We start from the raw sequence: 56,891 nt of genomic DNA, 5'->3' as shown, positions 1-56,891 counted from the left end.
CTATAGGGCTGATGATGTCGCCGCTTGCGCAGCGGCTGGTCATGCCGGCGCTGATCTTCAGCCAGGCGATTCCCATCTTTGCGCTCGCCCCGATCCTGACGCTGTGGCTCGGCTACGGCCCGGCCTCGAAGATCGCCGTCACGGTGCTGATGATCTTCTTCCCCGTCGTCTCCACCTTCTTCGACGGCATGAGCCGGACCGACAGGAACCTCATCGACGCGGCGGAAATCCTCGGCGCAAAGCGGACGACCATCTTGTTCCGCATCCGCATTCCCTCGGCCTTTCCCGCGCTCGCGTCCGGCCTCAGCCTCGCCGCCGTCTATGCGCCCATCGGCGCGGTGGTGGGCGAATGGGTCGGGGCCTCGAAAGGTCTCGGCTATCTGATGCTGCTCGCCAATGGCCGGGCGAAAGTCGACCTGATGTTCGCCTGCCTCTTCGTGCTGGCAGCCTTCACCATGCTGTTGCATGGCATCGTTTCGCATTTTGCCCGCAAGCTCGCAGCATGGCCGCAAAGGGCATAAAAACCGGCGGTCACCCGCCGGTTTCGTATTTTTTGGCCGGGTTCGATCAAGCCTGCGTATAAGCCGTCTTGACCACCGTGTAGAACTCGGCGGCATATTTGCCCTGCTCGCGCGGACCATAGGACGAGCCCTTGCGCCCGCCGAACGGCACGTGGAAATCGACGCCGGCGGTCGGCAGGTTGACCATCACCATGCCCGCTTCCGCGTTGCGCTTGAAGTGGGTGGCGTATTTGAGGCTAGTGGTCGCGATGCCGGAGGAGAGGCCGAACGGCGTGTCGTTGGCCAGCGCCAGCGCCTCTTCATAATCCTTGACGCGGATGACGGACGCCACCGGGCCGAAGATTTCCTCGCGGCTGATGCGCATGTCGTTGGTCGCCTCGGTGAAGAGCGTTGGCTGCAGATAGAAGCCCGGTGTCTCGCGCTCGATCCGCTCGCCGCCGAAGACGAGCTTGGCGCCTTCCTGTTTGCCGATCTCGATATAGTCCATGTCCTGCTTCAACTGCTTCTCGTCGACCACAGGGCCGATATGCGTGCCGGGCTTCAGCGCGTTGTCGACGACGAGGCCCTGCATCCGCTCCGTCATAGCGGCGACGAACTTGTCGTGGATGCCTTCGGTCACGATGATACGCGAGGACGCGGTGCAGCGCTGGCCGGTCGAGAAGAAGGCCGAGTTGACGGCGGCTTCGACAGCCACGTTGAGGTCCGCGTCATCAAGCACGACGAACGGGTTCTTGCCGCCCATCTCCAGCTGGAACTTGCGGTTATGCTCGATGGAGGCCGCCGCGACGCGCTTGCCCGTGCCGACCGAGCCGGTGAAGGTGATGGCGGTGACGTCGGGGCTGTCGAGCATGGCCTGGCCGACGACCGAGCCCTTGCCCATGACGAGGTTGAGAACGCCCTTCGGCAGGCCGGCACGATGCAGGATGTCGACGATGGCCCAGGAACAGCCCGGCACCAGTTCCGCCGGCTTGAAGACGACGGTGTTGCCATAGCAGAGCGCGGGCGCGATCTTCCACGCCGGGATGGCGATGGGGAAGTTCCATGGGGTGATGATGCCAACCACACCGATCGGCTCGCGGGTGATCTCGACGCCGATGCCCGGGCGCACGGATGGAATGGTTTCGCCCGCAAGGCGCAGCGCCTCCCCAGCGAAGAAATCGAAAATCTGCCCGGCGCGGACGGTCTCGCCAATGCCTTCGGCAAGCGTCTTGCCTTCCTCGCGCGAGAGCAGGCGGCCCAGCTCTTCCTTGCGGGCGAGGATTTCATCCGCCGCCTTGCGCAGGATGGTATGACGCTCATAGATGCCCGAACGCGACCATGCCGGAAACGCGGCCTTGGCGGCGGCGATGGCGGCTTTGGTCTCTTCCACGCCCGCGTCCGAATATTCGCCGACGACATCGTTGGTGTCGGAGGGATTGATGTTGGGCACGCCGCTCTCACCGATCCATTCGCCGTCAATCAGGTTCTTGTGAAATGTCATTTGCCCGTCCTCCGTTCATGCCTTGCGGCGGCACCCGGCCCGGAATCGCTTTTCCGAGCACATGATGCGTGAATTGAATATGCAGATTGCAACGAAGATTGCCGTCGTTACCTACGTCCCGGACCGGGTGCTTTCAAGGCCAAAAGTACGATAATTGGTTGACAAGAGGCCGCGCCATGACGGCTAGCGCATTTCATCTTTAGACGGAAATGGTTGACTTATTCTCTTATCGATGCGGCCGCGTCACGGTAGAGGCATGGATCCCAGTGACAAGCACTGGGATGACGGGGTGGAGACGTTTTATCCACTACCGGATATGCTTCTGCCAGGCGGAGAGGTTGGAGGATGCTTGCCAACAGCCAAGCAATCCGTCATCCCAGTGCTTGTCACTGGGATCCATGCATCTACCTCTCCACGACAACAACGGTCCCAAAACGGAATTCAGACGATTCCATCAAAACATGAGCCGCTCTATTTCGAAGGCGCAGGCGCGCTGGCCTTGGTTACCGGCTTGTCGGTCTGCATCGACACTGTGGGCGCGCCATCAGGTCCCTGCGCCGCCAGCCATTCGCTGACGATGCGCACATCCTCGTCGCCGAGCAGATGGCCCGTCGCGACGGTGCGGGAGGCGACGCGCGCGCCGCTGGATTTGAGGATCGCCGAGAGCGCTGGCGCATAGGGCGAATAGATCTTGTCCTCGGCGCCTGCCACGGTCAGCACATTAACCTTGGAGAGGTTGGCGACGGGCGTTTCGTCCAGCACTGGCATCGGACGCATCAGCACCGCACGCTTGACGAGATCGGGATGCAGCAGCATCGTCGCGGCGAGCAGGTTCGCCCCGTTGGAATAGCCGACGAAGGTGGCGCGGGAGAGATCGATATCGTGGCTCTCTGCGAGCTTGGTGAGAAAGATGACGAAGGCGTCAGCTTCGGCGCGCACATCCTTCTGGTCGAACTTGACCGGCGTGATGCTGCGGTACCAGCGGGTACGCCCTTCTTGCAGCACCCGTCCGCGCACGCCGAGCAGCACCGCATTGGGCCAGATCTTCGAGGCGAGCGGCACCAGGCTTGTCTCGTCGCCGCCCGAGCCGTGCAGGAGGATCACCGTCCGGGCCGTCGGGTTCTCCGGACGGTAGAACCGGTAGAGGAACTGCGGATTGCGGACGATCTTCTGCGCCGCCTCGGGCCCCGCCGTTTCATTCTTCTTTTTCATCGTCACCCCTTCGCCGAGCCGGATACCGCCGGGCCCCGTCTTCATGCCGGAGGCAGCAGCCGGTTTCGCGCCGGAAGCTTCATTTTGAACCTTAGGATCGGATGCGGCTTGAGGCAATCCGGACGCCGCCGCGGGCAGGGCGGGCGCCAGACAAAGAAGGGTGGACAATACGCCTGTTATACAACTCTTCACCATAAAGCCTATCCTGGCATTGAGAAGTTAACCAAGTTTTAGAAGCCGTCATCACGCAATGTAATCTAGCGCAACAGATCGTGCGCTTCGAGCCCGCATATGGGGCCGGCGCAATTTTTCGCAAGGGCCGATCCATTTCGGCCACAAAGCTGGTATGCTCTCTTGCAAATCGTGGGCGAACAGAGAAACGCCATGGCTTATCGCATCCCGCCTGTGCTTCCTTCCGAAATCACACCCAGAAGCGTCTACCTGCGCCGCCGGGAGTTCCTGGCCGGAGCAGTTGCGGCGGGGCTGATCGGCGCTTCGCCAGCGCCCTTGCAGGCCAAGACCCTCAAGGCGCCGCGCGGACCCTATGCGACGGATGAAGCGCCGACGCCGCTCGCAGATGTGACTAGCTACAACAATTTCTACGAATTCGGCGTCGACAAGAGCGATCCATCATCCAATTCCGGCAATTTCAAGCCCAAGCCGTGGAAAGTGAAGGTGGACGGGCTTGTCGCGAAGCCCATGGAATTCGACATCGACGATCTGGTCGCCAAAATGCCGCTGGAAGAACGCATCTACAGGATGCGCTGCGTCGAGGCTTGGTCGATGGTCATTCCATGGACCGGCTTCCAGCTCTCCGAACTCCTGAACAAGGTCGAGCCGCTCTCATCGGCGAAATATGTCGCCTTCGAAACTGTGGTGCGCCCGGACGAGATGCCGGGCCAGCAGGGTGTGTTCCAGGCGCTCGACTGGCCCTATGTCGAGGGGCTGCGGCTGGACGAAGCCATGCATCCGCTCACCATCCTCGCCGTCGGGCTCTATGGCGAAACGCTGCCCAACCAGAACGGCGCGCCGGTCCGGCTGGTCGTGCCGTGGAAATACGGCTTCAAGGGCATCAAGTCGATCGTGCGCATCAGCCTGGTGGACAAGCAGCCGCCGACTTCATGGAACAAGCAGAACCCGCAGGAATATGGCTTCTACGCCAATGTGAATCCAGCCGTGGACCATCCGCGCTGGAGCCAGGCGACGGAGCGGCGCATCGGCGAGGGCGGCTTCTTCGGCTCGGGCCGGCGCAAGACGCTGCCTTTCAATGGCTATGCCGAACAAGTTGCCTCGCTCTATTCCGGCATGGATTTGAAGGTTTATTATTAGGCCTAGGTTTTTGTTTTGACAGCACCGCTGCTCACCCCCCCTCTGCCCTGCCGGGCATCTCCCCCTCAAGGGGGGAGATTACGCCTTCATAGACGCGCGGCACCAATCGCAGACGTTGCAATATAAGGGCGGAGCGTCGTGTCAGCCAATCTCCCCCCTTGAGGGGGAGATGCCCGGCAGGGCAGAGGGGGGGTGTTGCGCCAACATTTTCAATATCAGGCGGGGCGTTCTAAGATGACTGGCGCCGATCTCTCCCGTTTCACCAAACAGCACGGAAACAAGCTCGTCTGGGCGCTCTACGGCGTAGGTTTTCTCCCCGCCCTATGGAGCTTTTATCTCGGCAGCACCGGCGGCCTTGGCGCCGATCCCGTGAAGGCGTTCGAGCATGCGCTCGGGCTATGGGCGCTGCGCTTCCTGATCCTGACGCTGATGGTGTCGCCGCTGCGCGACCTCTTCTCCATCAACCTCCTGCGCTATCGTCGCGCGCTCGGGCTGCTCGCCTTTTACTATGCGGCCATGCATTTCAGCGTCTACATGATCCTCGATCAGGCGCTGGATCTGGATGCGGTCGTTGCCGATATTGTCAAGCGGCCCTTCATCACCATCGGCATGGCGAGCCTCGTCCTCCTGGTTCCGCTCGCGGTGACGTCCAATAGCTGGTCGATACGGCGGCTCGGGCGTAACTGGGTGCTGCTGCACCGGCTCGTCTACCTCGCCGCCGCCGGCGGGGCGATCCATTTCATCCTGTCGAAGAAAACCTGGCAGGCCGAGCCGGTCATCTATGCCGCCATCATCGCGGCGTTGCTCTTGTGGAGGGCGGTGCGTCCGCGACGCCTTTCTCCCTCCCCGCGAGGAGGAGGGATAAAGGGCGCGCCTGTCAGTCGATCGCCGCAGTGACGATGATTTCGACCTTATAATCCGCGCTTGCAAGCTTCGCCTCGCCGGTGGCGCGCGCGGGCGTGTTGGCCGGATCGACCCATGCATCCCAGACGGCATTCATCTCGGCGAAATTGGCCATGTCGTCGAGCCAGATGATCACCTGCAGCAGCTTCGACTTGCTGCTTCCAACTTCCGCCAGAAGCCGGTCGATTTCCGCGAGAATAGTCTTGGTCTGCTCGGTGACGCTTTGGCCCGGCTCGCCGACCTGTCCGGCGAGATAGACGGTGTTGCCGTGGACGACGGCCTCGCTCATGCGCGGGCCGGGCTCGATGCGGCGAATGCTCATTACAAACTCCTGTTCTGGTTTCTTCCCGGCGTGACGACGCTGGGCAAAAGCCCCTTATCACAGATCGGAGTTTATGGCAGTCTTCGGCGAAAGGCGCCACGGCCTGGCCCCATCCAGCCAGGCCGTGGTCCGCAATGCAGGGCGTCAGCGCACGAAGCGATGGGATACTCATGCGCTCAACAGGCGTCCTGCAATTTCATCCGTGTTCCCGGCCCCCTCCTCCCAAGCCGGAAAAGCCCCTCTGGCTCCGCGGATGCTCGAAGGGACCCGCCAGTGTGCCGGTTCGGCAGATCAACCTTCGATTGCTTTATTTAGTCACGATTCAGCTCGGTTGTAAAGATAGAATTTTCAACTATCGGAGGAGTGACGTTACTATCGTCAATACCATCTTCGACCACCTTAGAGCTTGCCGTTCCCTATGGGTTTCTGACGAAGTAGAACTTGTGCGCACTGCAATTGACTTGAGGGTACGTTGCATCTATAAGCCGCCCCACGTTCGGACACTATTGGCCTGACGGTGGTTTTTGCTGCCTGAAAGCCGGCCGGGCCAGCTCCTGTTCAATCTGACAGAATCAAGAAGGGCCGCACGCCGCGGTATTAAATAAATGAAGCGCACCTACCAGCCGTCCAAGCTTGTCCGCAAGCGCCGTCATGGTTTCCGTTCCCGCATGGCTACGCCCGGCGGCCGCAAGGTCATCGCCGCGCGCCGCGCCCGCGGCCGCAAGCGGCTTTCGGCTTAAAGCCGATCCGCGTGTCTCCACGCGGCGCTCCGAAGAAACCATGAAAGAACCAAAGCCACTCCGCCTTCGCAAGAGAGCGGAGTTTTTGGCTGTAAGGAATGGCGAAAAACGGCGGGGGCCGTTCTTTCTGCTGGAAGTCAAAAAGCGCGAGCCGGCGGAATCCGCCGCCGCGAAAATTGGCGATAAGCCGCGCGTGGGGCTGACCGTCACCAAGAAAAACGGCAACGCGGTTATCCGCAATCGCATTCGCAGGCGCCTGCGTGAAGCAATGCGCGCCAATGCAGGTGACATGGCGGACGGGACCGACTATGTGATCGTTGCACGCCGTGAGGCGCTCGATGCGCCCTTCACCGAACTTGTCAGGGAACTCGCCAGACGGGTTGCCAAGACTGAAACGAAACGCTGATCCGGCCCGACCGGACCTGGGACCATCGATGGAAAACAACCGCAATTTCTTCATAACCATTGCCCTGTCCATCCTGATCCTGACCCTGTGGCAGGTGTTCTATATGAACCCCAAGGTCGAAGCCCAGAAGGAACAGGCCCGCATCGAGGCGCAGCGCCAGGAACAGGCGCAAAAGCAGGCGCAGACGCAGGCCCCTGCCGGGCAGGCGCAGCCGGCTCCGGCGGACAGCCATGCCAATATCCCCGGCACGAGCACCCAACAGGGCATTCCCGGCCAGTCCACGGACGGCGCGGCCAATGTGACCCGCGAGGCGGCGATTGCCCAGTCGGGCCGCGTCAAGATCGATACGCCGAGCCTTCGGGGCTCGATCAACCTGACCGGCGCGCGTCTCGACGATCTCTATCTCAAGGGCTACCACGAGACGGTCAACGACTCCTCGCCCAATATCGAGCTGCTGGCTCCGTCGCAGCTGAAGCAAGGCTATTTCGTGGAACTGGGTTATACCGGCAATGCCGAGACCGGCGCCGTGCCAGGCCCGACGACCGTCTGGAAGGTCGACGGCAACGACACGCTGACGCCTTCCACGCCCGTCACGCTCGTTTACACCAATGACAAGGGCCTGACCTTCAAGCGCGTCATCTCGGTGGACGACAATTACATGTTCACCGTCAACGACACGGTGACCAACGCCTCGGGCGCGCCGGTGACGCTCCAGTCCTATGGCCGCGTGACCCGCTTCGAGCCGCCCGCCCATCCGAGCGCCACCTATGTGCTGCATGAGGGCCTGATCGGCGTTATCGGCGATGACGGTCTGCAGGAAATCAAATATTCCAAGATGGCCGACGAGAAGGAAGTCGCGCCGCCGAAATCGGCCGGCGGCTGGCTCGGCATCACCGACAAATACTGGGCTGCTGCCCTGATCCCGCCACAGAATGAGACCTATCAGGCGCGCTTTTCCTTCTTTCCCGATGGCCGCTCGCGCTATCAGGCGGATTTTCTCGCCAATCCCGTGACGATCCAGCCGGGCCAGTCGGCCTCGGTCGAGAACCATGTGTTCGCCGGGGCCAAGGAAGTGGCGAAGATCAACGCCTATGAGAAGAACCTCGGCATCCGCCAGTTCGAGCTTCTGATCGACTGGGGCTGGTTCTACTTCATCACCAAGCCGATGTTCTACCTCATCGACTGGCTCTACAAGCTCTCGGGCAATTTCGGCGTGGCGATCCTGCTCGTCACCGTCATCCTGAAGGCGATCTTCTTCCCGCTCGCCAACAAGTCCTACGCCTCGATGGCGCGGATGAAGCTGGTGCAGCCGAAGATGCTGGAAATCCGCGAGAAATATGCTGATGACAAGGTCAAGCAGCAGCAGGCAATGATGGAGCTCTACAAGACCGAGAAGATCAACCCGCTGGCCGGCTGCTGGCCGGTGCTGGTGCAGATCCCGGTGTTCTTCGCGCTCTATAAGGTGCTCTACGTCACCATCGAAATGCGCCATGCACCGTTCTTCGGCTGGATCCACGATCTGGCCGCGCCGGACCCGACCTCGATCTTCAACCTGTTCGGCCTCCTGCCCTTCGTGCCGCCGCATTTCCTGATGATCGGCGTCTGGCCGCTGATCATGGGCGTCACCATGTTCCTGCAGATGCGCATGAACCCGACGCCGCCGGACCCGACCCAGGCGGCCATCTTCACCTGGATGCCCATCATCTTCACCTTCATGCTGGCGACCTTCCCGGCGGGCCTCGTCATCTACTGGGCGTGGAACAACACGCTCTCGATCATCCAGCAGGCCGTGATCATGAAGCGCCAGGGCGCGAAGATCGAGCTGTGGGATAATCTGAAAGGGTTGTTCAGCCGCAAGCCGAAGGCGGCGGAGTAGCGTTTAGCGCCCCTTCCTTCCCCCTTGCGGGGAAGGTGCCCGCGGAGCGGGCGGATGGGGGTGGCAAAGGCAGCGCGCTGTGATTATGCGTTGGTGAACAATCGTCACCACCCCCACCCGGCCCTACGGGCCACCCTCCCCGCAAGGGGGAGGGTAAAGCCTAGCGGACCAGCCATGACCCAACCAGACCAAATCCCGGCCGAACTCATCGAAGCGGGCCGCATGCTCTTCGCCAAGGGCTGGATATTCATCCGCGGCGTGCCGTCGATGAAGTTCCTGCCGCCGGAAGGGCCGCTCGAGATTGCCTTTGCGGGCCGCTCCAATGTCGGCAAATCGTCGCTCATCAATGCGCTGGTCGGGCAGAAGGGCCTTGCCCGCACCTCCAACACGCCGGGGCGTACGCAGGAGCTGAATTACTTCGTGCCCGATGGCTATTCGGGCGAAGGCAGCGACCTGCCGCCGCTGGCGCTGGTCGATATGCCCGGCTACGGCTTTGCGGAAGCACCGAAGGCGCAGGTCGATGCATGGACCAAGCTCGTCTTCGACTACCTGCGCGGCCGCACGACGCTGAAGCGCGTCTATGTGCTGATCGACGCGCGCCATGGCATCAAGAAGAACGATGCCGAGGTGCTCGACCTCCTCGACAAGGCCGCCGTCTCCTACCAGATCGTCCTGACCAAGATCGACAAGATCAAGCCCGCCGGCGTGCCGCGGCTGATGGAAGAGACGGCCAAGGCCATCGCCAAGCGTCCCGCCGCATTTCCCGGCATCATCGCCACATCGTCGGAAAAAGGCGCCGGTCTCGATGAGCTGCGCGCCGCGATCGTGCTCTTGACGCGAGAGTGAAAGATTTTCGGATGAGATCATGCGGCGAAGGATATTCCACTTCGCCGCGACATGCGTTAAGAGACCGCCAATTGACCCGCCCTCTCTCCTGCGGAGCCCATCATGGCCCATTCTCCTGAAAACGCGGCAATCCAGGCGCAACTTCTTTCCGCCGCGCTGCCCTTCATGCAGCGCTACGAGAACAAGACCGTGGTGGTCAAATATGGCGGCCATGCCATGGGCAATCCGGAGCTCGGCAAGGCCTTTGCCCGCGACATCGCGCTGCTGAAGCAGTCCGGCATCAATCCCATCGTCGTCCATGGCGGCGGCCCGCAGATCGCGGCCATGCTCACCAAGCTCGGCATCGAATCCCGCTTCGAGGGTGGCCTGCGCGTCACTGACGAGAAGACGGTGGAAGTGGTCGAGATGGTGCTCGCCGGCTCCATCAACAAGGAGATCGTCGCGCTCATCAACGCCGAGGGCGAGTGGGCCATCGGCCTTTGCGGCAAGGACGGCAACATGGTCTTCGCGCAGAGGGCGAAGAAGACGGTCGTTGATCCCGATTCCCATATCGAGAAGGTGCTCGACCTGGGCTTCGTCGGCGAGCCGGTCGAAGTGGACCGCACGCTGCTCGACCTATTGGCCCGCTCCGAGATGATCCCGGTCATCGCCCCGGTCGCGCCGGGCCGCGACGGCCACACCTACAACATCAATGCCGATACCTTTGCAGGCGCCATCGCCGGGGCCGTCAAGGCCTCGCGGCTTTTGTTCCTGACCGATGTGCCTGGTGTGCTCGACAAGGACAAGCAACTGATCAAGGAACTCTCCGTCGCGGACGCTCTGGCGCTGATTAAGGACGGCACGATTTCCGGCGGCATGATCCCCAAGGTCGAAACCTGCATCGAGGCGATCAAGCGCGGGGTGGAAGGCGTGGTGATCCTGAACGGGAAGACCCCGCATTCTGTGCTGCTGGAGCTTTTCACCGAGCATGGAGCGGGCACGCTGATCGTGCCGTGAGGAATTAAATAGGGGCGCCGGCGCTCCACGTCGCCCCCCTCTGTCCCGCCGACGTTTCGTTTTTAATGCACTCACCCCCACATCAACAGCAGCAAAATCCCCGACACGATCAGCAGGCACCCTGCCACTTCCATCCGGTTGATGCGCTCGCGGAAGACAAGCACCGACGCCATGAAGGTGAACACCAGTTCGATCTGCCCCAGCCCGCGTACATAGGCGACCTGCTGCAGCGTCATGGCCGTGAACCAGCAGGCGGAGCCGAGCACGCCCGCGAGCCCCACCAGCGCGGACGAGCGCCATGAACGGATGACGCGGCCGATCTCGGCGGCATCCTTTGCGGCCATCCAGACGAGCATGAACATTGTCTGGAACACGGTGACGAAGGCGAGCGTCACCGCCGCCTGCATGATCGGATGCGGGCTATCGAGCGTCAGCGCGGCGGTGCGATAGGCGACGGCGGAAATGCCGAAGATCGCGCCCGAGGCGATGCCGATAAGCGCCGTCCGGCTCATCAGCGCCGCGCCGAGATTGCGCCAGGTGAGCGGCATCCGCGCCACGGAAATCATCATCACGCCGACGATCCCGACCACAATCGCCGCCACCGCGCCCGGCGTGATCCGCTCGCCCAGAATGATCAGCCCGAACAGTGCCGCCTGCACCGGCTCGGTCTTTGAATAGGCGGTGCCGACAGCGAAATTGCGCAAGGAGAAGAGATAGACGAGCAGGATGGTGGCGAAGATCTGCGCCAGCCCGCCGATGATCGACCAAAGGGCGAATGTCGCGCCCAGCGATGGAAAGGCATAGCCTGCGAAATGATGGAGCGCGAAGACATAGGCGAGCGCTACGGGAAACCCATAGCCGAAGCGCACGAAGCTCGCGCCGGTGGTGCTGAGCGACGTGCGCAGATGCTTCTGCAAGGCCGACCGCAGATTTTGCAGAAAGGCCGCCGCGATGGTGACGGGTATCCAGAGTTCCATGATGGGATAGTGGGATAGGGAATAGGGAATGATGAGCAGTGGGCATTAGCACTACCTCACTATCTCGCTGCTCACTATTCACTATCTCACTTTTCGTGTCATAACACCGGCATGACCAATACGCCGAACCCGCAAGCCTTCGCCCATATCACCGACTGGGTTTTCGACCTCGACAACACGCTCTATCCGCACGCCTCGAACCTGTTCTCGCAGATCGACGTGAAGATGACGAGCTATGTCGCCCAGCTTCTCCAGCTTCCGCGCGAGGAGGCGCGGGCGCTGCAGAAGCAGTTCTACCTGGAATATGGCACGACACTGAAAGGGCTGATGACACGCTACCAGATCGATCCGGACGATTTCCTCGAAAAGGTGCACGACATCGATTATTCCTGGCTCGCGCCCGATCCGGCGCTGGGCGAGGCGATCCGGCGGCTGCCGGGGCGCAAGTTCATCTTCACCAACGGCAACAAGGGCCACGCCGAACGCTCGGCGCGGCAATTGGGCATACTCGACCATTTCGACGACATCTTCGACATCGTCGCGGCGGATTTGATGCCGAAGCCGGCGCGCGAAACCTACGATAAATTCGTCGGCCTCCACCGGGTCGATTGCAGCCGCGCGGTAATGTTCGAGGATCTGGCCCGAAACCTCGTCGTGCCGAAGCTGCTCGGCATGAAGACGGTTCTGATCGTGCCGAAGAATTTCGAGCCGACCTTTTCGGAAATATGGGAGAAAGACCCGGCATTCACCGATGAGGTGGACTACGTCACCGATAACCTTGCAGCGTTTCTCGAGACTATTCTAGCGGACAAGGTGGCGTAATTGCCGGACGCAAAACGCTTCACCTCGGTCGAGCAGCGCATCGACGCGGCAGCCCGCGTGCTTCTCGACCGGCTGCCGCGCCACGGCCTATCAGGCGCGCTGGTGGAGTTTCTGGTGTTCGGGCTCAAGCAGGCTTGGGCCTGCCTTTTCGGCGGCGCAATGCTTGGCCTCATCATCGTGACCAAGTTCCTGTGGAGCGACGCCATTCCAATGGCGCGCTACGACTTCCTGTTCATCGGTGCGCTGGCCATTCAGCTGGGGATGCTGATTTTCAAGCTGGAAACGCTGGAGGAAGCCAAGGTTATCCTGATCTTCCATGTGGTTGGCACGGTGATGGAAATCTTCAAGACGCATGCAGGCTCATGGATCTACCCTGAGCATAATCTGTTGCGTATTGGTGGCGTACCGCTTTTCTCAGGGTTCATGTATGCGGCGGTCGGCTCCTATATGGCGCGCATCAACCGCATCTTCGATATTCGCCTCAATCACTATCCGCCGTTCTGGGCGACCGCGCTCCTTGCCGTTGCGATCTATCTCAATTTCTTCACGCATCATTATCTGCCGGATGTGCGGTTGGTGCTCTTCGCCTGTACGGCACTTCTCTATTGGCGGGCAACCATGCATTATCGCGTCTTCCGCTTCCGCCACCGCATGCCGCTGCTTTTGGCCTTCCTGCTGGTGGCGTTGTTCATCTGGATTGCGGAGAATATCGGCACCTGGTCCCGGGCATGGCTCTATCCCGGCCAGGAGGCAGGCTGGACCATGGTTTCGTTCTCGAAACTCGGCTCCTGGTACCTTCTGATGATTATTTCCGTCGTGCTGGTGACCTGGGTGCATCCGCCCCGCCCGCTGGAGGCGGATACAATCAGGCGGCCGTAATCAAAGTGCATAAAACCCCTTGATCTCGCTCCATGCCTCCTCCGCCGTGTCGACGAAGGTGATGAGGTCGACATCGGCAGGCGCGATGGTGCCCTGTTCCGCCAGGTATTCGATATTGATGGCGCGGGTCCAGAATTCCTTGCCGAACATCAGCAGCGGCACGCGCTCCATGCGCCCGGTCTGGATCAGCGTCATCGTTTCGAAAAGCTCGTCCATCGTGCCGAAGCCGCCGGGGAACACGGTCACCGCCTTGGCCCGCATCAGAAAGTGCATCTTGCGGATGGCGAAGTAGTGGAAATTGAAGCACAGATCCGGCGTCACGTAAGGATTGGGCGCCTGCTCATGCGGCAGCACCACATTGAGGCCGATGGAGGGCGCGCCGGCATCCGCGGCGCCGCGATTGCCTGCTTCCATCACGCCGGGCCCGCCGCCGGTGACGACGACGAATTCGTGGTAGCCGGTCGTCGCCGAATATTCAGAACAGAGTTTCGCGAAGCGGCGTGCTTCCTCGTAATAGCGGGAGTTGGCTTCCAGATTTTTCTTCTGCGTCTCGTTCTTGGCGGCCCATGCCTCGCCGCCCGGCTCAGGAATACGCGCGCCGCCGAAGAACACCACCGTCGATTTGATCCCATGCTCCTCGAAGAGCATTTCGGGCTTCAGCAGCTCGAGCTGCAGCCTGATCGGGCGCAGCTCTCGGCGGGTCATGAATTCCTGGTCGGTGAAAGCGAGCCGGTAGGAGGGCGCCTCGGTCTGCGGCGTCTCGGGCACCGCCCTGGCGTGCCTGACGTCTTCGCGCGAATGGGGAAATGGCGTCCAGCCGTTCTTTTCCATCGGATTCATCTTTTTCTTCTTCATTCCCATTCCATTAAAACCATTTTCGATTTTGGTGCCGATGCTATAGGTCATCCAAAGTCCGCCGGCCAATGATAGCCGCTTGATCGTCAATAGCCCGTTAGGAGTTCCCTAATGTCCCAGCCAGATTTCGCCAGCCTCGAAAAGACCATCGACAACGCCTTCGATGAACGTGATGGCATTAATGTGAATACGCGCGGTGAAATCCGCGACGCCGTCGACCATGCGCTCGATCTGCTCGATCGCGGCGAAGCCCGCGTGGCGGAGAAAAGGGCTGATGGCAGCTGGCATGTGAATCAATGGCTGAAGAAAGCCGTGCTCCTTTCCTTCCGTTTGAACCCCATGTCCATCGTCAAGGGTGGCCCGGGTGAATCCTCCTGGTGGGATAAGGTTCCCTCGAAATTCGAGGGCTGGGGTGCGCTGGAATTCGAGAAGGCCGGCTTTCGCGCCGTGCCCAATTGCGTGGTGCGCCGCTCGGCCTATGTTGCGCCCGGCGTCATCCTGATGCCGTCCTTTGTCAATCTGGGCGCCTATGTCGATGAAGGCACCATGGTCGATACCTGGGCCACCGTCGGCTCCTGCGCGCAGATCGGCAAGCATGTGCATCTCTCGGGCGGCGTCGGCATCGGCGGCGTTCTGGAGCCTATGCAGGCAGGGCCGACCATCATCGAGGACAATTGCTTCATCGGCGCGCGCTCGGAAGTGGTCGAAGGCTGCATCGTGCGCGAAGGCTCGGTGCTGGGCATGGGCGTCTATATCGGCAAGTCCACCAAGATCGTCGACCGCGCCACCGGCGAAGTTTTCTACGGCGAAGTGCCGCCCTATTCCGTCGTCGTCGCAGGTACCATGCCGGGCAAGCCTTTGCCGAATGGCGAGCCGGGCCCGAACCTCTACTGCGCCGTCATCGTCAAGCGGGTGGATGAGAAGACACGCTCGAAGACTTCGATCAACGAACTGCTACGCGATTGATTTGGAGCAAATTGTGTTTTGACGGAATCGCGTGACACCCCCCTCTGCCCTGCCGGGCATCTCCCCCTCAAGGGGGGAGATTACGCCTTCATCGATGCCCGGCACCGATCGCCAACGTCGCAGAATGAAGGCAGAGGGTAGCGTCAGCCAATCTCCCCCCTTGAGGGGGAGATGCCCGGCAGGGCAGAGGGGGGTGTCGTGCCGCGGCCGCTTCCGTCCAAAAACAAAACGCTCTAACACAACGAAAAAGCGGCGAAGCTTCGGCTTCGCCGCTTTATGGACAGTTCGGCAATTGTACTGGAGAACAGAGTGCCTTCTGTCCTGTTCATTATTCACCGGTAGCCGGTGAAGCGTCGCCGAAACGGTTGGCCGCCGGATTGGTGGCTTCGAGCGTGGTCTTGGGAGCCTTGACGGTCGCCGTTGCGGTATAATCGACGCGGGTCTGCTGGGCGGACGACGCGTGGTCGTTGATACCGAAATTGGGGTTTTCGGCGAAGGCAACGCCTGCGCTCAAGGAAAGGGCGGCAGCGGCGAGAATGATCTTGTTCATGATGTGATACTCCTCTGAGTAAATTGGATTAGCGAGAACGCCTGTTATTGACCGACGGCGGGCGAAGCATCGCCGAAGCGGTTGGCCGCCGGGTTGGCTGCGTCAGCCTTGATGGCGGCCGTCGCCGTATGATCGACGCGGGTCTGCGGGGCGGACGCCACCTGATCGTTGATGCCGAAATTGGGGTTTTCAGCGAAGGCGACACCAGCGCTCAAGGCAAGCGCGGTCGCGGCAAGCACGAACTTGTTCATGGTCATGTTCCTGATTGGGTGGAATGGGGGGGGGAGGGGACAGTGAGCTAGCGAAATCTATCTCACCATTCCCCTATTCATTGACTGTTACTGCTGGTTCGCCGGGGAGGCGTCGCCGAAGCGGTGGGCCGCCGGGTTCGTGTCGTTGACGGTGCCCGTCTTGATCGAAGCCGGAGCGGTGTAGTCGACCTTCTGGCCGGCCTTCTCAGCGGCAGCGGGGGTGCTGTCATTGGCATAAAGATCGCTCGGCGTACCGACCGACGGGTTTTCAGCAAAGGCGGCGCCGGCGCTCAGGATAAGGGCAGCCGTGGCAAGAGCAATGGTCTTCTTCATGATAATCTCTCCTAGAACTTTTTCGGCAGGGGCTTGTTTGGGAGGAAGTGCGCCCTTCCGATGACGTTCAGATGGGAGACAATGCGCTTTAGTGCCAATAACGAAAATGTGCCCGAACTCACGCCATTGTGCGCTTGAAATCGTGGAATAGGATTCTAATGGAAGAGATTAATGTTTATTATCAATCGCTTATTGGATCACCGTCTGATCACGGGATCGTGAGCATTGCTTCATTGTTCCGATGTTCTGAACAGTCTGTTCTGATGCAGCGTTCAATAATCGAAAACGATGCCTTGTTTTGGCACTCCGGACGCCGCGCTACATGGCCGATTTCCATGACAGGAACATGACAATCATGCCGGATTGATTCTCAGTGTAGAATCCCCGCCGCATCACGGGTGCGGGAGAAGTGCCGCCCTTGTATTCAATTCGCCGCCACCTCGATGGCTCTCCCCGATATGCTGACCCAGCGGCCCGAATGGTTGGGCGCCTGCATCTTGACGTATTGATAGCCCGTCTTCTCGACCGGCAGGATCTCGTTGCGCAGATTGTCGAGGATGAAATCACCCTTATCTGTGCGCACCGTCAGCACGACATGCGCTTCGCCCCGGTTGCGAACCATGGTGATCAAGAGCTGCGAGGCGCTGAAGCCCATGCCGAGCAGCCTTGCCCGCTTCATCAGCACATAGTCCTCGCAATCGCCCATCCGGTTGGCGGGGATCGCCCAGTAATCGCGCTTGCCGTAGACCTCCTGGTCGGATTTCGGCTGGATGGCGGCATTGACCGATTGGTTGACCCGCTCGAGCTTGCGCCAGCGCACCCCGTTCAGCGCCACCGCCGGCATGATCCGGTGCGCGCCGCAATCGCGCGGATTGCGCTTGCAATAATCGAGATGGCCATAGGGAATGCTCGTCGCGCCCCCCTCGGACAGCCGCTCGTTTGCCTTCGCCATTCCCATCGCCCCGGCGAGAAACCCCGCCACACATGCCGCGACCGCATATTTGCGCATCGTCGTTCCCCTTTGCTGGCATGATCTTATCGGAAAAGCTTCCGATTTTTCTAGATCTTGCGCCAAACGTTGTGCGTTTTTTCAAACGTTGCGGCTGGCCCGTGGACCGGGCTCTCATCAATATTCCGTTAACTAACGATGGCCGGGGCGGCGCGGTCAAGTTAAATTTATATGTCAGCCGCTATATAGCGGATTCGAACCCACGCGAGCCGATGGAACCCATGACCCTTCTCCCCACCGATCCTGTCGAAAACCTGAGCCTCCTCATCCGCTGCCCGTCCGTCACGCCCGCCGAGGGCGGGGCGCTGAAGGCGCTGGAAAACATGCTGAAACCGCTCGGCTTTTCCATCGAGCGCCCAGTCTTTTCGGAAGACGGCACGCCTGACATCGAAAACCTCTATGCGACGCTGTCAGGCAATGGCCCGCATCTGATGTTCGCCGGCCATACTGATGTGGTGCCGCCCGGCGACGCGAGCGCATGGAAACATCCGCCCTTCGCCGCTGCCATCGAGAACGGCGAAATCTACGGCCGTGGTGCCGTTGATATGAAGGGCGGTATCGCCTGTTTCGTCGCCGCCGTCGCGCGTTATGTCGAGGCCCATGGGGTCCCCGCCAGCGACCGAAGGGAGCTTACGGGCGGGGCAGAGACCTCCGCGTTGCAGGGCACAGTCTCCTTCCTCATCACCGGCGATGAGGAAGGCCCGGCGATCAACGGCACGGTGAAACTGCTCGACTGGGCGGCGAAGAAGGGCGAGCGCTGGGATGCGGCCATCGTCGGCGAGCCGACCAATCCGGACAGGCTTGGCGACATGATCAAGATCGGCCGGCGCGGCTCTGTTTCCGGCACGATTACGGTCCATGGCGTGCAGGGCCATGTCGCCTATCCGCACCTTGCCGACAATCCGGTGCGCGGCCTCGTCGCTCTGGTGGAGGCGCTGCTCGACCCGGCTCTAGACGAGGGAACGAAAGACTTCCAGCCGAGCAATCTCGAAATCACCAGCATCGATGTCGGCAATCCCGCAACCAATGTCATCCCGGCCAAGGCAACGGCCAGCTTCAACATTCGTTTCAACGATCATTGGACAGATGAGACGCTGAAGGCCGAGATCGGGAACCGTCTCGACCGGGCAGCGAAGAGCGGCAAGCTGCGGCCCGGTCGTGACACGCCGGTCCGCTACGAACTTTCCTGGCGCGAGCGCCCGAGCCATGTTTTCCTGACGCGCGATGAGAAGCTGGTCGATACGCTCAGCGCCTCCGTCGAGACGGTCACCGGCAGGCGGCCCGAGCTTTCCACCTCCGGCGGCACATCGGATGCGCGCTTCATCAAGGACTATTGCCCGGTGGTGGAATTCGGCCTCGTCGGCAAGACCATGCATATGGTCGATGAGCGCGCCGCCTTGTCTGATTTGGAAATGCTCACCAGAATCTACCAGGACTTCCTTGAGCGGTTTTTCGCTCAATAGGAGGCGATTGTTTAAGCATAGTCCCGAAAACTCTATCAACTTTTCAGGACTATGCTCCGGCCGGTTTTCTGCGTGAGGTTCCATGCCGACGCTCGACGATATCTACCGCTATCTCTACGGCAGCTGGCGCATGATGCGCGGGCGGCCGGACGGTTTGCCGCTGCTCGATGTTTCCGCGGAGGGGTTCTGGCAGTCCTTTTACGCCATGCTGGTGGCGGTGCCGCCGCTCTTCGCCGGCTGGGTCGCCTACGCCGCTGATCTGGCGCGCGGCGACGACGAGGCGGGGCTGCGTCTCAGCATCGTGGTGCGCACCGCCCTTGTCGACATGATCTCCTGGGTGGTGCCCATCCTCGTGCTGGGCCTGCTCGCCCGCCGCATCGGCATCTCGCGCCGCTTCGCGCCCTATGTCATCGCATCCAACTGGGGCACGGCGCTCATCGCCTGGCTGTTCGTGCCCATCACGCTCGTCCGGCTGTTCCTGCCCGTCGCGCCGGAGGTGATGGCGCTGTGCTCGGTGATATTGTTCGGGCTGTCGATCGTCTTTTCCTACCGCCTGACACAAGTGGCGCTGCAAAGGCCGCACACCTTCGCGCTGCCCTTCTACATCGCGCTCTTCATCGGTTCGATCCTGGTCACGGTCGCGCTGCAGCACCTCTTCGGCATTGAATACGCCGCCCAGGCCGACAGCACACTGCTGCATCGGTAGGGTGTATTTCGGGATATAACGTCGGCAGGGCAGAGGGGGGCGGCGTAGAGCGCAGGCATTTCAATCAAGAGGAAAAACTGTGCTACTCCACCCCGTAATCCACCCCGATCAGATACAGCCCATAGGGCGGCGCGACCTGGCCGCAGGCGGCGCGGTCGCGGGCGTCTAGCGCGGCGACGAGATCGTCGGCCGTCCAGCGCCCGACGCCGACCTCCATCAAGCTTCCGGCGAGCGAGCGCACCTGATTGTGCAGAAAGGAACGGGCCGAGGCGCGGATTTCGATAAGCTCGCCCTTGCGCGTCACATCCAGCCGGTCGAGCGTCTTGACCGGGCTCTTCGCCTGGCATTGCGAGGCGCGGAAGGTGGTGAAATCGTGCTGGCCCAGCAGCCGCTGCGCCGCCGCATGCATCGCCGCCGCATCGAGCGGCTGCTTCACCCACCAGGCGCGGTCGGCCTCGACGGCGATGGGCGGGCGGCGGTTGACGATGCGGTAGAGATAATGCCGCGCCGTAGCGGAAAAGCGGGCGTCGAAACTGTCGAGCACGCGCTCGACATTGAGAATGACCACGCGCTCCCCGGCCATGACGAGATGGGCGTTGAGCGCATCGCGCACCCGGGCCGCACTCCAGTCCTTGGTCAAGTCTACATGGGCCACCTGCGCCAGCGCATGGACGCCGGCATCCGTCCGCCCGGCAGCGCCTAGCGTCACCTGCTCGCCGGAGAATTTGGCGATGGCCTGCTCGATGGCCGCCTGGATCGTATGCCCATTCTCCTGCCGCTGCCACCCCGCATAGGGCGTGCCGTCATATTCGACCGTGAGCTTGTAGCGCGGCACGTCAGAAGGACTCCCGTGCGGAGTGTGCCGTCGCAGCACCCCCCTCTGTCCTGCCGGACATCTCCCCCTCAAGGGGGGAGATTGGCTGACAGTACTTTTCGCCTTCACTCTCCAACGCTGGCGATTGGTACCTAGCGCCTATGAAGGCGTATTCTCCCCCCTTGAGGGGGAGATGCCCGGCAGGGCAGAGGGGGGTGTAGGAGGAAAAGTGCCGACGCATCACAAAACCCGCATCACGGTCGCGCCGCGCAAGAATTCCTGCACGCCGAGCGGCTTGCCGCCCGCCTTTTGCAGGAGCGTAAGCTTCACCGCGCCTTCGCCACAGGCAATAGTCAGACCGTCGCCAAGGATCGTGCCGGGGCAACCACCAGAGCTTTCCGCCAACGTGGACTTCAACAGCTTCACCCGCTCGAGTTTGTCTGCCCCGCCGCTGGCGGGCACGCCAATCTCCATCTCGCACCACGCCCCCGGAAAAGGCGAAAGCCCGCGTATCCGATTGTGAATATCCTGCGCATTCCCCGTCCAGTCGATGCGCGTTTCCGCCTTGTCGATCTTGGCGGCATAGGTCACACCCGTCTCCGCCTGCGGCGTCAGCGTCAGGCTGTCGCGCTCCAATGCGGCCATGGCGCGCACCATCAGATCGGCGCCGATCATGCTCAGGCGGTCGTGCAATTCTCCCGCCGTCATATCGGGCGTGATCGCGACCTTCTCGACCATGGCGACGGGGCCGGTATCGAGCCCTTCATCCATCTTCATGATCATCATGCCGGTTTCGCGGTCGCCGGCCATGATGGCGCGCTGGATGGGCGCGGCGCCGCGCCAGCGCGGCAGCAGGGAGGCATGGCCATTATAGCAGCCGAGCCGCGTGCCCTCGAGAATGGCTGATGGCAGCAGCAGGCCATAGGCGACGACAACAGCCACATCGGCTTCGAGCACGCGAAACGCTTCCTGCTCCTCCGGGCTCTTGAGGCTCTTGGGCGTGCGCACCTCGATGCCGAATTCCTCGGCCTTCTGATGCACGGGCGATTTGGTGAGTTCCAGCCCGCGCCGTCCGGCGGGGCGGGGCGGCTGGCTATAGACCGCCGCGATCTCATGACCCTGACCGATCAGCGCCGTCAGAACAGGCACGGAGAAGTCCGGAGTGCCCATGAAAATGATGCGCATGGGCTTCCCCTGCTAAATAGCCAATCGGCTCGGCGGACGATCCTTGGCAAGCTTCTTGAACCGCTTCATCACCATGTCGCGCTTGAGCTTCGACAAATGGTCGATGAAAAGCACGCCATTGAGATGGTCGATCTCATGCTGCAGGCAGGTCGCCATCAGCCCCTCGGCCTCGATTTCCTGAGGCTTGCCGTCGCGGTCGAGATAGGTCACGCGCACGCGCGCCGGGCGCTCCACTTCCGCGTAATAATCGGGGATTGACAGGCAGCCTTCCTCATAGACGCTGCGCTCGTCCGAGGAAGCAACGATCTCGGGGTTGATGAAGACATGCGGCGCCCGCTCCTCGCCTTCCTTGGAAAGGTCGATGGTGAGCATCCTCAGCGGCGTGCCGACCTGAATGGCGGCAAGCCCGATGCCGGGCGCGTCATACATCGTTTCCAGCATATTGCCGGCAAAGGCGCGCAACTGGTCGTCAATGCGCTCCACAGGCTTCGACACCTGGCGCAGGACGGGATCGGGCAGAATGACAAGCGGCAAAACAGACATGCATCATCACCTAATTGCTCGGGAGCTAAGCGTCAAGGAAAGGGAGTAAGGGAATAAGGGAGTATGGGAATAAGAGATCATTTCGGAAGAAAGTGGACAGCTTCGAACGAATCAGAGCCCTATTCCCCTATTCCCCTATTCCCCATTGTGTTCTTGTTTTGATCTCGTACTCTCATGCGGAATCGGCTAAGCATTCTGCATGGACACAAACACGCTTCTCTCAGCCCCGCTGTTCCAATTTGGCGGCAATGCCGTTTCCGTCGGCGCGACCTTGCTCTGCGGGCTGGGGCTGGTCGTGCTCTTCGGACTGTTCTTCCTCGTCATGGGATGGCGGATGGCGCAGGCGCGGGCCATGGCGGAGGTCGAGGCGGCAGAGCGCGCTCGCGACGCGGAGATGCGCATGACCGAAATCCTGAAATCCCAAGCGGAAATGCAGGGCCGGATGCAGACCATGGCGGAGGTGTTCGGCGCAAGGCAGGCCGAGCTGAATAAATCGATCCGCGAGCGCCTCGACGGCATGACCAGCCGCATCGGCCAGACCATGACCGAGCAGAGCAAATCGACCCATGAGAACCTTGCAAAGCTGCAGGAGCGGCTGGCGGTGATCGACACCGCGCAGAACAATATCCAGGCGCTGGCGGGGCAGGTGGTGCAATTGCAGGCCATTCTCGCCAACAAGCAGACGCGCGGCGCCTTCGGCCAGTCGCGCATGGAGGCGATCATCGCCGATGGCTTGCCGCATGGCGCATACGAATTTCAGGCGACGCTCTCCAACGGCAACCGGCCTGACTGTCTGGTGCGAATGCCCAACGGCGCCCCCTCGCTTGTCATCGACGCCAAGTTTCCGCTGGAGGCCTGGAGCATGATCCGGGACGCCGAAGGGGCGGAAGCGAAGAAGATCGCAATCGCCCAGTTCCGGCGAGACGTGGAAGTCCATATTCGCGACATCGCGGCAAAATATCTGATAACAGGCGAGACGCAGGACACAGCCTTCCTGTTCGTGCCATCGGAATCGATCTTCGCGGAGATCCACGAGAATTTCGAAGGGCTGGTGCAGAAAGCGCACCGCGCGCGCATCGTCATCGTCTCGCCCTCGCTGCTGATGCTGTCGATCCAGGTCATCCAGGCCGTGTTGAAGGACACCCGGATGCGCGAGCAGGCGCATCTGATCCAGGGCGAGGTGATTCGGCTGATGGAAGACGTCGCCCGGCTCGACGAACGTGTGCGCAAATTGCAGGCGCATTTCCTGCAGGCCAACAAGGATATCGACGATATCCTCGTCTCCTCCGGCAAGGTGACGCGGCGCGGCGAGAGGATCGAGGCGCTGGAACTCGGCGAGCCCATGGCCGACACGCCCGTGCCCGTGGCGTCTGCGCCGAGCGTTCCCCGTAGCGCCGAGAGCAAGACCGGGCAATTGCGCCTGCGTGTGGTGGAGGAAGAGTAGGGCTACCCTTCTTCCTTCTTCCGATCCGAATGCCCCAGATCGCGTTCCGGCCAGACGATATCGCGCACGCGCTGCTTCAAGACCTTCGCCTCTGGAAACCCGCCATCGCGCTTGCGCTCCCAGATGAGCGCATCGTCCACGCGGATTTCATAGATCCCGCCGGTGCCGGGAATGAGCGCCACTTCGCGTAAGTCCTGCCCGAAGGTCGAGAGCAGCTCTTGCGCCATCCAGGCGGCGCGGAGCAGCCAGGCGCATTGGGTGCAGTAGGTGATGGTGATGCGCGGTTTGTCGGTCATGCGTCGCCTGTTATCACATCATGTCTCGATTGGAAGATGGCACGGCTTCAGCCCTTATTGCCAGTCTCTTTCGGCGCTCGGGCGAAACGCCCGCATAAAACAAAGCCTGCCAAACGGATTGGCAGGCTTTGGAAGTTTGGGGCTGGCGACGGGCTTATTTGAACAGGCTCGGCAGCCACAGCGACAGGGCGGGGATGTAGGTGACGAGCAGCAGCACGGCGATGCTCGCGCCGAAGAACGGCCAGATCGTGCGCATCGCTTCGCGGATCGTGATCTTGCCGACCGCGCAGCCGACAAAGAGTACGGTGCCGACCGGCGGCGTGTTGAGGCCGATGCCGGCATTGAGGATCATGACGACGCCGAAATGCACGGGATCGATGCCGAAGGCCTTGACCACAGGCAGCAGGATCGGCGTCGAGATGATGACCATCGGCGCCATGTCCATGAAGGTGCCGAGCAGCAGCAGGATGATGTTAATCATCAGGAGGACGATGATCGGATTGTCCGAGAGCGCCCCGATTGCCTGAACCAGCACCTGCTGCACCTGCAGGAACGACATCAGCCAGCTGAATGAAGCCGCCGCGCCGATGACAAGCAGCACCATCGCCGTCGTGCGCACCGCGCCAAGCACCGCCTCGACGAAGCCATGCCAGTCGAGCTCGCGATAGACGAGGAGCGACACCAGCAGGGCGTAGAACACGGCGATGCAGGAGCTTTCCGTGGCGGTGAAAACGCCGGAGCGGACACCGCCGAAGATGATGCCGATCAGCAGCAGCCCCGGAAATGAGGCGAGCATGTAATAGCCAAGGCGGCGGAAGCCGGGGAAGGGCTCAGCCGGATAGCCGCGGCGGCGGGCGACGATATAGGCCGTCACCATCAGCGCGCCGGCGAGAAGCAGGCCCGGAATGATGCCGGCGGTGAAGAGGTCGGCGACCGAGACATTTCCGCCCGCGGCGATGGAATAGAGGATCATGTTGTGCGACGGCGGCACCATCAGGGCGATGATGGCGGCGTTGACCGTGACGTTGACGGCATAGCTGCGGTCATAGCCGCGCGCCGCCATCTGCGGGATCATCAGCCCGCCAACAGCCGAGGCATCGGCGACGGCGGAGCCGGAAATACCGCCGAAAAGCGTCGAGGCGACGATGTTGACTTGGCCGAGGCCGCCGCGCAGGTGCCCGACGATACCGGCGGCAAAGCGGATCAGCCGGTCGGCGATGCCGCCGCGCACCATCAAATCGCCGGCGAAGATGAAGAACGGGATCGCCATCATGGCGAAGACATTCATGCCGGAGTTCATCTGCTGGAAGACGACGATGGGCGGCAGGCCGATATAGAGGACCGTGGCAAGCGAGGCGATGCCGAGGCAGAAGGCAATCGGCATGCCGATGAACATCAGGACGGTGAAGATGCCGAAGAGTATGGTGTAAGCCATCACGCCATCTCCTGCACGATCACTTCGGCGGCGGTCTGCTCACCGGCGGCGACATCGACGAAGCGCTCGGCGGCGAAGAGAGCAATCAGCAGGCCGCCCGCAATCATCGGGAAGAAATCGACACCGCCCGGCCAGCCGAGCACGGGAATGCTCGCGCCCCATGTGCCGATGGCAAGCGAGGTGGAATACCAGGCCATGGCGAGGCCGAAGAGTACGATAAGCCCGAGGCTGACGAGATCCATGGTCCGCTGCATTGCCGGTGGTGCGGCATGGCGAACGAAGTCGAGGCCGAGATGGACGGATTCACGCACCCCAACAGCCGCGCCCAGAATGATGAACCACGACATCAGATAGAGCGACAGCGGTTCAGCCCAGCTTGGCGTGTTGTTGAGCACGTAGCGGGCGAAAACCTGCCAGCCGACGATGACAGTCATGGCGACCATCCCGATGCCGGCGACATAGAGCGACGCCCGGCTTAATCCGGCCAGCACGGGCCGGGCGGATTGCATGAAACGCAACATTGCCTTTCCTCCAGAGGCGGCGAAAACGCTTGCCAGATACCCCCTTTGCCCTGCGGCGACAGGTACGCGCCCTCCTTCCCCCTTGCGGGGAAGGTGCCCGCGTTAGCGGGCGGATGGGGGTGGTGACGTTTGCGCTTGCTTCGAAGAACCGTCGCGCAAACGTCACCACCCCCACCCGACCCTTCGGGCCACCCTCCCCGCAAGGGGGAGGGAAGGGGCGAGCCGTTCTCCGGCAGAGCATGGGGCTCAGGCGCAAGCGCCTCCACCATTACAAAAAAAACCGGCCCGGAAAATTTCCGGGCCGGTCGTATTACGATATTACTTTACGGCGCGGACGCGCTCGACGAGGTCCTTGAGCTTCGGATCGGTGACGAACTTGTCGTAAACCGGATTCATCGCCTCGATGAAGGGCGCCTTGTCAACCTTGATGACGTTGACGCCGGCCGCGCGCACCTTGGCTTCGGATTCCTTCTCGCGGGCCTGCCACAGCTCGCGCATCTTACCGACCGAATCTTTCGCGGCCTGCTTGATGATTTTCTGATCCTCGGGTGTCAGCTTGTCCCAGCTGATCTTGGACATGACGAGGATTTCCGGATTGAGCGAGTGCTCGGTCAGGGTGAAGTTCTTGGCCACTTCGAAGTGACGCGAGGACTCGTAGGACGGCCAGTTGTTTTCCGCCCCGTCGACGACGCCGGTCTCGAGCGAGGAATAGACCTCGCCGAAGGGCATCGGCGTGGCATTGGCGCCGAAGGCATCCATCATCGCGATCCACAGATCGGACTGCTGGACGCGGATCTTCATGCCCTTCAGATCTTCCAGCTTCTCGACCGGCTTCTTGCTGTAAAAGGACCGCGCGCCGGAATCGTAATAGGCGAGGCCGACGAGGCCATGCGGCTCGAAAGCGGCGAGAATTTCTTCGCCGATGGGACCGTCCACGACCTTATGCATATGATCGGTGTCGCGGAACAGGAAGGGCAGGCCGAGCACGACGGTCTGCGGCACAAGATTGTTGAACGGCGCGGCGTTGACGCGGTTCATGTCGATGACGCCAAAGCGGGTCTGCTCGATCGTGTCCTTCTCACTGCCGAGCGAGGCATTGTTGGAGACGTTGATCTTGATGCGGCCATTGGTGCGGTCCGACACCAGCTGACCCATATATTTGACCGCTTCGACGGTCGGATAGCCATCCGGATGAATGTCCGCGGAGCGCAGCGTGATCTCCTGCGCCTGAGCGGCCCCTGCGCCGAGGGCGAGGCCCAGGGCAAGGTAGAGTGGTTTGGCGATATTCATGTCTTTCCTCCTCCTTGAAACACCGAAGCCTCCTTGCTTCGGGCGTATGGGTGATTAGTCCCCCTGGTCCCTGAATGGTGGAAGGCCATAAAGGTGCTCGGGATTGTCGACGAGAGCGAGCTTCAGGGCAGCCTCATCCGGCAGCCAGGACAGCACGGTGTCGATCAACGCCGCGTCGTCGGGATATTCCTCTTGCGTCTTCGCCAGATTGTGGGGCCAGTTGGTGCCCCAGACGATCCGCTCCGGCGCGTAGGCTGAGATCACCCGGGCAATCGCCGCGACGTCCTCATAATGCGGCGCGCCGCTTTTCGAGGATTCGTAGACGCCCGCGAATTTGAACCAGCAATTGCCGGTGTCGATCAGCCGCTTGACGGCGTCGATCTCCGGCCGTTCGGGTGTGACGCCGCCGAAGAATTTGCCGTGATGATCGAATATCCAGCGGGATTTGAGCTTCTTCAGCCGGGCTTCGTGGGTGAGGATATCGCTGCCGTTGAACTGCACGGCCAGCATCCAACCGCGTGCAGCCGCCCGCTCGTCGATTGCTTCCAGCGCCGAAAGGCCGACAGCGCCGCCCGGCAGATCCATGATGCGGGTGCCGACGACGCCCGCCTCGGAGAGCCGGTCCAGCTCGGCTTCCGGCGTGTCGCCATCGATGACGGCGACGCCGCGGGCGATGTCGCCCATTTCCCTGAGGCAGGCAACGAGGTTGGAATTGTCGCGCTGGTGGGCGTTGCCTTGCGTGATGATGACGCGGTCGATGCCGAGCCAGCGCATGACTTGACGATACTGGTCCGCATCCGGCAGGGCGCCGACGGGGAGCGGCGGGCCGCCGGGTTGAGCGGGGAAGCCGGGCAGATACATATGCATCTGCGTATCGACCGTGCCCCTGGGCAGTTTGATTTTCGGCGGGTTTCCGGAGAGTGGTCTCACCAGCATATCAATCGTCTCCCATACGGAACTCGGCAAGCGCATCGCGGTCGATCTCGATGCCGAGCCCCGGCGCATCCGGAATTTTGACCACCCCGCGCACATGCTCGATCGGCGACTTCACCACCGCCTGCCGGTACGGGTTGTCCGTGCGGTCGAACTCCAGGATCGGCTCGATGGGGTTGACGCGCACGGGGTTGGGCACCATGGCCGCCATGAATTGCAGCGCGGCGGCGATGTGTACGGCAGTGCCCCAGACATGCGGCACGACGCGCACGCCATAGAGCGCGGCCATGTCGGCGACGCGCTTTGCCTCGGTGAAACCGCCGACGCCGGCAAGATCGGGCTGGAGAATATCGACAGCGCGCGTCTCGACCGGTTCCTTCATGCCCCAGCGGGTATGCCAGGTTTCGCCGCCCGCGACGGGGATCGGCTGCCCTGATCGTACCGCCCGGTACGCATCCAGATGCTCCGGCACGACCGGCTCCTCGAACCAGTCGATGCCATATTCCGCCGCGCGGCGGCCAAGCTCGATGGCCTCGAGCACATCGTAACCGTGGTTACCGTCCACCATCAGCCGCATATCCGGCCCGACCGCTTCGCGCACCGCGCGGATGACGGCGAGGTCCTCCTCGACGCCGAAGCCGATCTTGATCTTGGTGGCGTGAAAGCCTTCGTCGCGGTAACGCGCTGCGTCGGTGGCATTGTCTTCCACGCGGTCGACGCCCTGACGCTTGAACCCGCCGGTGGCATAGGCACGCACCTCCTCGCGAAACCGGCCGCCCAGAAGGGTGGAGACCGGCACGCCGAAATGCTTGCCCTTGATATCCCAGAGGGCAATATCGATGCCCGACAGCGCGGTTATCGTCAGCCCGCGCTGCCCCTGATCGCGTAGGGCGTTATAGAGCCGCGCCCAGGTCTTTTCGGTTTCCAGCGGGTCCGTGCCGATGAGCCAGGGCGTGTAGCTAGCCACGACGGCGGCATTAGCCCGCGCCGGTCCGAGACATTCGCCCCAGCCGATGAGGCCATTGTCGCACTCGATCTCAACAAGCACATGCAAGCGACGGTCGAAGCGCATCGACGCGCTTTCGAACGGCACGGAGAGCCGGTGCTCGAGGAGATGGGTGCGGACGGCGGCGATTTTCATGTGGAAGCCTTTGGAAATGCTGGCGCCAGGACACCCCCCTCTGTCCTGCCGGACATCTCCCCCACAAGGGGGGAGATTGGCTGACACAACGCTCCGCCCTCTTTCTGCAACATTTGCGATTGGTGCCGAACATTCATGAAAGCGTAATCTCCCCCCTTGTGGGGGAGATGCCCGGCAGGGCAGAGGGGGGTGAGCGTCGTTCGCATCCGGATACCCTTACCGCTTGTAAGGCGCGATAAGCGCCTCAAGCATACCCTCTTCCTCCGCCGCCAGATCGTCGAGGGGAGGGCGCACTTTTCCTGCATCGAAGCCCTGCAAGCGCACGCCGGCCTTGATGGCGGAGACGGCATAGCCCTTGCGGCGGTTGCGGATGGCCATGAAGGGGTAGAAGAAATCGCGCAGGATCGTCTCGCATTTGGCGCGTTCACCTGATCGCAGCGCCTTGTAGAATTCGACCGCCAGCTGCGGCACGAAATTGAACACGGCGGAGGAATAGGTGGTGAACCCGGCCCCGAGATAGGCTTCGGCGAAGAGTTCCGCCGTCGGCATGCCACCGAGATAGGTGAGGCGGTCGCCAATGGTCGCCGTGATCTGACGCACGAGGCCGATCTCGCCGGTGCCGTCCTTGAAGCCGATCAGGTTCGGGCACTCGTCGCAAAGGCGCTTCAGCGTATCCACCGAGAGCACCGAATTGTCGCGGTTATAGACCATCACGCCGATGCCGACCGACTGGCAGATGCGCTTGATGTGGTTGTAAAGCCCTTCCTGCGGGGCATCGATGAGATAATGGGGCAGCAGCAGGATGCCATCGGCGCCTGCTTTTTCCACTTCACGCGCCAGCTCCACGCCGACATGGGTGCCGAAGCCGCAGCCCGAGACGATGGCCGTCTTGCCCGCCGCTTCCTTGGCGGCGCGCACGATGCCGGGAATTTCCGAAGGCGCCAGCGAGAAGAACTCACCCGTGCCACCGGCTGCGAAGAGCACCGGCGCATCGAAGCCAGACAGCCACTCGATATGGCGCTGATAGCTTTCGGGCTGGAATTTGCCCTCTGCGTCGAAATGCGTGACGGGGAATGACAGCAGGCCCGAGCCGAGCGCTGCCTTGATTTCTTGCGGCGTCATTTTCTGGATTTTCCTCCTTATGCCTCCCGAGGCAAACTTGTCATATGATTTCCACAATACGCTGTCAATAACCTATCATACATGTTTGCGCTGTTCGCGCAGCAGCTCGCGATAGCGCCCCTGGCTGCCGCGCAGATGCCGCCGCATCGCCTCGCGCGCGCCGTCCTCGTCGCCGCTGGAAATCGCCGTGACGATCTCCTCATGCTCATCGAGAAGAAGCCCGATATAGGATTCCTGGTCGGACTCGGAATCGTCATTGCGCAGCGCCGCGCGCGGAATGACATTCTTGCCGATCAGCGCCAGGAACTCGCGGAAGCGCGGATTATTGGTCGCCTCGGCTATCGCTAGATGGAAGGCGAAATCGGCTTCGCTGGTCGGCTGCCCCGCCTCGAGGCAAAGCCGCACCGCATAGTGCCGTTCCAGGATGACTTCTTCCTGCGCGGGCGAGCGCCGCAGCGCCGCAAGTCCGGCGGCCTCGACCTCCACGGCGGTTCGCAGCTCAAGAAGCTCGATCATCGAGGACACGCGCGCATGGTCGATATTGCGCAGCGACAGCGGCGCGGGCGGCTGCGCGCGTCCCTCCAGCACGAACACGCCGGCCCCCTGGCGCGTTTCCACCAGCCGGTCGGCACGCAGCGCGGCGATGGCCTCGCGCACCACGGTGCGGCTGACGCCATGCGTCTCGGTCAGCTGCGCCTCGCTCGGCAGCTTGCTGCCGGGCGGAAACTGGCCGGTGGCGATCGCCCTGCGCAGCGCGTCGGCAAGGCGCGTCGTCAGCGTACTATGGACCTCGATGCTCATGGAACGTCTCCACCTTCTGCCTGACGGATCAGGCCGTCTCCTCCGGACTTCGATGTATTTTCTAACATATACGACTTATTGACCTCGGTTCGTCAACCTGTATGATGAGTTTGACGCCGATTGCGGCTGAGCTCGCGCGGCATGGGAACTGGAGGAATATCGTGAAGCGACTATTGATTACCGGCGCGGCCGGCGGGCTGGGCCGCGCCATGCGCCCGCGCCTGAAGGGTTTTGCCGATGTGCTGCGGCTCTCTGATATCACCGATCTGGGCGAGGCTGCGCCACATGAAGAGCTGGTGACCTGCGATCTCGGCGATGCCGATGCGGTCTACAAACTTGTGGAAGGCTGCGACGGCATTCTGCATCTGGGCGGCATTTCGGTGGAGGACAAGTTCTCCAAGATCCTCAACGCCAATCTGCTCGGCCTTTACAATCTCTACGAAGCCGCCCGCGCCAACGGCCATCCACGCATTCTCTTCGCCAGTTCCAACCACACGGTCGGCTTCTACCGGCAGGACCAGTATATCGACGCGAAAGCGCCGATGCGTCCCGATGGGCTTTACGGCGTGTCGAAATGCTTCGGCGAGGCGCTGGCTCGCATGTATTTCGAAAAATTCGGGCAGGAAACGGCGCTGGTGCGCATCGGCAGCTGCATGGAAAAGCCGAAGAACCATCGTATGCTCTCGACCTGGATGTCCTATGACGATTTCGCCTCGCTGATCGAGTGCGTCTTCCGCGCGCCGATGCTGGGCTGCCCGATCATCTGGGGCATTTCGGACAATGACAGCAAATGGTGGGACAATTCCCACGCCGCCTATCTCGGCTGGCGTCCGAAGGATAATGCCGAACGCTACCGCGCCGAGCTCGACGCTGAACAGGGACGCCCGGCACCGGATTCGCCGATGTCGGTCTACCAGGGCGGCATGTTCACGCAGGACCCGATCTTCAAGGAGTGACCGCCTTCCGGGCGCGGGCATTCTGTTTTTAAACTGATAGCATCGGCGGGACATTGCCCCCCCTCTGCCCTGCCGGGCATCTCCCCCTCAAGGGGGGAGATCACACTTCATCGATGCGTGGCACCAATCTCAAACGTTGCAGAATGAAGGCCGCGAGCCATGTCAGCCAATCTCCCCCCTTGAGGGGGAGATGCCCGGCAGGGCAGAGGGGGGTGTGTCTCGAGATTCCGTCAAGACACCAAAGATCAAGCAAAATCAAAGGACAACATTGTTTGTTTAGAATTTGATGCTTTCCTTCGCGGGGGACAATACATACGCGAGGGGAATAATCGGGATGTCGCGGTCAAAAAAGAATATCGACCTGGAGGCGGAGCCGGACGAGGATTTCCGTGTTCTCTTCACCACCCATCCGACGCCCATGTGGGTCTATGACCCCAAAACCCTCAAATTCCTGATCATCAACAAGGCGGCAATCGAGCTTTATGGCTATAGCCGCGAGCAATTCCGCGAACTGACCGTCCTCGACATCCGCCCGCCCGCCGAGCGCGATCGCATGCTCGATGCGATCAGGGAGAAATCCGATCTCGACCATCCGGAGCGCTGGCAGCATCTGAAAGCCGATGGCGAGATCATCGATGTGCTGACTTATGGCCGACTGGTGCGGTTCCGGGGCAGGGAGGCCATTCTCGCCATCGTGCAGGACCGCACAGAGGTGAGCGAGGCCTACCGTCAGGCCCATCACACCCGTTCGCTTCTCGACAATCTCATTGCCAATCTGCCGCTCGGCGTTTTCGTCAAGGACATGGAGCAGGACGGACGCTATGTGCTCTATAACGAGGCCGCCGGCGGGATCAGCGGCCGCGCGCCGTCCGAGGTTTTGGGCAAGACGACCAGCGCCCTATATCCGCGCCGCGAGGCGGTCCGCTTGAACCGGCAGGATCAGGTCGCCATGCGCCGCAGCGACATGCTGGCGCTCGAGCAGAAAATCGTGCGCCCCGATGGCCAGACGCGGATCATCCGCACCATCAAGCGCCGCATCCCCACCGATGACGGCTCCCGCCCGCGCTATTTGATCGGGCTCCTGGAGGATGTGACGGAGCGGCAGGAAATCCTGTCCCGCATCGAGCATGTCGCGCTGCATGATGCGCTGACCGACCTGCCCAACCGCGCCTATTTCACCCGCCATGTCAGCAAGCTCCTGATCAGGGAACATGAAGCGGAACCCTTTGCCCTGCTTTATCTCGATGTGGACCAGTTCAAGCAGGTCAATGACAGCATTGGCCATCCCGCGGGTGACCGTCTGCTGCGCGAAGTCGCCGCGCGCTTGCTCCGGCTGATTTCGCCCAAGGATTTTCTCGCGCGCATCGATGGCGACGAGTTCGCGATTGTCTTCATGAGCGGCGATACGGCCATGATAAGCCTCTTCGCCGAAAAGCTGCTGGCGTCCTTTGCCGAACCTTTCCGCCTGGATGACAAGGAGGAATATGTCAGCTGCAGCGTCGGCATCGCGCTGGCGCCGAAGCATGGCGACGATGTGGACCTCTTGCTGCGCAATGCCGATCTGGCCCTTCACGCCGTCAAGGCCGATGGCCGCTCGACCTTCCGCTTCTATGAGCACTCCATGCGGCTCGCCGCCGAAAAGCGCCATCTCCTGACTCTGGAACTGCGCCAGGCGCTGAACGAGGGGCAGTTCGAACTTCACTACCAGCCGATCTTTTCACTCGCCGATGACAGCATCTCCGGCTTCGAGGCGCTGATCCGCTGGCGTCACCCGCAGCGCGGCATGATATCACCGATGGAATTCATTCCGGTCGCCGAGGAAACGGGGCTCATCTCCGGCATCGGTCAATGGGTGCTGCGCGAGGCCTGCCGGGTGGCGGCGCGCTGGCCGAAGCCGATCAAGGTCTCCGTCAATCTGTCTCCGGTGCAGTTCGGCCAGCCGGAACTGCTCGACATCGTGACGAGGGCGCTTGACGAAGCAGGGCTGGAACCGCACCGGCTGGAGCTGGAGATCACCGAGTCCATCTTCCTCTCCAACAGCCGCCAGAACATCCAGCTCCTTTACGGCTTGCGCGAGCTCGGCGTGCGCATCGCCATGGACGATTTCGGCACCGGCTATTCCTCGCTCGGCTATCTCAGGTCGTTCCCATTCGACAAGATCAAGATCGACCGCAGTTTCGTTTCGGGCATCGAGGCCGACAGCCGCAACCTCGCCATTATCCAGGCGGTTGCCGTGCTGGGCTCGGGCTTCAACATCACCACCACCGCCGAAGGCGTCGAAACCGCGCAGCAACTGCACCGCCTGAAGAGCGAGCAGTTCGGCGAGGTGCAGGGCTATTTGACCGGCAGGCCGATGCCGCTGTCCGAGGTCGATGCGTTCATTTCCAGCAGGGCTGTTTCTTCTCGTCCTGGCTCGCGAGGCTTGAACGAACCGGCATCCTCTGCAATGACAGTGCCCACCTGAACACGGATTTGACAGGCGCCGGCCGAAGCATCGCCGGCAGCATTCGGAGGAGACCCATGACCATATCGGCTGAAGCTTTCAGCACCGGAACGTTTGTCGGGCGCGTATGGCGCCCCGACGTGAGGGGACCGGCGCTGGTCGCCCTGCGCGATGGCGTGCTTTACGACATCACCACCCGGCAGGCGCCGACCATGCGCGATCTCCTCGAAATGGAGGATCCGGTCGCCTTCGTCCGTGCCCAGGCCGGCGAACGGCTTCTGCTCCTTGACGAGGTCGCCGCGCAATCGGTGGAAGCGGCGGGCGATTTGTCGAAGATTCACTTTCTGGCTCCGAATGATTTGCAGGCGGTCAAGGCCTGCGGCGTGACATTCGCCCGTTCGATGATCGAGCGCGTGATCGAGGAAAAGGCCGCGGGCAATCCCGCCCTGGCGCTGAAAATCCGCGAGCGCGTGACCGCGATCATCGGCGACTCCCTGCGCAACCTGAAGGCGGGTTCCCCCGAGGCGGCCAAGGTCAAGGCCGCGCTGATCGAGGAGGGCGTCTGGTCGCAATATCTCGAAGTCGGCATCGGCCCGGACGCGGAGGTCTTTTCCAAGGCGCAGGTTCTTTCCGCGGTCGGCTGGGGGGCCTCGGTCGGCCTGCATCCGATTTCGCGCTGGAACAACCCCGAGCCGGAAATCGTGCTGGCGGTCAACAGCCGCGGCGAGGTGAGGGGGGCCACGCTTGGCAATGACGTCAACCTGCGTGACGTCGAGGGCCGCTCCGCGCTTCTCCTGGGCAAGGCGAAGGACAACAACGCCTCCGCCGCCCTCGGGCCTTTCATCCGCCTGTTCGACGAGACCTACACCATCGACAACGTGCGCAACGCCGATCTCGACCTTTCGATCGAAGGCAAGGACGGCTTTATTCTCAAGGGCCACAGCACCATGCGCGAAATCAGCCGTGACCCGCTTGACCTCGTCGCGCAGACCATCGGCGCCCACCATCAATACCCTGACGGTTTTATGCTCTTCATGGGCACGCTGTTTGCGCCCGTCGAGGACCGCGACATCGAAGGCGAGGGCTTCACGCACAAGATGGGCGACGTCGTCACCATCTCCAATCCCGATCTGGGCAGCTTGGTGAATACGGTCCGGCTCTCGACCGAGTGCCCGCCATGGGTATTCGGCACCGCTGCCCTCATGCGCAACCTCGCCACACGCGGCCTGCTGTAAGGCCGCGCGGAACCGCACATCGTCAAGCACGGCCCCCGTGCCCGGCGGCGCGGTCGAATGGCAATAGTCGGGCGCAAGCGGATTGGGCGGAAGCTCCCGTCCCGTCGCATCATGATCGATCACCATAGCGCCGCCAAAGCCGGTTGGAACATAGTCCAGCCGGTCCGGCGCCGTCATGCTCTTTGCCCAGCTATCGCCGCTAAGCGCAAACCGCCGCCTCTCCACGATGAGAGAAACGATGTTTGCAAGCAGAAGCAATGCGGCAATGGTTACGAGCACATTTCTTCTCCATAGGCGCTTTTATGCTGGCGATGTTTGCATGATTCGCAGATATAAGGAATTTGTACTTGAATTTTACTTTTTGCAATAGAGAATTTTTAACTATACTGAATACTCCTTGTATAAATTGATTATTTATGAAGCAATAACAAGTCGTTGTAATATAAATAAAACTTATTTTTAAGTGAATTTAGGTTGCCATGCTAAGTAATTATATTAATTGATTTAATCAATGTAGCTTCGGAGACGAAGGGGGTATCGTTTTTATATGAAATTAAAATCCTTGCAGAATTTCTCCAAGTGTACAGCATGCCTTTCATCTGAGTACGTGTCGCGTAGCGGACGGTGAAAGAGTACTTGGCGATTCGATCTAAGAAAGAAATATTCTAAACGTGCAATGCATTAATCTATCTTGAGGCCCCCACTGAAGGCAGGGTCTCTGGTTGAGTTCATTCGTCTCCAGCCGGCTATTCTTTCCAGCCCTCAAACGGATCGCGGTCCTGCGGAGGCTGACGGCGGTCGGCGGCGTTCAGAAAGTCGCCCGGCACCTGATCTTTGCCGTAAAGCTGGAAGAGGCCCTCCCAGCTATCCGGCTTGCACGGCAGAATGGATTTGTCCGTCTCGGGATCGTCGGGCATGAATATCCTTCTCCTCCCTTACAGCGTTCGCACCCTCGGCACCTCGTTCTTATCCTTTTCCGCCGCGGCGACCCGTTCCGCGCCCTCGAAGATAACAAGCCGCATCGCTGTGCGGGCGGCGTCGGGGTCTTTCGCGGCAATGGCGTCGGCGATGGCGCGGTGCTTGCGGGCGGAGGCGACATGGCGTTCCGTGTCGGGGATGGGCGAGGATAGCGTGAAGGCCGTTACCAGCGCCACCTCGATCAGCGCGCTCAGCGAGCGCATGAACGGATTGCCCGAGGCTTCCGCAATCGTCAGGTGGAATTGCAAATCGCTATAGACGAAATCCTGTGCCGTATCGTTGCGGTCGCCCATGCGGTCGGCCCAGCGGTAGAGATCGGCCAATTGCTGGTCGGTGCGCCGCTGCGCCGCAAGGGCCGCGGCCTCCGGCTCCAGCGACAGGCGCATTTCGGCGAGGCTTTCCATGAATTTCAAATCCACGCCCGCCTCGAAATGCCAGATGAGGATATCCGGGTCGAACAGATTCCATTGTGAGCGCTCGCGCACCCGCGTGCCGATCTTCGCCTTGGGCTGGATGAGGCCCTTGGCGGCAAGCGTCTTCAGCGCCTCGCGCAGAACGGTGCGCGACACGCCGAAGCGTTCCAGAAGCTCGGCGTCACCGGGCAAAATGCTGTTCTCGGCGTAGAGACCTTTGACGATGCCCAGCCCCAGATCATGCATGACATGGGCATGATGGGTGCGCGACGGCGCCGCCGTGCTGAAATCATATTGGCCAAGCCTCGTTCTATCGATCGTCACCCGTTACTCCTCGTTGATTCCGGGCATGATCTTATCCGATTCATGCCCTGGCGCCCCCCGCTACCCGCCTTTCCGGCAAAAATACCAGGATACGCTGCAATGCGATGAACGCGAACAGCAATATCCCGACGACAATTTTGGTCCACCAGCTCGAAAGCGTGCCGTCGAACACGATATAGGTCTGGATGATGCCTTGGATCAGGACGCCGAAGAACGTCCCCGCCACATAGCCGACTCCGCCGGTAAGCAATGTGCCGCCGATAACCACCGCCGCGATGGTGTCGAGCTCGACGCCGACAGCCGAGAGCGAATAGCCCGCGGAGGTATAAAGCGAAAACACAATGCCCGAAAGCCCGGCGAGGAAGCCCGACAGGGCATAGATGCCGATGGTGGTGCGCCCCACGGGAACGCCCATCAGCTCCGCCGATGTGCGGTTGCCGCCGATGGCGTAGATATAGGAGCCGAACCTGGTGAAATGGGCGATGAGGATGCCTGCCGCGAACACGGCCAGCATCAGCAGGCCTACCAGCGTCAGCCTGCCGCCGCCGGGCATGCGCCAGTAAAGCCCCTGCAACTCAGTATAGAAGGGGTGGTTGATGGGGATGGATTCGGTGGTCAATACGAAGCAGAGGCCCCGCGCCAGAAACATCCCCGCCAGCGTGACGATGAAGGCCGGCACGTCGAGATAATGGATGATCGCGCCCATACACGCGCCGAAAACCGTGGCGAGCACCAGCGCGATGGCGAAGGCGGTGAGCGGATGGACGCCATGCTGCGTCACCAGCACGGCGATGAGCACGCCCGTGAAGGCGATGACCGAGCCGACCGAAAGATCGATGCCGCCGGAGATGATGACGAAGGTCATGCCGACGGCGGCAATGCCGAGAAAGGCATTGTCCGTCAGGAGATTGCCGATGACGCGGGTCGACAGCATGTTCGGAAACTGGATCACGCAGGCCGCATAGAGCAGCGCGCAGATCAGCAGCGTGGCGTAAAAGGGAAAAAGCCGGGTGTTCATGGCTGAACTTCCTTGGGTTCCGTCTTGGCTGGCTTCAGCTCGCGCTTCACGAAGCCGAAAAGGCCGGAAGCCGAGGCCGATTGCGCCAGCAGGATCATGATGATGACGGCCGCCTTGAGGATGAGATTATATTCCGGCGGGAAGCCCGAAATAAGGATGCCCGTGTTCATCGCCTGGATGATGATCGCGCCGAGGATCGACATCAGGATGCTGAACCGCCCGCCTAGAAGCGAGGTGCCGCCGATGACGACGGCGAGGATCGCGTCGAGCTCCAGCCACAGCCCGGCATTGTTTGCATCCGCGCCCCTGATGTCGGCGGCGATGATGATGCCGGCGAGCCCCGCGCAAAGCCCGCTGAACCCATAGACGAGCAGCAGGATCAGCCGGCTGTTAATGCCGGAATAGGTGCTGGCGCTGCGGTTGACGCCGATGGCCTCGATAAGCAGCCCCAGCGCGGTGCGCCGCACCAGCAGGATCGCCGCCAGCCCCAGCGCCGCCGCCAGCACGACAGGCATGGGGAAGCCAAGGAGGGAGCCGGTACCGAAGAAGATGAGCCCCGGATCGTTGAAGGTGACGATGGAGCCCTCGGTGATAAGCTGCGCGATGCCGCGCCCGGCCACCATCAGGATCAGCGTGGCGATGATCGGCTGCAGGTCGAGAAACGCGATGAGCAGCCCGTTCCACAGGCCGCAGGCGAGCCCGACCCCCAACGCCGTCAGCACGATGACGGGGAGAGGATAGCCCTCAACCGCCAGCGTCGCCGCCACCGCGCCCGACACCGCCATGACCGCGCCGACCGAGAGATCGACGCCCTTGGTGGCAATGACCGCCGTCATGCCGATGGCGAGGATAGCGACGGGCGCGCCCCGGTTCAGGACGTCGATGAGACTGCCGAAGAAGCGTCCGTCCTGGAAACGGATGTCGAAGAAGCCGGGAAAGGCGAGGTAGTTGAAGAAGAGGATGATGACCAGCGAGAGGAGCTGCGGCATGGCTTTGGTGAGGGAGGGGGGGATGAAACGGGTCATTGGGGGGCCCTTTCATGATGAGACGCCAGCGCCAAGACACCCCCCTCTGCCCTGCCGGGTATCTCCCCCTCAAGGGGGGAGATTACGCCTTCATGAACGATTGGCACCAATCGCAAACGTTGCAGGATGAGTGCGGTGAGCTGTGTCAGCCAATCTCCCCCCTTGAGGGGGAGATGCCCGGCAGGGCAGAGGGGGGTGAGCAACGGTTCCACTTTAAGCAACGCTCCCACTTCTAATGCCCCTTCCCACTATCCGCCGCGATCGTGCGCATGATCGTCCCGGCGTTGATGTCGCTTCCCGTCAGTTCCGCCATATGCGCCCGGTCGCGCAGGACGCGGACGCGGGTGGAATAGGCGACGATCTCTTCAATTTCGGAGGAGATCACCACCAGCGCCATGCCTTCGTCGCAAAGCCGGTTGATGAGCGCGATGATCTCCGCATGCGCGCCGACATCGATCCCGCGTGTCGGCTCGTCGAGGATGAGGAGGCGCGGATTGGTGGCGAGCCAGCGGGCGAGAATGACCTTCTGCTGGTTGCCGCCGGAGAGAAACTTGACCGGCTTTTCCATATCGGTGGTGCGGATATCGAGCGCCTTGATAAAGCGGTCGGCAAGCTCCTCCTGCTCGCGGCTGGAAAGGCGCTTCATCCAGCCGCGCCGCGCCTGCAATGCCAGCGCGATGTTCTCGCGCACCGAGAGGTCGCCGATGATACCGTCCGTCTTGCGGTCCTCGGGACAGAGGCCGAAGCCCGCCGCCACCGCATCGCGCGGGTTGCGGATGCGGATTTCCTGCCCGTCGATGGTGGCCTTGCCGCTGTCGGGCACGTCGATGCCGAAGAGCAGCCGCGCCGTTTCGGTGCGTCCCGAGCCGAGCAGCCCGGCGACCCCCACCACCTCGCCCGCCCCGATATCGAGGTCGAACGGCGCGATGCTGCGCGACAGGCCATACTGCCTGAACGAGATGCGCCGCTCGGAATTATCGGGCGCGGTGCGATGGCTGGCATGGGTCGCCTCGGCGAGCGTGCGGCCCAGCATCATGGAGACGAGATCGATCTTGCTTAAGTTCGCGGTCAGCGCCGTGCCGGCCAGCCGGCCGTTACGCAAGATCGTTACCCGGTCGCTGACGGCATAGACCTGATCGAGGAAATGGGTGATGAAGACGATACCCATCCCGCGCGCCTTCAACTGGCGCATGACGGCGAACAGCATCTCAACCTCTTGCGCGTCGAGGCTTGCGGTCGGCTCATCGAGGATCAGCACCTTGCCTGAGAGATCGACGGCGCGGGCGATGGCGACCAGTTGCTGCACCGCCACGGAATAGCGCGCGAGATCGGCGGATACATCGATATCCATGCCATATTGCGCCAGCAGTGCACGGGCGCGCTTTTCCATCTCGTGCCTGGCGACAAAGCCGAAACGCTTCGGCTGGCGCCCGACGAACAGGTTTTCCGCCACAGAGAGATTGGGCAGGAGATTGACCTCCTGATAGACGGTGCCGATCCCCAGATGCTGCGCCTGCAGCGTATCGCGGATCGTGACCTCGCGCCCCTCGAAGCGGATCACGCCAGCATCGGGCTTGTGCACGCCGGTCAGCACCTTGATCAGCGTCGATTTGCCCGCGCCGTTCTCGCCCAGCAGCGCATGGATTTCCCCGGCGCGGATATCGAAATCCACGCCATCCAGCGCCTTGAAGCCGAGAAAGGATTTATGGATTTTCTCGACGCCTAGCAGCACATCGTGCTGGCTCAAATCCCGCGCAGCTTCTCGCGCAGGCGCATTCTCCGTCATGCCGCCGCTCCCTTAGATCACACGCGCCCTCCCTCCCCCTTGCGGGGAGGGTGGTCCGAAGGGTCGGGTGGGGGTGGTGACGGTTGTACCCGACAGGTGATCACAGCGCGCTGCCTTTACCACCCCCATCCGTCTGCTCCGCAGACACCTTCCCCGCAAGGGGGAAGGAGGGTGCGGGTCAGTACCCCAGCCCCTTCTTCTCCTCATAGACCTTCATCGGGTCGTCGGCCTGCGTGTAGAGCTTCGATTCGGTCTGGATCCACTTCGGCGGGGCCTTGCCGCTGTCCTTGAATTCCTTGAGCGCATCGAAGGCCGGGCCGGCCATGTTCGGCGTCAGTTCGACGGTCGCGTTGGCTTCGCCATCGGCCATCGCCTTGAAGATATCGGGAACGGCGTCGATGGAGACGACGAGGATATCTTTGCCGGGCTTGAGGCCCGCTTCCTTGATGGCCTGGATCGCGCCGACGGCCATGTCGTCATTATGGGCGTAGAGCGCGCAGATATTCTTGCCGCCATTCTCCGCCTTGAGGAAGCCTTCCATCACTTCCTTGCCCTTGGAGCGGGTGAAGTCGCCGGTCTGGCTGCGCACGATCTTGAGATTGTCATGGCCGGCAAGTGCCTGCTCGAAGCCCTTCTTGCGGTTGATCGCCGGGCTGGAGCCCACCGTGCCCTGCAGTTCGACGATGTTGCAGGGCTTGTCGCCCACCGTCTTCACCAGCCAGTCGCCCGCGACCTTGCCCTCATGCACCGTGTCCGAGGTCACGGCGGTCAGGTAAAGATCCGGATTCGAGGTCTCGATGGTGCGGTCGAGCAGGATGACTGGAATTTCGGCATCCTTGGCTTCTTCCAGCACCGCATCCCAGCCCGTCGCCACAACAGGCGCGATGAAGATGCCGTCCACGCCCTGCGCGATGAAGCTTCTGATAGCCTTGATCTGGTTTTCCTGCTTCTGCTGCGCGTCGGCGAACTTCAGATCGATACCGCGCTTTTCCGCTTCCTGCTTGGTGACGGACGTTTCTGCCGCGCGCCAGCCGGATTCAGAACCGATCTGCGAAAAGCCGACCGTCATCTCGGCGGCGTGTGCCGCTCCGGCAAAAGCAACCGTAGCCACCGTCGCCAACATCATGCGTTTGAAATACGACATAAGATCCTCCCTTGTCGTCGTTTGCCCCATGAATCCCTCCGAAAAGTCTGCGACTCCAAGGGATCATGTTTCCAACGTCCGGCCCCAGCGCCCCATCCTGAAAAGCAGGATGCCTCCGTAACGCTGTCCTCCCGAACTAAGAAAGTTATTATCATATAGTAATATGAAAAGAGAAGCCGCTATTTGCGATTTTCCCTATGTGATTTGCGGGCATCGCAGAGTAGTGGGAAAGTGTGGGACAGGACCTTGGGAGGAGACTTGAGATGAACAGGACGGAGTTCGGGCATCTGGCGGGCGGGCAGGCGGTTCACGCGGTCGATATCGGCAATGCGGATTTGCAGGCGCGCATCCTCACCTATGGCGCGACGCTGGCGGACCTTCGGCTCACAACCGCGAACGGCCCGCATTCGGTCATCCTCGGCTTTGACACGCTGGAGGATTATCTGGCGCAGACCGCCTATGTCGGCGCCATCGCCGGGCGCTGCGCCAACCGCATCGCCGGGGGCCGCTTCACGCTCGACGGTGTGGACCACCAATTAAGCCTCAATGAAAATGGCCGTACCCATCTCCATGGGGGCGTCGAAGGCTTTTCCAGCCGGCTATGGGACATCGAGGAGATCACCCCGTCCTCGGTCACGCTGACGCTCGTCTCGCCCCATGACGATCAGGGCTATCCGGGTGAGGTGCATGTGACATGCCGCTATGCCATCGAAGGCCGCACGCTGACGCTGGAACTTTCCGCCGAAACCGACCGCCCGACGCTCGTCAACCTCGCGGGCCACGCCTATTTCAACCTCGACGGCTCGGACACGATTCTCGACCACCGCCTCACCATCATGGGCAATGCTTATACGCCTGTTGACGGCGACCTGATTCCGACAGGCGAAATCGCGCCTGTTGCCGGCACGATCTACGATTTCACCACGCCCCGCCCGATCCGTTCCGGCGACCCCGATCATCCCCATGCCGGCTATGACCATAATTTCGTTCTCGCCATGCAGCCCGCCGTGACGCCGCGTCCTGCCGCGCGCCTCGAAGGCGTGGCGAGCGGCATCGAAATGGAAATCTGGACCACCGAGCCCGGCCTGCAATTCTACGACGGCAATTTCCTGCCGCTGCCGCAAGCCTTGCGCGGCGGACGCGAAGGCCGCCGCCATGGCGGCCTCTGCCTGGAACCCCAACGCTTCCCCGACGCCATTCACCACAAGCATTTCCCCGGCGCGGTGCTGAGGCCGGGGGAGATCTACCGGCAGGTGACGCAATATGTATTTGGGGAGGGGTGAGGCGCTATTCCGCCACCCTCGACCCCAGATCCCTGTCTTCCGCCTCGCCTTCGATGAGATGCGTCAATTCATCGATCAGGCACACCCGCTTCCCACGGAACTGGTAATAGGCAATCACTTTGAAGCGGGAGCGCTGGCCGCTGGTTTTGACCGCATCGACGAGATGAACCGTCGCCGCGGAACGGCCATCAGTCACGATATGCTGGAAAGTGATGTCCACCGAAGCAAGATGCGTCCGCAGCGCCTCGATATGGCTGATGAAGCCCGCATAATCGATTTCCTTGCCATCAACGCGCTGGATGTAATCCGGCGTCAGCAATTCGGCGAACTGCTCGGCCGTCGCCGCCGGATCAGCAAGCGCTGCAAACAGGCGGTGCAGGAGATCGTGGACTTCGCTTTCGGTCATTGCAGGCTGGGCCATGGCTTGCCTCCGTCGTTCCTAACCGTGCCGGTACCACTCTACCTGTCCCGCCTGTTTTTGCCAATGAAACGCGGACAATGCGTTCCTTACCCCCGCTTCAGCCGCGCATAAGCCACCGCAATTCTTGCCGCAAGATCGGCATTGTTGAGCACCAGCGCGATATTGGCCTTAAGGCTCGCGCCGTTTGACAGCTCGTTGATGCGGGCGAGGAGGAAAGGGGTCAACTCCTTGCGCCCGATGCCGCGCGTTGCCGCCTCCGCCACCGCCTCGGCAATCGTGCCGTCGATGAAGGCGGGGTCGAGCGCGTCGGCTTCGGGAATCGGGTTGGCGACGAGAATGCCCGTACCGGACCGAAGTTCCGCATGGAGCGCCATGGCTTTGGCGATCTCTTCCGGCGTGTCGAGCCGATGGTCGGCCTTGCAGCCGCTGGAGCGGGTGTAGAACGCCGGGAAATCGTCGCTGCCATAGGCGATGACGGGAACGCGCTGCGTCTCCAGGAACTCCAGCGTCTTCGGAATGTCGAGGATCGACTTCACCCCGGCGCAGACCACTGTCGTGGCCGTCTGGCCGAGTTCCGTCAAATCGGCGGAAATGTCGAAGGTCGCTTCCGCGCCGCGATGCACGCCGCCGACGCCGCCCGTGGCGAAAATATCGATGCCGGCGAGCGCCGCGATCCGCATGGTCGCCGAAACCGTGGTGCCGGCAGAGCGGCCCTGCACCATGGCGACGGCGAGGTCGCGGCTGGATGCCTTGACCGCATCCTTCGCCTGCGCCAGCGCCTCGATTTCATTGTCCGCAAGGCCGACGCGCAGCTTGCCCGCCACCACGGCGGTCGTCGCGGGCACCGCGCCATGGCTGCGCACCACCGCCTCGACCTTCCGCGCCATCTCCAGATTGGCGGGGTAAGGCATTCCGTGGGTGATGATGGTCGATTCGAGCGCCACGACCGGCGCCCCGTCGGCGATCGCGGCCCGGATCTCCTCGGTGGGGTGAAGAAGCGATGCGTTCATGGATAATGCCTTTCTCAAACGGGAATTCGATGTGTATGGGCCGCAAGGAAGCGAGGCGACAGGAGCGGATGTACGCTCGCCTCGCTCTCGGCGGTGAGCGTGGCGAGCAGGGAACCGGTGCGCGCCCCTTCCATGAGGCTTGCGCCGGAAAGCAGGCGCGAAAGCGTACCGGCAATCATCGCATCGCCCGCGCCGGTGACGTCGACCGGCTGGGCGGGAACGGCCTCGACCCGCGCCGCGCCGTCCGCGTCTGAAACGAGCAGTCCCGCAGCGCCCATGGTCAGCACCACGCCGCCTGCGCCTCTTGCGCGCAGCGCGTCAGCGGCGGCTTCCGGAGCGAGACGGGGATCGCTTTCGCGCAAGCCCAGCATGGCGCGGGCTTCGTCGAGATTGAGGAAGAGGATATCCACGCCGGTCAGATCCTCCGGCAGCCGCCGCGCCTTGGGCGAGGAAACGGCGTCGACGGCCAGATGAAACCGCGCCGACGCCTTGCGCTCGATCAGCGCCTTCAGCGTTTCCGCAGGCAGATTGCAGTCGGCGAAAACATAGGCCGCCGAGGCCAGATGCGGCCAGACACGATCGAGATGGGCGGGCGAGAACAGGTCGAAAATGCCCATGTCGGCGATGCCAAGCGCCAACTCGTTCTCCGGCCCCAATATGGCGGCATATTCGGCGGTCGGCGCTTCGCCCGTCACGATCACCTGGCTCACATCGACGCCAAGGGCGCGCAAGGAGCGGACGAGGGCGCGGCCCGTATCGTCATCCCCGACGATGGAAACGAAGCTGGTGGCGATATCGAGCCGGGCAAGATTCTCCGCGACGTTTCGCGCCACCCCGCCGAAGCTGCGATGGCCGGTGACGGGATTGGATGTGCCCGGTATCAGCGGCGCGCGGGCGTGATATTTGCGGTCGAACACCGCGCCGCCGATGACGGCGATGCGCTTTTGCGCCGGCAGCACATAGCCGCGCCCGAGAATATAGCCCTTCTGCATCAGCTGCACGACATGCGCCGCCACCGTGGAGCGCGCAAGGCCGAGGCTGTCGGCGATTTCCTGCTGCCCGGCAAAGGGATTGGCCGTTATCATCTCCAGAACCGCGCGCTCCTGCGCGCCGAGGTCGTCCATGTCTGTCTCTCCGGGAGCGGTCCTCACGCCTTTATCAACATCTGACTATCGTAACAACAACTGTTTTTGATGGGTGCCATGGAAAACCCAAAATCGGCAACGTATATATGCCGCATTCGCTGGCAAGGCCGGCATTATCCCGGACAAAATCGATGGCCGAAAAAGAAGAAGGCAAGGCGAATGCTGGTGCAGCCGACCAGGCGCCGGGCGCCGCATGCCGCGCCGCCGCCTGCGAGAAGAACCGCCCGCTCATCAAGCTGCCGCTGCGCCACCGCCTTTCCAGCAAGGTGCTGCTGTTGACGGTTCTATCCGTCCTGGTGGCGGAGGTGCTGATCTTCGTGCCCTCCATCGCCAGCATGCGGATGCGCTGGTTGACGGCGCGGCTCGATACGGTGGCCGCCGTCAGCCTCGTGCTGGCGGATGGCCAGACGCCGCCCGTGCCGCGCGCGGTGCAGGACAGCGTGCTTCTGGCCACCGGCACCAAGGCCATCGCGCTGCGTGAGCAGAATGCTTCGCGGCTGCTCGCCATGTCCGAGGTGCCGAAGACCATCGACCAGCATATCGACCTTGCCCATACCAGTGAGGCGGCGGCGATATGGGATGCGTTCGATACGCTCTTCGCCGGCGGCAACCGCACCCTGCGCGTCTATGGACCGGTCGGCCATAGCGGCAAGATCATAGAGCTCGTCACCTCAGACGCGCCGCTGCGCACGGCGATGCTCGACTATGCCCGCAATGTCGCGCTGCTGTCGCTGATCATCTCGCTGATCGCGGCAAGCCTCGTCTATCTCGCCATCAACGAGATGCTGCTGCGCCCGGTGCGGCGCATGCATCGCAACATGATCTATTTCGCACAAGGACCCGATGATCCGACGCGCATCATCATCCCCGACCCCCGCAAGGACGAGCTTGGCGTCGCGCAAAGCCAGCTGGCGGCGATACAGACCGATCTGCAGCGCACCTTCTCCGAGCAGAAGCACCTGGCCGATCTCGGCCTCGCCGTCTCCAAGATCAATCACGACATGCGCAACATCCTCGCCTCGGCGCAATTGATGTCCGACCATCTGTCGGATGCCCGCGATCCGGTGGTGCAGCGCATGGCGCCGAAGCTGATTCGCACGCTCAACCGCGCGATCGGCTATGCCGAAAGCGTCATTGCCTATGGCCGGGCGCAGGAAGCCCCTCCGAAGCAGCGCCGCGTGCGGCTTCACACCATCGTCACCGATGTCGAGGAAACGCTGTCGATCGATCCGCAAAGCAGCGTCGAGTTCCGCAATCTCGTGCCCGAGGATTTCGAGCTGGACGCCGATGCGGAGCAGTTTTTCCGCATCCTCACCAATCTCTGCCGCAATGCGGTGCAGGCCATGGCCGCCGACCGGCCCGGCGACGGGAGCGTGGTGAAGCGGCTGACGATCACCGCGGGCCGCGTCGGCTCGGTGGCGATCGTCGGCGTCGAGGATACCGGCCCCGGCCTGCCGCAAAAGGCGCGCGACAACCTCTTCACCGCCTTCCGCGGCTCGACCCGCAGCGGCGGCACAGGGCTCGGCCTCGCTATCGCCCATGAGCTGGTGCGTGCCCATGGCGGCACCATCGAGCTGCGCGAGGACCGCGCCTGCGGCACCCATTTCGAAATCCGCATTCCCGACATGCCGGTTTCGCTGGCGAACTGGCGCAAGCGCAAAGAGGCGGCGGAAGCCGCCGAGGCAGGCCGCAGCGCGTGAAGCGGCCATCGCCTTTTCGCGGCGCAAAAAGAAATCGGCGATTGATTACAGTTTTTTGTCAGAAGCGGCTTGCATTTAAAAGCCGAACCCATTAGGTACCGCGCTGCGCCGATTGATGCGGCGCCAACAAATGGTCAAGCGCCCGTAGCTCAGCTGGATAGAGCACCAGACTACGAATCTGGGGGTCAGAGGTTCGAATCCTTTCGGGCGCGCCATCATTTCCCGGTGCATTCTGGAATAGTAGATCCGTTTAATCGGAAACGCGGGGCGCCTCGCGATTCCATTAAAACATGAACCGCCCTATCGCCGGGCAGGTCCCTGCTATCGCTCTCGCCCTGCCACTCCCTCGAGTCTGTCAGGGATAATCGGGGCGGTTTTCCCTAGCCGTCATTCTCGGGCTTGTCCCGAGAATCTGCGACGGTACGGTTTTCAGGACGGTCATCGCTATTCTTCGCTCTTATGGCAGATATCAGGGACAAGCCCGAGGATGACGGCAGAGGCTTGTTCCGCCTCGCGATTCATCCTGTGGCTGACGGACTCTAGCGGGCCGCACCGCCGCAACTCAGGCATCCTCCACATTCCCTCTTTGTATCAAAAATAACCAACTGAAACATCTAAGCAACAGAAGGTAATTATCAGACAATACTGCTATATTGATTAAAATATTAAGTTTGTGTAAGGATCTATCTAAGTATACATTTACAAGTAAGGCTTTGTCTGGATTCGTATTGACCGGTATTGCTCTGATGCTGGCAATTTATTGGACTGAATTGGAAGTATTGCGAGGGGATGATGCCGCATATCGTAGATGCGCCGCGAACAGCTATTGCCGGGGACCGTGGAAAAGCCATCCCCCTTCCGCGCGCGCGCTCCGCACCTTTCAAAAAGCAAGGCAGCCTCTCCCGCTTCCTCCGCGCCGCGCTGGCGGGGACATCGGCGCTGGCGCTGGTGTTTGCGATACCCGGACCCGTCGAGGCAGCGCAGTGGACGGGTAATGTCAACTCGGATTGGATGGAGAAAGGCAACTGGAACCCATCAACAAATCTTCCGTCCGGGACCGATGATGTCTACATCAATAACGTCACGCCTAAGCTTCAGCCTGTGTTAGGCGTTGCATCCGCTGCGAGCGGACAGGCGAACAATTTGACCATAGGCCAAAACTCCGTTGGCACCTTGACGGTGCAAAACGGCAGTACCCTGACGGTAAGTGCCTCGATTTTTATAAGTCGAAGCAACGCGGGGAGCGCAGGGTCTGTACTCACAATCGACAACGCTACGGTAAAGAACGCCGGACAATTTGAAGTTGGTGTCGGAACCGGCATGAGCGGCGAGGTCATGGTAACAAATGGTGGCAAGCTCGAGACGGGGACGGCCGGAGGCAATATCTACGCTTTCATTGGTAATCTTAATGACTCAAAGGGCAAAGTGACTGTTACCGGAGCAAACTCGCAATGGACCAGTACCCCGATCATTTTTGTGGGCCGCAATGGAACCTCGCACGGTGAGCTTAACATTGAAAATAGCGGCACCGTTACCGCCAATGGGGGCGTGCAGCTGACGAACGAAAATGGTGCAACCGGCAAACTCAGCGTCACTGGAACTACCGCTGCTGGTCCTGGCATTCTGGAAACCACAACTCTAAAGCGTGGTCCGAGCAACGTTGCCAACGGTGTCCAAGTCAATTTCAACAATGGCATGATCAGGGCGCTCGCCGACAATGTCGCCCTTATCAGCGGGTTCAAGTCCGGCGAGATCACGACCGGGGCGGGCGGGATAACCATCGATACGAACGGAAAAAACGTCAGCATCGATTCGGAAATATCCGGAACCGGGGGGATAGTTAAGACCGGCGCGGGCACGCTGACGATGAAGACCGCGACCTCGGGAGATAATGGCATCGGCGTCAATGAGGGTACGCTCCTTTACGGCGCGAGCAGCTCATTTAACAGCACCTCGGGAAACGCAACTATCAATGTCGCACGAGGTTCAGGCCAGACGGCAACCCTAACGATCAAGGATGGTGCGACGGTAAAGACCGCCGGTGTCCTGCGCGTTGCCGGCACGGACGACACTTCCAACGGTACCGTCAATGTGGATGGAGCCACGCTGGAATTCACTGCCAACAACTACCCTATCCTCGTCGGGTGGTTTGGAACGGGCACTCTCAACATTTCCAACGGCGGGAAAGTTACGACCACCGGCACCAACGGCTATACGCTTATCGGGCGGGAAACCGGAAGCACCGGCAATTTGAACATCTCCGGCGGCGGAACGCTGACGACTGCGGGAAACGGCTTTCTCGGCGGCGAGGACACCTCGTCGGCCCAAGTCAGCACAGGCAATGCAACCATCTTGGGAGCCGGATCGGAGTGGTCTGTCGGCCGTACTCTCTATGTGGGTAATTTCGGAACCGGGAATCTCACGATCGGCGGCACCGGCACGGACGCAGGCGGCAAGGTGACCGCGGGTGTCGCCATCCTTGGCAGTAATAGCGGGTCGGATGGGACTGCCAAAATCGAAGGCGCCGGGTCGAGCTTTACGGCTGGCGCTTCCGGCACCGGCACCGGGACTACGAGCCTGATCGTGGGTCAGGTTGGTAAAGGCGAGATCGACGTTACCACCGGCGGCTTGCTGACCACCAACGGCGATACGAGTGTCGGCGGCAATACTGCGGGCCAAAATGGAACGGGTACCGTGACAATCACCGGCGCGACCTCGCAGTGGAGCAACACCGGGGAAGTCCGTGTGGGGCAGACCGGTACGGGCCATCTGAATATCGGCACCCAAACGGCTGCAGGCGGCACGGTTACCGCTAAAAAGGTAGTCGTCGGCAACACCCAATCGTCAAAAGGTACGCTCACGGTCCAGAATGGAGGCACGCTGGCCGTCGAATCGCTGGCGCGCGGCAGCAGCAATCAGACCAACGGCGTATCCGTCACCTTCGACGGCGGTACGTTGAAGGCGACCGGCGCGACGACGACGATCAGCGGCTTCACCGGTACTGAGTTGAACATCGGTACCGGCGGCATGACCATCGATTCCAATGGCAATGCGGTGGACGCGTCGGCCGTGCTCTCCGGCGCGGGCGCGCTCACCAAGACCGGCGCGGGCACCCTGACCCTTTCCGCCGCGAATACCTTCGCGGGCGGCCTCAATGTGCAAGGCGGCTCCGTGACGGCGGGGGTGAGTGGGGCGCTGGGCAAAGGCCCGCTTGCGATCACTAATCCCGGAACGGTCGAAGTGACGGCGAATACGGAGCAGAAGGTGGGCGGGCTGATCGGCAACGGCGGTCTCGCGATTGAGGCCGGATCGCCTGATGGCGGCAAGATGATCGTCGATTTCGCCAAGGATGCCGCCAACACGGTCGATACATATAGCGGCAAGATCACCACCACGGGCACCCCCGGCACCATCGCCGGCGCCGGCATCTTCGAGAAGCAGGGTGACGGCACCTTGCTGCTCTCAGGCGACAATAGCGGCTTCAAGGGCACGATGCATGTCATCAACGGTGTCCTGCAGGCAGGCTCCGCCACGGCTTTCGGCAGCATCCTCGAGGTCGATACCGGCGAGGCCGATCTGAACGGCTATTCCATGACCCTGTCACAGCTTTACGGAAGCGGCGGCATCGTCAATGTGAACACCGGTGCCGGCGGCAGCAAGCCGACCCTGACGGTCAATTACACCGACACCGCAACTGACGACCTCTATCAGGGCAATATCGAAGGTGACGGCAGCCTGCGGAAGCAAGGCGCAGGCACCCTGGTGCTTTCGGGCAACAACACGTTCACAGGCGGTCTGCACATCGAGGCCGGTCAGGTGACGGCCGGCTCCAGCACCGCCTTCGGCGCGGGTGTGCTGACCGTCGATAGCGGTACGGCGGACCTGAACGGCCAGAGCGTCACGGTGGCGGGCCTTTCCGGCACCGGCGGCGCGGTCGATCTCGGCACCGACCCGACGGCTACGCCGCCGCCAAGTGCGCAGCTAACCCTCAATGTCGCTTCGGGCGAAAGCTACACCTATTCCGGCAACGTGACCGGCGGTACCGCGACCACGAAAGGCTATATCGTCAAGAAGGGCGCGGGCAGCCAGACGCTCTCCGGCACCAACAGTTTCATCGGCGGCGTGACGGTCGATGAAGGCACGCTCTTCGCCGGCTCCACCTCGGCTTTCGGAGACCCAACGAACGCGCTCACCCTCGATGGCGGCACGGTCGATTTGAACGGCCACGACATCAAATTGGGCTCGCTTCAGAACGACTCTGGCGCTGCGGGCGGCGCGCTGAACCTGGGCACCAACAAGCTGACCTTGACGCAATTGACCGATACCAGCTTCGACGGCAAGATCGCCGGGTCGGGCACATTCGACAAGGAAGGCGGGGGCACGCTGACCTTGACCGGCGACAGCTCGGCCTTTACCGGCATCACCGACATCGGCGACGGCAAGCTGCAGGTCGACGGCACACTGGGCGGGACGGTGAATGTCAACGGCACTTCAACGCTGCAGGGCATGGGCAGGATCGACGGCAGCGTGAATGTCAACGACCAGGGCACGCTTTCGTCCCGGCTCGACCCCAGCTTCCTCGCCCACAAGCTGACCATCACCAAGGACCTGACCGTCGCCAATACCGGCACGCTGCTCTACACCTATGCCGCCAATCCGGCCAACGACACCGACGCGCTGGGCATCGATGTCGGGGGCAATATCAGCCTCGGCACGAGCACCATTAAAGTCACCACCGACCTGGGGGCCGTCATCGACACCTGGGGCGTCTACCGGCTCATCGAGTACGATGCCAGCATCGCTGGTCAGGACGTGAAGAACGTCAATTTCGACTTCAGCACTCTGCCGGATCCCAGCTTTTATGTGGGGCAGTCAGGGGCAGCCGCCGGTGAGGTCAACTTCATCTACACGCGCGGCATGCAGCTCGACTATTGGGATCCCGATTCGTCGACCCAAGGCATCCAGGGAGGTGCGGGTCTGTGGACGGCGGATCCGGGCACATCTTTGACCAACTGGACCGATCCCACCGGCACGACCAACGCCAGATACCAGGACAGCACCGCAGCCATCTTCCAGGAGCAGGGCGGCGTCGTCACGGTCGATACCAGCAGCGATGCTGCCCATCCGATCAAGGTCGCGGGCATGCAGTTCACCACTGACGGCTATATTATCGGCGCCGCGAAAGACCAGGGCACGCTGACGCTCATAGCGGACACCCAGGGCCAAACCAGAATCGCGGTCGGCGAGAACAATGGCGGGCAGGTCTATACCGCGACCATCAATTCGAAACTCGCAGGCAACACAACGCTTCTAAAGGACAATCTCGGCACGCTGGTGCTCGCGGGCACCAATACCTATACCGGCGGCACGCTCATCGACGACGGTGTGCTGGAGATTTCCTCCGACCAGAATCTGGGCGCCGATGCCGCAGGCAACCTCAACACGCGCATCACGCTGGATGGCCAGCCGAACGAGGTCGCGACGCTGCGCAACACTGGCGCCATCGTCACCATCCGCCCGGTCACCTTAAGCGACAAGGGCGGCACCTTCGACACCCGCGCCGCCCTGACGCTCAATGGCAAGATCGAGGGCGCGGGCGCCTTGACCAAGACTGGTACAGGCACGCTCACGCTGAAAAACCCCGGTAACAGCTATTCCGGCGGCACATTCATCAATGAGGGCACCGTCTCGATCTCCAACAATGGCGATCTCGGCAATGCCGGCGGCGGCATCACCTTCAATGGCGGCACGCTCGAGAACACGGCTGAGATCGTGACCGGCCGCAATGTGACCGTCGGGGCAGGCGGGGGCACCCTTCAGACCGACGCCAATCTGACGCTTACGGGTCTCATCAGCGGCTCCAGCACTCCTGCCGGCCCCCTCAAGAAGACCGGTGGGGGCAAGCTGACCCTGACGGCGGACAGCACTTATGCGGGCACGTTCACCATCCAAGCTGGCGAACTCGACTTCGGCAATGGCGGTGCGGGCGGCAGTATCAAGGGTGACATCGTCGACGATGGCGTGCTTAACTTCAACCGCTCCGATAAATTCGCCTATGGCGGCAAGATCAGCGGCTCCGGCACGGTGAACCAGATCGGCGCGGGCGAAACCACGCTCACCGGTGAGAACAGCTATACGGGCACCACCTCCGTCTCCAAGGGCACGCTCATCGTCAATGGCAACCAGACGGCGGCCAAAGGCGATACCAACGTGACGAATGGCGCCACGCTGCGCGGCGGCGGCATCATCGGCGGCAATGTCAATATCGGCCCGAACAGCAATTTGACGGCTGAGGATGAAAGCGGCACGGGCATCAGCGCGCTCACCATCAACGGCAATCTCTCGCTCGATCCGGCTTCCAACCTCAATTACAACTACGGCCTCGATCCCAATGCCAACCAGGATGCCCTCATGATCAAGGTCAAGGGCAATCTCAACCTGAACGGCACGCTCAATGTCACCAACACCTCGGGCACGCCCTTCGATGTCGGCGGCATCTATGGCCTCCTTAGCTACGGCGGCAACCTCACGGGCAACGGCCTGACGAAGGGCACCCTGCCGGGCAACGCCTCGGACTATGAAATCCTGATCGCGAACGGTCGTGTCAGTCTTTACTATAATGCCGGCCAGGTCGGCGAGTTCTGGAGCGTCGGCGGCAAGACCACCACCAACGCGCCCGCTGGTGGCACCGGCCTGTGGCAGGGTCCGGGCGGCACGGAAAACTGGACCAACCTTAAGGGCCAGATCACCGACGACTATGTCCAGGGGGGCAAGCCGATCTTCATGGGCACGGCCGGCACCGTCACCGTGGATTCGCGGACCTTCGGCGCCATACAAGTCATCGGCATGCAGTTCGTCACCCCGAACTATATCGTCAAGGGCGCCACCGCCAATGACGCCATCACGCTCCTGCCGGGTCGCACGCCCATCACCGTCGGCGACTATAGCGGCGACGCCGTCTATGACAGCGTGAACACGCTCGCCACGCTCGAAGTAACGCTTGCCGGCGCGGGCCAGCTCGCCAAGGCCGGCAATGGCACCTTGATCCTAAAAGGCAACAATACCTATACCGGCGGCACCAATATCGAGAGCGGCACGCTGCAAATTTCCAGCGACGCCAATCTCGGCGCCAAGGATACCGCGCTCGAGCTTTCCGGCGGCACGCTCCAGAACACCGCCGAAATCACCACATCCAACCGCAAGGTGACCCTGGGCAATGGCGGCGGCACCTTCCAGACCGACCAGAAACTGACCCTCACCGGCCCGATCGACGGCGCGGCCTCGCTTACCAAGACCGGCGCAGCCGAGCTGATCCTATCCGGCGCATCGACCTATAGCGGCGCGACCAATCTCAACCAGGGCACGCTGGCCGCGGGCGCCGCGAATGCCTTCTCCGCCAATTCGGCCTTCAATGTCGGGCAGGGGACGACGCTGGCGCTCCGGGGCTTTTCGCAGGAGGTCGGCTCGCTCGCCAATAGCGGCACGGTGGATATGGCCGGAGCCGAGCCGGGCGCGGTCCTTACCGTCAAGGGCAATTACACCGGGCAGGATGGAAGCGGAATCACGCTTTCGACAAAGCTCGAAGGCGACAATTCCAAAACCGACCGTCTGGTCGTCGGCGGTTCCACCTCCGGCAACACGACGCTCACGGTCAAGAATGCCGGCGGCGGCGGCGCCCAGACCGACCATGGCATCCTGCTGGTCGACGTCGAGGGCGCTTCCAACGGCAACTTCACGCTCAACGGTGATTACACCTTCGAAGGCGAGCAGGCGATCGTCGCCGGCGCCTATGCCTATCGCCTTTATAAAGGCGGTCCGGACTGGTTCCTGCGCTCAAAGCTGCTGGAGAGCGACGAGCCGCAATTCCAGGCCGGCGTCCCCGTCTACGAAGCCTATGCCGGCGTGCTGCAGGCCTTCAACTATATCGACTCGCTGCAGAACCGCCTCGGCAACCGCAACTGGACCATCGAGGCACAAGGCGCCGATGGTCTCTCCGAGGAGGTCGCCCCGGAAATGGGCGGCGCCAAGCAGAATATCGGCGTCTGGGCCAGCATCGACGCTTCCGACCACCGCTACCGGCCCGAGACCTCGACCAGCCGCACCGCTTATGACGTCGCCGTCTGGCGGGCGGAAACCGGCATCGACGGCCAACTCTACGAGAACGCCATGGGCCGGCTCATCGGCGGCGCCAGCATGTTCTACGGCACCTATAATGCCGATACCTCCTCGCCGCATGGCGACGGCAAGATCGACGGCACCGGCTACGGTATCGGCGGCACGCTCACCTGGTACGGCAATAACGGCATCTATGTCGATGCCCAGGCACGCACCACCTGGTATGACAGCGACCTGAAATCCGATCTCGATGCACGGGGCACGCCCTCCAGCAATGACGGCAATGGCTACGGCCTTTCCATCGAAGCCGGAAAGCGCATCCCGATCCAGCCGGACTGGTTCATCACGCCGCAGGCGCAGCTCGCCTGGTCGCGCGTCAAGTTCGACGGCTTCTCCGACGGCTTCGACGCCGTGGTGACGCAGAAGGACGGCGACAGCCTGCTTGCCCGCATGGGCCTGTCGGTCGACCACGAGCGCCAATGGCAGGACGCCTCCGGCCAGACCCGCCGTCTCCACGGCTACGGCCTTGCCAATATTTACTACGACTTCGACAGCCGCTACACCGTCGACGTCGCCTCCACCCCCTTCGTCACCAAGACCGAACCCCTCTGGGCCGGCCTTGGGCTGGGCGGCAGCTACAACTGGGCCAACGACCGCTACTCGCTCTACGGCGAGGCGCTGGCCAGAACCACCGTTGAGGACTTCGCGGACAACTATGTCATCACGGGGAATATCGGGCTGAGGGTCAGGTGGTAAGGAGGGGGGTAGCGTAATTTGAGTTCTAGGCCGTAGTGACAATTTAACTATTTGATCCAGAGCATAATACTGGCGAGCTTGATGAAGCCGAGGAAGTTGGCGGCGAGTTTGTCGTAACGAGTGGCAATGCGCCGCCACTGCTTGAGTTTGGCGAAGAAGCCTTCGATACCCC

Annotated in this window: 49 protein-coding genes, 1 tRNA gene and 2 pseudogenes (1 of these 52 running past the window's edge); 22 read left to right on the top strand and 30 right to left on the bottom strand. The window is 61.8% G+C overall.

The window, feature by feature from the left end:
- On the top strand, positions 1 to 521 hold the 3' portion of the coding sequence (locus ACOWVG_RS17975; RefSeq protein WP_420963708.1) for an ABC transporter permease. It extends 244 nt beyond the left edge of the window; only the last 521 of its 765 coding nucleotides appear in the window; its start codon lies beyond the left edge, outside the window; the stop codon is at positions 519 to 521.
- Between the two features lie 46 nt (positions 522 to 567).
- Here ACOWVG_RS17975 and ACOWVG_RS17970 read toward each other — a convergent pair whose 3' ends face one another.
- Positions 568 to 2,001 (bottom strand): aldehyde dehydrogenase family protein, encoded by a 1,434-nt coding sequence (locus ACOWVG_RS17970; protein ID WP_420963707.1) that lies wholly within the window; start codon positions 1,999 to 2,001, stop codon positions 568 to 570.
- Between the two features lie 471 nt (positions 2,002 to 2,472).
- Positions 2,473 to 3,408, bottom strand: a complete 936-nt coding sequence (locus tag ACOWVG_RS17965; protein ID WP_420963706.1) for an alpha/beta hydrolase — start codon at positions 3,406 to 3,408, stop codon at positions 2,473 to 2,475.
- Between the two features lie 189 nt (positions 3,409 to 3,597).
- On the opposite strand from ACOWVG_RS17965, the gene msrP reads away from it, so the two are divergent.
- Both msrP and msrQ read left to right on the top strand, forming a co-directional pair.
- On the top strand, positions 3,598 to 4,542 hold the full coding sequence (msrP, locus tag ACOWVG_RS17960) for a protein-methionine-sulfoxide reductase catalytic subunit MsrP (protein ID WP_420963705.1): 945 nt from the start codon (positions 3,598 to 3,600) through the stop codon (positions 4,540 to 4,542).
- Positions 4,543 to 4,776: 234 nt separating this feature from the next.
- Positions 4,777 to 5,439 (top strand): protein-methionine-sulfoxide reductase heme-binding subunit MsrQ, encoded by a 663-nt coding sequence (gene msrQ / locus ACOWVG_RS17955; protein WP_420963704.1) that lies wholly within the window; start codon positions 4,777 to 4,779, stop codon positions 5,437 to 5,439.
- Here msrQ and ACOWVG_RS17950 read toward each other — a convergent pair.
- Positions 5,420 to 5,767, bottom strand: coding sequence for a RidA family protein (locus ACOWVG_RS17950; RefSeq protein WP_420963703.1), 348 nt, complete (start codon positions 5,765 to 5,767; stop codon positions 5,420 to 5,422). The genes msrQ and ACOWVG_RS17950 overlap by 20 nt on opposite strands.
- A gap of 605 nt (positions 5,768 to 6,372) precedes the next feature.
- On the opposite strand from ACOWVG_RS17950, the gene rpmH reads away from it, so the two are divergent.
- From rpmH to argB, 5 genes are all read left to right on the top strand, one after another.
- Entirely contained in the window at positions 6,373 to 6,507 is a 135-nt protein-coding gene (gene rpmH, locus ACOWVG_RS17945; protein WP_068880068.1) for a 50S ribosomal protein L34, read from the top strand.
- Positions 6,508 to 6,547: 40 nt separating this feature from the next.
- Positions 6,548 to 6,913 (top strand): ribonuclease P protein component, encoded by a 366-nt coding sequence (gene rnpA, locus ACOWVG_RS17940; protein WP_420963702.1) that lies wholly within the window; start codon positions 6,548 to 6,550, stop codon positions 6,911 to 6,913.
- Complete coding sequence (gene yidC / locus ACOWVG_RS17935; RefSeq protein WP_420963701.1) at positions 6,846 to 8,789, top strand: membrane protein insertase YidC; 1,944 nt, start codon at positions 6,846 to 6,848, stop codon at positions 8,787 to 8,789. Before rnpA ends, yidC begins: the two co-directional genes overlap by 68 nt.
- 174 nt (positions 8,790 to 8,963) lie before the next feature.
- Positions 8,964 to 9,635 carry a ribosome biogenesis GTP-binding protein YihA/YsxC gene (gene yihA / locus ACOWVG_RS17930; protein ID WP_420963700.1) on the top strand — a complete coding sequence of 224 codons (672 nt, stop codon included), beginning with the start codon at positions 8,964 to 8,966 and terminating at the stop codon, positions 9,633 to 9,635.
- Between the two features lie 102 nt (positions 9,636 to 9,737).
- Positions 9,738 to 10,631 (top strand): acetylglutamate kinase, encoded by an 894-nt coding sequence (argB, locus tag ACOWVG_RS17925; protein ID WP_420963699.1) that lies wholly within the window; start codon positions 9,738 to 9,740, stop codon positions 10,629 to 10,631.
- Positions 10,632 to 10,702: 71 nt separating this feature from the next.
- Here the strand turns inward: argB and ACOWVG_RS17920 are convergent, their stop codons facing one another.
- Complete coding sequence (locus ACOWVG_RS17920; protein ID WP_420963698.1) at positions 10,703 to 11,608, bottom strand: EamA family transporter; 906 nt, start codon at positions 11,606 to 11,608, stop codon at positions 10,703 to 10,705.
- Between the two features lie 111 nt (positions 11,609 to 11,719).
- Between ACOWVG_RS17920 and ACOWVG_RS17915 the strand changes: the two genes are divergently transcribed.
- Positions 11,720 to 12,430, top strand: coding sequence for a pyrimidine 5'-nucleotidase (locus tag ACOWVG_RS17915; RefSeq protein ID WP_420963697.1), 711 nt, complete (start codon positions 11,720 to 11,722; stop codon positions 12,428 to 12,430).
- On the top strand, positions 12,431 to 13,309 hold the full coding sequence (locus ACOWVG_RS17910) for a DUF817 domain-containing protein (RefSeq protein WP_420963696.1): 879 nt from the start codon (positions 12,431 to 12,433) through the stop codon (positions 13,307 to 13,309). It abuts the gene before it with no gap.
- On the opposite strand, the gene ACOWVG_RS17905 is transcribed toward ACOWVG_RS17910, so the two are convergent.
- Positions 13,310 to 14,149 (bottom strand): LOG family protein, encoded by an 840-nt coding sequence (locus ACOWVG_RS17905; RefSeq protein WP_420963722.1) that lies wholly within the window; start codon positions 14,147 to 14,149, stop codon positions 13,310 to 13,312.
- A 126-nt stretch (positions 14,150 to 14,275) separates the two neighbouring features.
- Between ACOWVG_RS17905 and dapD the strand changes: the two genes are divergently transcribed.
- Positions 14,276 to 15,130 carry a 2,3,4,5-tetrahydropyridine-2,6-dicarboxylate N-succinyltransferase gene (gene dapD / locus ACOWVG_RS17900; protein ID WP_420963695.1) on the top strand — a complete coding sequence of 285 codons (855 nt, stop codon included), beginning with the start codon at positions 14,276 to 14,278 and terminating at the stop codon, positions 15,128 to 15,130.
- A gap of 328 nt (positions 15,131 to 15,458) precedes the next feature.
- On the opposite strand, the gene ACOWVG_RS17895 is transcribed toward dapD, so the two are convergent.
- From ACOWVG_RS17895 to ACOWVG_RS17880, 4 genes are all read right to left on the bottom strand, one after another.
- The gene (locus tag ACOWVG_RS17895; protein ID WP_420963694.1) at positions 15,459 to 15,680 is read right to left on the bottom strand and encodes a hypothetical protein; all 222 of its coding nucleotides are present in this window, start codon (positions 15,678 to 15,680) and stop codon (positions 15,459 to 15,461) included.
- A 44-nt stretch (positions 15,681 to 15,724) separates the two neighbouring features.
- On the bottom strand, positions 15,725 to 15,931 hold the full coding sequence (locus ACOWVG_RS17890) for a hypothetical protein (protein WP_420963693.1): 207 nt from the start codon (positions 15,929 to 15,931) through the stop codon (positions 15,725 to 15,727).
- 87 nt (positions 15,932 to 16,018) lie between these two features.
- The gene (locus ACOWVG_RS17885; protein WP_420963692.1) at positions 16,019 to 16,264 is read right to left on the bottom strand and encodes a hypothetical protein; all 246 of its coding nucleotides are present in this window, start codon (positions 16,262 to 16,264) and stop codon (positions 16,019 to 16,021) included.
- A gap of 424 nt (positions 16,265 to 16,688) precedes the next feature.
- A complete protein-coding gene (locus ACOWVG_RS17880) occupies positions 16,689 to 17,273 on the bottom strand; it encodes a transglutaminase-like cysteine peptidase (RefSeq protein WP_420963691.1) in 585 nt (194 codons plus the stop codon).
- A gap of 221 nt (positions 17,274 to 17,494) precedes the next feature.
- On the opposite strand from ACOWVG_RS17880, the gene dapE reads away from it, so the two are divergent.
- Positions 17,495 to 18,736 (top strand): succinyl-diaminopimelate desuccinylase, encoded by a 1,242-nt coding sequence (dapE, locus tag ACOWVG_RS17875; protein ID WP_420963690.1) that lies wholly within the window; start codon positions 17,495 to 17,497, stop codon positions 18,734 to 18,736.
- Positions 18,737 to 18,818: 82 nt separating this feature from the next.
- Complete coding sequence (locus tag ACOWVG_RS17870; protein ID WP_420963689.1) at positions 18,819 to 19,442, top strand: hypothetical protein; 624 nt, start codon at positions 18,819 to 18,821, stop codon at positions 19,440 to 19,442.
- Positions 19,443 to 19,524: 82 nt separating this feature from the next.
- Here the strand turns inward: ACOWVG_RS17870 and truA are convergent, their stop codons facing one another.
- The 3 genes from truA to def form a co-directional block, all read right to left on the bottom strand.
- Positions 19,525 to 20,277: a tRNA pseudouridine(38-40) synthase TruA gene (truA, locus tag ACOWVG_RS17865; RefSeq protein ID WP_420963687.1), complete on the bottom strand. Its 753-nt coding sequence runs from the start codon at positions 20,275 to 20,277 to the stop codon at positions 19,525 to 19,527.
- 219 nt (positions 20,278 to 20,496) lie between these two features.
- Positions 20,497 to 21,441 carry a methionyl-tRNA formyltransferase gene (fmt, locus tag ACOWVG_RS17860; RefSeq protein ID WP_420963686.1) on the bottom strand — a complete coding sequence of 315 codons (945 nt, stop codon included), beginning with the start codon at positions 21,439 to 21,441 and terminating at the stop codon, positions 20,497 to 20,499.
- A 12-nt stretch (positions 21,442 to 21,453) separates the two neighbouring features.
- A complete protein-coding gene (def, locus tag ACOWVG_RS17855) occupies positions 21,454 to 21,984 on the bottom strand; it encodes a peptide deformylase (RefSeq protein WP_420963685.1) in 531 nt (176 codons plus the stop codon).
- A 199-nt stretch (positions 21,985 to 22,183) separates the two neighbouring features.
- Between def and ACOWVG_RS17850 the strand changes: the two genes are divergently transcribed.
- A complete protein-coding gene (locus tag ACOWVG_RS17850; RefSeq protein WP_420963684.1) occupies positions 22,184 to 23,428 on the top strand; it encodes a DNA recombination protein RmuC in 1,245 nt (414 codons plus the stop codon).
- Positions 23,429 to 23,430: 2 nt separating this feature from the next.
- Here the strand turns inward: ACOWVG_RS17850 and ACOWVG_RS17845 are convergent, their stop codons facing one another.
- The 8 genes from ACOWVG_RS17845 to ACOWVG_RS17810 all read right to left on the bottom strand — a co-directional run bounded on the left by ACOWVG_RS17845 (position 23,431) and on the right by ACOWVG_RS17810 (position 30,967).
- On the bottom strand, positions 23,431 to 23,724 hold the full coding sequence (locus ACOWVG_RS17845; RefSeq protein WP_420963683.1) for a SelT/SelW/SelH family protein: 294 nt from the start codon (positions 23,722 to 23,724) through the stop codon (positions 23,431 to 23,433).
- Between the two features lie 154 nt (positions 23,725 to 23,878).
- Entirely contained in the window at positions 23,879 to 25,159 is a 1,281-nt protein-coding gene (locus ACOWVG_RS17840) for a TRAP transporter large permease (protein ID WP_420963682.1), read from the bottom strand.
- Positions 25,159 to 25,680, bottom strand: coding sequence for a TRAP transporter small permease (locus ACOWVG_RS17835; RefSeq protein ID WP_420963680.1), 522 nt, complete (start codon positions 25,678 to 25,680; stop codon positions 25,159 to 25,161). Before ACOWVG_RS17835 ends, ACOWVG_RS17840 begins: the two co-directional genes overlap by 1 nt.
- A 318-nt stretch (positions 25,681 to 25,998) precedes the next feature.
- Positions 25,999 to 26,970, bottom strand: a complete 972-nt coding sequence (locus tag ACOWVG_RS17830) for a TRAP transporter substrate-binding protein (RefSeq protein ID WP_420963679.1) — start codon at positions 26,968 to 26,970, stop codon at positions 25,999 to 26,001.
- A gap of 54 nt (positions 26,971 to 27,024) precedes the next feature.
- Complete coding sequence (locus ACOWVG_RS17825) at positions 27,025 to 27,906, bottom strand: amidohydrolase family protein (protein WP_420963678.1); 882 nt, start codon at positions 27,904 to 27,906, stop codon at positions 27,025 to 27,027.
- 1 nt (position 27,907) lies between these two features.
- Positions 27,908 to 29,044, bottom strand: coding sequence for a mandelate racemase/muconate lactonizing enzyme family protein (locus ACOWVG_RS17820; RefSeq protein WP_420963677.1), 1,137 nt, complete (start codon positions 29,042 to 29,044; stop codon positions 27,908 to 27,910).
- A gap of 216 nt (positions 29,045 to 29,260) precedes the next feature.
- Entirely contained in the window at positions 29,261 to 30,166 is a 906-nt protein-coding gene (kdgD, locus tag ACOWVG_RS17815; protein WP_420963676.1) for a 5-dehydro-4-deoxyglucarate dehydratase, read from the bottom strand.
- Positions 30,167 to 30,241: 75 nt separating this feature from the next.
- Positions 30,242 to 30,967: a FadR/GntR family transcriptional regulator gene (locus tag ACOWVG_RS17810; RefSeq protein WP_420963675.1), complete on the bottom strand. Its 726-nt coding sequence runs from the start codon at positions 30,965 to 30,967 to the stop codon at positions 30,242 to 30,244.
- 161 nt (positions 30,968 to 31,128) lie between these two features.
- On the opposite strand from ACOWVG_RS17810, the gene ACOWVG_RS17805 reads away from it, so the two are divergent.
- From ACOWVG_RS17805 to ACOWVG_RS17795, 3 genes are all read left to right on the top strand, one after another.
- On the top strand, positions 31,129 to 31,923 hold the full coding sequence (locus ACOWVG_RS17805) for an NAD-dependent epimerase/dehydratase family protein (protein ID WP_420963674.1): 795 nt from the start codon (positions 31,129 to 31,131) through the stop codon (positions 31,921 to 31,923).
- Between the two features lie 334 nt (positions 31,924 to 32,257).
- The gene (locus ACOWVG_RS17800; RefSeq protein WP_420963673.1) at positions 32,258 to 34,387 is read left to right on the top strand and encodes a putative bifunctional diguanylate cyclase/phosphodiesterase; all 2,130 of its coding nucleotides are present in this window, start codon (positions 32,258 to 32,260) and stop codon (positions 34,385 to 34,387) included.
- A 56-nt stretch (positions 34,388 to 34,443) separates the two neighbouring features.
- Positions 34,444 to 35,601 carry a fumarylacetoacetate hydrolase family protein gene (locus ACOWVG_RS17795; protein WP_420963672.1) on the top strand — a complete coding sequence of 386 codons (1,158 nt, stop codon included), beginning with the start codon at positions 34,444 to 34,446 and terminating at the stop codon, positions 35,599 to 35,601.
- Between the two features lie 746 nt (positions 35,602 to 36,347).
- Here the strand turns inward: ACOWVG_RS17795 and ACOWVG_RS17790 are convergent.
- The 6 genes from ACOWVG_RS17790 to ytfQ form a co-directional block, all read right to left on the bottom strand.
- Entirely contained in the window at positions 36,348 to 36,518 is a 171-nt protein-coding gene (locus ACOWVG_RS17790; protein ID WP_420963671.1) for a hypothetical protein, read from the bottom strand.
- A gap of 18 nt (positions 36,519 to 36,536) precedes the next feature.
- Complete coding sequence (locus tag ACOWVG_RS17785; RefSeq protein ID WP_420963721.1) at positions 36,537 to 37,238, bottom strand: FadR/GntR family transcriptional regulator; 702 nt, start codon at positions 37,236 to 37,238, stop codon at positions 36,537 to 36,539.
- 118 nt (positions 37,239 to 37,356) lie between these two features.
- On the bottom strand, positions 37,357 to 38,334 hold the full coding sequence (yjfF, locus tag ACOWVG_RS17780) for a galactofuranose ABC transporter, permease protein YjfF (RefSeq protein WP_420963670.1): 978 nt from the start codon (positions 38,332 to 38,334) through the stop codon (positions 37,357 to 37,359).
- The gene (locus ACOWVG_RS17775) at positions 38,331 to 39,359 is read right to left on the bottom strand and encodes an ABC transporter permease (RefSeq protein ID WP_420963669.1); all 1,029 of its coding nucleotides are present in this window, start codon (positions 39,357 to 39,359) and stop codon (positions 38,331 to 38,333) included. Before ACOWVG_RS17775 ends, yjfF begins: the two co-directional genes overlap by 4 nt.
- A 232-nt stretch (positions 39,360 to 39,591) precedes the next feature.
- On the bottom strand, positions 39,592 to 41,145 hold the full coding sequence (ytfR, locus tag ACOWVG_RS17770; RefSeq protein ID WP_420963668.1) for a galactofuranose ABC transporter, ATP-binding protein YtfR: 1,554 nt from the start codon (positions 41,143 to 41,145) through the stop codon (positions 39,592 to 39,594).
- Positions 41,146 to 41,323: 178 nt separating this feature from the next.
- Positions 41,324 to 42,271, bottom strand: coding sequence for a galactofuranose ABC transporter, galactofuranose-binding protein YtfQ (gene ytfQ / locus ACOWVG_RS17765; RefSeq protein ID WP_420963719.1), 948 nt, complete (start codon positions 42,269 to 42,271; stop codon positions 41,324 to 41,326).
- Positions 42,272 to 42,552: 281 nt separating this feature from the next.
- Between ytfQ and ACOWVG_RS17760 the strand changes: the two genes are divergently transcribed.
- Positions 42,553 to 43,572 carry an aldose epimerase family protein gene (locus ACOWVG_RS17760; protein WP_420963667.1) on the top strand — a complete coding sequence of 340 codons (1,020 nt, stop codon included), beginning with the start codon at positions 42,553 to 42,555 and terminating at the stop codon, positions 43,570 to 43,572.
- 4 nt (positions 43,573 to 43,576) lie between these two features.
- Here ACOWVG_RS17760 and ACOWVG_RS17755 read toward each other — a convergent pair whose 3' ends face one another.
- From ACOWVG_RS17755 to ACOWVG_RS17745, 3 genes are all read right to left on the bottom strand, one after another.
- Positions 43,577 to 43,993, bottom strand: a complete 417-nt coding sequence (locus tag ACOWVG_RS17755; protein WP_420963666.1) for a nuclear transport factor 2 family protein — start codon at positions 43,991 to 43,993, stop codon at positions 43,577 to 43,579.
- Between the two features lie 86 nt (positions 43,994 to 44,079).
- Positions 44,080 to 45,003 carry a pseudouridine-5'-phosphate glycosidase gene (locus tag ACOWVG_RS17750; RefSeq protein ID WP_420963665.1) on the bottom strand — a complete coding sequence of 308 codons (924 nt, stop codon included), beginning with the start codon at positions 45,001 to 45,003 and terminating at the stop codon, positions 44,080 to 44,082.
- Between the two features lie 14 nt (positions 45,004 to 45,017).
- Complete coding sequence (locus ACOWVG_RS17745; RefSeq protein ID WP_420963664.1) at positions 45,018 to 46,127, bottom strand: carbohydrate kinase; 1,110 nt, start codon at positions 46,125 to 46,127, stop codon at positions 45,018 to 45,020.
- A 152-nt stretch (positions 46,128 to 46,279) separates the two neighbouring features.
- Here ACOWVG_RS17745 and ACOWVG_RS17740 point away from each other — a divergent pair, with 152 nt between their 5' ends.
- The 4 genes and pseudogenes from ACOWVG_RS17740 (at position 46,280) to ACOWVG_RS17725 (ending at position 56,719) form a co-directional block, all read left to right on the top strand.
- The gene (locus ACOWVG_RS17740; protein ID WP_420963663.1) at positions 46,280 to 47,848 is read left to right on the top strand and encodes a sensor histidine kinase; all 1,569 of its coding nucleotides are present in this window, start codon (positions 46,280 to 46,282) and stop codon (positions 47,846 to 47,848) included.
- A 138-nt stretch (positions 47,849 to 47,986) separates the two neighbouring features.
- Positions 47,987 to 48,063 (top strand) — tRNA-Arg (locus ACOWVG_RS17735).
- A 574-nt stretch (positions 48,064 to 48,637) separates the two neighbouring features.
- Positions 48,638 to 49,375: pseudogene (locus ACOWVG_RS17730) on the top strand (hypothetical protein); the annotation flags it as partial.
- Positions 49,376 to 49,396: 21 nt separating this feature from the next.
- Positions 49,397 to 56,719, top strand: a complete 7,323-nt coding sequence (locus tag ACOWVG_RS17725) for an autotransporter outer membrane beta-barrel domain-containing protein (protein WP_420963718.1) — start codon at positions 49,397 to 49,399, stop codon at positions 56,717 to 56,719.
- 47 nt (positions 56,720 to 56,766) lie between these two features.
- Here the strand turns inward: ACOWVG_RS17725 and ACOWVG_RS17720 are convergent.
- Positions 56,767 to 56,891 (bottom strand): annotated as a pseudogene (locus ACOWVG_RS17720) (IS5/IS1182 family transposase); the annotation flags it as partial.

This window comes from Brucella sp. IR073 (genome assembly GCF_049065735.1).
Taxonomy (GTDB): domain Bacteria; phylum Pseudomonadota; class Alphaproteobacteria; order Rhizobiales; family Rhizobiaceae; genus Paramesorhizobium.
This window is presented reverse-complemented; position numbering and strand designations above follow the sequence as displayed.

Bases quoted from the DNA above. Each gene is read 5' to 3' on its own strand.
- ACOWVG_RS17825 (WP_420963678.1), bottom strand. From the start codon at position 27,906: ATGCTGGTGAGACCACTCTCCGGAAACCCGCCGAAAATCAAACTGCCC.
- ACOWVG_RS17840 (WP_420963682.1), bottom strand. From the start codon at position 25,159: ATGGCTTACACCATACTCTTCGGCATCTTCACCGTCCTGATGTTCATC.
- ACOWVG_RS17775 (WP_420963669.1), bottom strand. From the start codon at position 39,359: ATGACCCGTTTCATCCCCCCCTCCCTCACCAAAGCCATGCCGCAGCTC.
- ACOWVG_RS17790 (WP_420963671.1), bottom strand. From the start codon at position 36,518: ATGCCCGACGATCCCGAGACGGACAAATCCATTCTGCCGTGCAAGCCG.
- ACOWVG_RS17850 (WP_420963684.1), top strand. From the start codon at position 22,184: ATGGACACAAACACGCTTCTCTCAGCCCCGCTGTTCCAATTTGGCGGC.
- ACOWVG_RS17745 (WP_420963664.1), bottom strand. From the start codon at position 46,127: ATGGACGACCTCGGCGCGCAGGAGCGCGCGGTTCTGGAGATGATAACG.
- ACOWVG_RS17895 (WP_420963694.1), bottom strand. From the start codon at position 15,680: ATGAACAAGATCATTCTCGCCGCTGCCGCCCTTTCCTTGAGCGCAGGC.
- yjfF (WP_420963670.1), bottom strand. From the start codon at position 38,334: ATGAACACCCGGCTTTTTCCCTTTTACGCCACGCTGCTGATCTGCGCG.
- ACOWVG_RS17750 (WP_420963665.1), bottom strand. From the start codon at position 45,003: ATGAACGCATCGCTTCTTCACCCCACCGAGGAGATCCGGGCCGCGATC.
- ACOWVG_RS17795 (WP_420963672.1), top strand. From the start codon at position 34,444: ATGACCATATCGGCTGAAGCTTTCAGCACCGGAACGTTTGTCGGGCGC.
- def (WP_420963685.1), bottom strand. From the start codon at position 21,984: ATGTCTGTTTTGCCGCTTGTCATTCTGCCCGATCCCGTCCTGCGCCAG.
- yidC (WP_420963701.1), top strand. From the start codon at position 6,846: ATGCGCCCTTCACCGAACTTGTCAGGGAACTCGCCAGACGGGTTGCCA.
- dapD (WP_420963695.1), top strand. From the start codon at position 14,276: ATGTCCCAGCCAGATTTCGCCAGCCTCGAAAAGACCATCGACAACGCC.
- yihA (WP_420963700.1), top strand. From the start codon at position 8,964: ATGACCCAACCAGACCAAATCCCGGCCGAACTCATCGAAGCGGGCCGC.
- ACOWVG_RS17905 (WP_420963722.1), bottom strand. From the start codon at position 14,149: ATGAATCCGATGGAAAAGAACGGCTGGACGCCATTTCCCCATTCGCGC.
- ACOWVG_RS17820 (WP_420963677.1), bottom strand. From the start codon at position 29,044: ATGAAAATCGCCGCCGTCCGCACCCATCTCCTCGAGCACCGGCTCTCC.
- ACOWVG_RS17755 (WP_420963666.1), bottom strand. From the start codon at position 43,993: ATGGCCCAGCCTGCAATGACCGAAAGCGAAGTCCACGATCTCCTGCAC.
- ACOWVG_RS17915 (WP_420963697.1), top strand. From the start codon at position 11,720: ATGACCAATACGCCGAACCCGCAAGCCTTCGCCCATATCACCGACTGG.
- ACOWVG_RS17760 (WP_420963667.1), top strand. From the start codon at position 42,553: ATGAACAGGACGGAGTTCGGGCATCTGGCGGGCGGGCAGGCGGTTCAC.
- dapE (WP_420963690.1), top strand. From the start codon at position 17,495: ATGACCCTTCTCCCCACCGATCCTGTCGAAAACCTGAGCCTCCTCATC.
- ytfR (WP_420963668.1), bottom strand. From the start codon at position 41,145: ATGACGGAGAATGCGCCTGCGCGAGAAGCTGCGCGGGATTTGAGCCAG.
- ACOWVG_RS17890 (WP_420963693.1), bottom strand. From the start codon at position 15,931: ATGAACAAGTTCGTGCTTGCCGCGACCGCGCTTGCCTTGAGCGCTGGT.
- fmt (WP_420963686.1), bottom strand. From the start codon at position 21,441: ATGCGCATCATTTTCATGGGCACTCCGGACTTCTCCGTGCCTGTTCTG.
- ytfQ (WP_420963719.1), bottom strand. From the start codon at position 42,271: ATGATGTTGGCGACGGTGGCTACGGTTGCTTTTGCCGGAGCGGCACAC.
- rnpA (WP_420963702.1), top strand. From the start codon at position 6,548: ATGAAAGAACCAAAGCCACTCCGCCTTCGCAAGAGAGCGGAGTTTTTG.
- ACOWVG_RS17800 (WP_420963673.1), top strand. From the start codon at position 32,258: ATGTCGCGGTCAAAAAAGAATATCGACCTGGAGGCGGAGCCGGACGAG.
- ACOWVG_RS17830 (WP_420963679.1), bottom strand. From the start codon at position 26,970: ATGAATATCGCCAAACCACTCTACCTTGCCCTGGGCCTCGCCCTCGGC.
- msrQ (WP_420963704.1), top strand. From the start codon at position 4,777: ATGACTGGCGCCGATCTCTCCCGTTTCACCAAACAGCACGGAAACAAG.
- ACOWVG_RS17965 (WP_420963706.1), bottom strand. From the start codon at position 3,408: ATGGTGAAGAGTTGTATAACAGGCGTATTGTCCACCCTTCTTTGTCTG.
- ACOWVG_RS17810 (WP_420963675.1), bottom strand. From the start codon at position 30,967: ATGAGCATCGAGGTCCATAGTACGCTGACGACGCGCCTTGCCGACGCG.
- ACOWVG_RS17885 (WP_420963692.1), bottom strand. From the start codon at position 16,264: ATGAAGAAGACCATTGCTCTTGCCACGGCTGCCCTTATCCTGAGCGCC.
- kdgD (WP_420963676.1), bottom strand. From the start codon at position 30,166: ATGACGCCGCAAGAAATCAAGGCAGCGCTCGGCTCGGGCCTGCTGTCA.
- ACOWVG_RS17740 (WP_420963663.1), top strand. From the start codon at position 46,280: ATGGCCGAAAAAGAAGAAGGCAAGGCGAATGCTGGTGCAGCCGACCAG.
- ACOWVG_RS17970 (WP_420963707.1), bottom strand. From the start codon at position 2,001: ATGACATTTCACAAGAACCTGATTGACGGCGAATGGATCGGTGAGAGC.
- argB (WP_420963699.1), top strand. From the start codon at position 9,738: ATGGCCCATTCTCCTGAAAACGCGGCAATCCAGGCGCAACTTCTTTCC.
- ACOWVG_RS17845 (WP_420963683.1), bottom strand. From the start codon at position 23,724: ATGACCGACAAACCGCGCATCACCATCACCTACTGCACCCAATGCGCC.
- ACOWVG_RS17880 (WP_420963691.1), bottom strand. From the start codon at position 17,273: ATGCGCAAATATGCGGTCGCGGCATGTGTGGCGGGGTTTCTCGCCGGG.
- ACOWVG_RS17835 (WP_420963680.1), bottom strand. From the start codon at position 25,680: ATGTTGCGTTTCATGCAATCCGCCCGGCCCGTGCTGGCCGGATTAAGC.
- msrP (WP_420963705.1), top strand. From the start codon at position 3,598: ATGGCTTATCGCATCCCGCCTGTGCTTCCTTCCGAAATCACACCCAGA.
- ACOWVG_RS17785 (WP_420963721.1), bottom strand. From the start codon at position 37,238: ATGCATGATCTGGGGCTGGGCATCGTCAAAGGTCTCTACGCCGAGAAC.
- rpmH (WP_068880068.1), top strand. From the start codon at position 6,373: ATGAAGCGCACCTACCAGCCGTCCAAGCTTGTCCGCAAGCGCCGTCAT.
- ACOWVG_RS17950 (WP_420963703.1), bottom strand. From the start codon at position 5,767: ATGAGCATTCGCCGCATCGAGCCCGGCCCGCGCATGAGCGAGGCCGTC.
- ACOWVG_RS17870 (WP_420963689.1), top strand. From the start codon at position 18,819: ATGCCGACGCTCGACGATATCTACCGCTATCTCTACGGCAGCTGGCGC.
- ACOWVG_RS17920 (WP_420963698.1), bottom strand. From the start codon at position 11,608: ATGGAACTCTGGATACCCGTCACCATCGCGGCGGCCTTTCTGCAAAAT.